The 47,414-nt window shown below is 49.5% G+C and carries 38 protein-coding genes and 1 pseudogene (1 of these 39 only partly in view); 16 read left to right on the top strand and 23 right to left on the bottom strand.

Going from position 1 to position 47,414, the window contains the following annotated elements:
• A protein-coding gene (locus Q0Y65_RS11780) for a S41 family peptidase (RefSeq protein WP_297960002.1) crosses the window boundary here: on the top strand, positions 1-1,599 show its 3' portion. The gene continues 129 nt to the left of window position 1, outside the view; only the last 1,599 of its 1,728 coding nucleotides appear in the window; its start codon lies beyond the left edge, outside the window; it ends in the stop codon at positions 1,597-1,599.
• 342 nt (positions 1,600-1,941) lie between these two features.
• Here the strand turns inward: Q0Y65_RS11780 and Q0Y65_RS11785 are convergent, their stop codons facing one another.
• A complete protein-coding gene (locus Q0Y65_RS11785; RefSeq protein ID WP_297960004.1) occupies positions 1,942-4,107 on the bottom strand; it encodes a substrate-binding domain-containing protein in 2,166 nt (721 codons plus the stop codon).
• A gap of 327 nt (positions 4,108-4,434) precedes the next feature.
• Between Q0Y65_RS11785 and Q0Y65_RS11790 the strand changes: the two genes are divergently transcribed.
• Together Q0Y65_RS11790 and Q0Y65_RS11795 are read left to right on the top strand one after the other, a co-directional pair.
• Positions 4,435-4,944, top strand: coding sequence for an RNA polymerase sigma factor (locus tag Q0Y65_RS11790; protein WP_297960006.1), 510 nt, complete (start codon positions 4,435-4,437; stop codon positions 4,942-4,944).
• Between the two features lie 19 nt (positions 4,945-4,963).
• Positions 4,964-7,351, top strand: coding sequence for a beta-propeller domain-containing protein (locus Q0Y65_RS11795; protein WP_297960007.1), 2,388 nt, complete (start codon positions 4,964-4,966; stop codon positions 7,349-7,351).
• A gap of 65 nt (positions 7,352-7,416) precedes the next feature.
• Here the strand turns inward: Q0Y65_RS11795 and Q0Y65_RS11800 are convergent, their stop codons facing one another.
• Entirely contained in the window at positions 7,417-7,860 is a 444-nt protein-coding gene (locus Q0Y65_RS11800; protein WP_297960009.1) for a hypothetical protein, read from the bottom strand.
• A gap of 12 nt (positions 7,861-7,872) precedes the next feature.
• Positions 7,873-8,811, bottom strand: a complete 939-nt coding sequence (locus tag Q0Y65_RS11805; RefSeq protein ID WP_297960011.1) for a calcium/sodium antiporter — start codon at positions 8,809-8,811, stop codon at positions 7,873-7,875.
• A 314-nt stretch (positions 8,812-9,125) separates the two neighbouring features.
• Here Q0Y65_RS11805 and Q0Y65_RS11810 point away from each other — a divergent pair, with 314 nt between their 5' ends.
• Positions 9,126-10,478, top strand: coding sequence for an SLC13 family permease (locus Q0Y65_RS11810; protein WP_297960013.1), 1,353 nt, complete (start codon positions 9,126-9,128; stop codon positions 10,476-10,478).
• Positions 10,479-10,592: 114 nt separating this feature from the next.
• A complete protein-coding gene (locus Q0Y65_RS11815) occupies positions 10,593-11,186 on the top strand; it encodes an AAA family ATPase (RefSeq protein WP_297960015.1) in 594 nt (197 codons plus the stop codon).
• Between the two features lie 376 nt (positions 11,187-11,562).
• On the opposite strand, the gene Q0Y65_RS11820 is transcribed toward Q0Y65_RS11815, so the two are convergent.
• On the bottom strand, positions 11,563-13,794 hold the full coding sequence (locus Q0Y65_RS11820) for a glycosyl hydrolase (RefSeq protein ID WP_297960017.1): 2,232 nt from the start codon (positions 13,792-13,794) through the stop codon (positions 11,563-11,565).
• A gap of 290 nt (positions 13,795-14,084) precedes the next feature.
• Here Q0Y65_RS11820 and Q0Y65_RS11825 point away from each other — a divergent pair, with 290 nt between their 5' ends.
• The 5 genes from Q0Y65_RS11825 to Q0Y65_RS11845 are packed head-to-tail and all read left to right on the top strand — an operon-like array spanning position 14,085 to position 16,942.
• Positions 14,085-14,444, top strand: coding sequence for a hypothetical protein (locus Q0Y65_RS11825; RefSeq protein ID WP_297960019.1), 360 nt, complete (start codon positions 14,085-14,087; stop codon positions 14,442-14,444).
• Positions 14,441-15,076: an endonuclease III gene (nth, locus tag Q0Y65_RS11830; protein WP_297960021.1), complete on the top strand. Its 636-nt coding sequence runs from the start codon at positions 14,441-14,443 to the stop codon at positions 15,074-15,076. The genes Q0Y65_RS11825 and nth overlap by 4 nt, the downstream gene beginning before the upstream one ends.
• Positions 15,077-15,097: 21 nt before the next feature.
• Positions 15,098-15,496, top strand: coding sequence for a secondary thiamine-phosphate synthase enzyme YjbQ (locus tag Q0Y65_RS11835; RefSeq protein WP_297960023.1), 399 nt, complete (start codon positions 15,098-15,100; stop codon positions 15,494-15,496).
• Position 15,497: 1 nt separating this feature from the next.
• Positions 15,498-16,211, top strand: a complete 714-nt coding sequence (locus tag Q0Y65_RS11840) for an NAD-dependent protein deacylase (protein ID WP_297960025.1) — start codon at positions 15,498-15,500, stop codon at positions 16,209-16,211.
• An 11-nt stretch (positions 16,212-16,222) separates the two neighbouring features.
• Positions 16,223-16,942: a hypothetical protein gene (locus Q0Y65_RS11845; protein ID WP_297960027.1), complete on the top strand. Its 720-nt coding sequence runs from the start codon at positions 16,223-16,225 to the stop codon at positions 16,940-16,942.
• A 69-nt stretch (positions 16,943-17,011) separates the two neighbouring features.
• Here Q0Y65_RS11845 and Q0Y65_RS11850 read toward each other — a convergent pair whose 3' ends face one another.
• The 4 genes from Q0Y65_RS11850 to Q0Y65_RS11865 all read right to left on the bottom strand — a co-directional run bounded on the left by Q0Y65_RS11850 (position 17,012) and on the right by Q0Y65_RS11865 (position 21,964).
• Positions 17,012-18,619, bottom strand: a complete 1,608-nt coding sequence (locus Q0Y65_RS11850; protein ID WP_297960029.1) for an ABC-F family ATP-binding cassette domain-containing protein — start codon at positions 18,617-18,619, stop codon at positions 17,012-17,014.
• Positions 18,620-18,694: 75 nt separating this feature from the next.
• On the bottom strand, positions 18,695-20,317 hold the full coding sequence (gene groL, locus Q0Y65_RS11855; RefSeq protein ID WP_297960031.1) for a chaperonin GroEL: 1,623 nt from the start codon (positions 20,315-20,317) through the stop codon (positions 18,695-18,697).
• Between the two features lie 112 nt (positions 20,318-20,429).
• Positions 20,430-20,702 carry a co-chaperone GroES gene (locus tag Q0Y65_RS11860; RefSeq protein ID WP_173666634.1) on the bottom strand — a complete coding sequence of 91 codons (273 nt, stop codon included), beginning with the start codon at positions 20,700-20,702 and terminating at the stop codon, positions 20,430-20,432.
• Between the two features lie 161 nt (positions 20,703-20,863).
• Positions 20,864-21,964 carry a hypothetical protein gene (locus tag Q0Y65_RS11865; protein ID WP_297960035.1) on the bottom strand — a complete coding sequence of 367 codons (1,101 nt, stop codon included), beginning with the start codon at positions 21,962-21,964 and terminating at the stop codon, positions 20,864-20,866.
• A 58-nt stretch (positions 21,965-22,022) separates the two neighbouring features.
• Between Q0Y65_RS11865 and Q0Y65_RS11870 the strand changes: the two genes are divergently transcribed.
• From Q0Y65_RS11870 to Q0Y65_RS11885, 4 genes are all read left to right on the top strand, one after another.
• Positions 22,023-22,373 (top strand): YabP/YqfC family sporulation protein, encoded by a 351-nt coding sequence (locus Q0Y65_RS11870; protein ID WP_297960037.1) that lies wholly within the window; start codon positions 22,023-22,025, stop codon positions 22,371-22,373.
• Entirely contained in the window at positions 22,282-23,442 is a 1,161-nt protein-coding gene (locus Q0Y65_RS11875; RefSeq protein WP_297960039.1) for a sporulation protein YqfD, read from the top strand. Before Q0Y65_RS11870 ends, Q0Y65_RS11875 begins: the two co-directional genes overlap by 92 nt.
• Positions 23,443-23,587: 145 nt before the next feature.
• Positions 23,588-24,847, top strand: coding sequence for a hypothetical protein (locus tag Q0Y65_RS11880; protein ID WP_297960041.1), 1,260 nt, complete (start codon positions 23,588-23,590; stop codon positions 24,845-24,847).
• A gap of 217 nt (positions 24,848-25,064) precedes the next feature.
• The gene (locus Q0Y65_RS11885) at positions 25,065-26,753 is read left to right on the top strand and encodes a SulP family inorganic anion transporter (protein ID WP_297960043.1); all 1,689 of its coding nucleotides are present in this window, start codon (positions 25,065-25,067) and stop codon (positions 26,751-26,753) included.
• A 288-nt stretch (positions 26,754-27,041) separates the two neighbouring features.
• On the opposite strand, the gene Q0Y65_RS11890 is transcribed toward Q0Y65_RS11885, so the two are convergent.
• The 8 genes from Q0Y65_RS11890 to Q0Y65_RS11925 all read right to left on the bottom strand — a co-directional run bounded on the left by Q0Y65_RS11890 (position 27,042) and on the right by Q0Y65_RS11925 (position 35,400).
• Positions 27,042-29,096 (bottom strand): FtsX-like permease family protein, encoded by a 2,055-nt coding sequence (locus Q0Y65_RS11890; protein ID WP_297960045.1) that lies wholly within the window; start codon positions 29,094-29,096, stop codon positions 27,042-27,044.
• Complete coding sequence (locus tag Q0Y65_RS11895; protein WP_297960047.1) at positions 29,086-29,850, bottom strand: ABC transporter ATP-binding protein; 765 nt, start codon at positions 29,848-29,850, stop codon at positions 29,086-29,088. Before Q0Y65_RS11895 ends, Q0Y65_RS11890 begins: the two co-directional genes overlap by 11 nt.
• 12 nt (positions 29,851-29,862) lie before the next feature.
• Positions 29,863-30,090 carry a hypothetical protein gene (locus Q0Y65_RS11900; protein ID WP_297960049.1) on the bottom strand — a complete coding sequence of 76 codons (228 nt, stop codon included), beginning with the start codon at positions 30,088-30,090 and terminating at the stop codon, positions 29,863-29,865.
• Between the two features lie 136 nt (positions 30,091-30,226).
• A complete protein-coding gene (locus Q0Y65_RS11905) occupies positions 30,227-31,249 on the bottom strand; it encodes a sensor histidine kinase (protein ID WP_297960051.1) in 1,023 nt (340 codons plus the stop codon).
• Positions 31,246-31,908, bottom strand: a complete 663-nt coding sequence (locus tag Q0Y65_RS11910) for a response regulator transcription factor (protein ID WP_297960053.1) — start codon at positions 31,906-31,908, stop codon at positions 31,246-31,248. The genes Q0Y65_RS11905 and Q0Y65_RS11910 overlap by 4 nt, the downstream gene beginning before the upstream one ends.
• A 119-nt stretch (positions 31,909-32,027) precedes the next feature.
• Positions 32,028-33,533 (bottom strand): zinc ribbon domain-containing protein, encoded by a 1,506-nt coding sequence (locus tag Q0Y65_RS11915; RefSeq protein WP_297960055.1) that lies wholly within the window; start codon positions 33,531-33,533, stop codon positions 32,028-32,030.
• Between the two features lie 188 nt (positions 33,534-33,721).
• The gene (locus Q0Y65_RS11920) at positions 33,722-34,489 is read right to left on the bottom strand and encodes a hypothetical protein (protein ID WP_297960057.1); all 768 of its coding nucleotides are present in this window, start codon (positions 34,487-34,489) and stop codon (positions 33,722-33,724) included.
• Positions 34,490-34,614: 125 nt separating this feature from the next.
• Positions 34,615-35,400, bottom strand: coding sequence for a dockerin type I domain-containing protein (locus tag Q0Y65_RS11925; protein WP_297960059.1), 786 nt, complete (start codon positions 35,398-35,400; stop codon positions 34,615-34,617).
• A 145-nt stretch (positions 35,401-35,545) separates the two neighbouring features.
• Here Q0Y65_RS11925 and metG point away from each other — a divergent pair, with 145 nt between their 5' ends.
• Complete coding sequence (metG, locus tag Q0Y65_RS11930; protein WP_297960078.1) at positions 35,546-37,579, top strand: methionine--tRNA ligase; 2,034 nt, start codon at positions 35,546-35,548, stop codon at positions 37,577-37,579.
• A 126-nt stretch (positions 37,580-37,705) separates the two neighbouring features.
• On the opposite strand, the gene Q0Y65_RS11935 is transcribed toward metG, so the two are convergent.
• From Q0Y65_RS11935 to Q0Y65_RS11945, 3 genes are all read right to left on the bottom strand, one after another.
• On the bottom strand, positions 37,706-39,493 hold the full coding sequence (locus tag Q0Y65_RS11935) for a hypothetical protein (RefSeq protein WP_297960060.1): 1,788 nt from the start codon (positions 39,491-39,493) through the stop codon (positions 37,706-37,708).
• Positions 39,463-39,978: an RNA polymerase sigma factor gene (locus Q0Y65_RS11940; RefSeq protein WP_297960062.1), complete on the bottom strand. Its 516-nt coding sequence runs from the start codon at positions 39,976-39,978 to the stop codon at positions 39,463-39,465. Before Q0Y65_RS11940 ends, Q0Y65_RS11935 begins: the two co-directional genes overlap by 31 nt.
• 120 nt (positions 39,979-40,098) lie before the next feature.
• Positions 40,099-40,473 carry a C-GCAxxG-C-C family protein gene (locus Q0Y65_RS11945; protein ID WP_297960064.1) on the bottom strand — a complete coding sequence of 125 codons (375 nt, stop codon included), beginning with the start codon at positions 40,471-40,473 and terminating at the stop codon, positions 40,099-40,101.
• Between the two features lie 241 nt (positions 40,474-40,714).
• Between Q0Y65_RS11945 and Q0Y65_RS11950 the strand changes: the two genes are divergently transcribed.
• Positions 40,715-41,683 (top strand): GTP-binding protein, encoded by a 969-nt coding sequence (locus Q0Y65_RS11950; protein WP_297960066.1) that lies wholly within the window; start codon positions 40,715-40,717, stop codon positions 41,681-41,683.
• A 39-nt stretch (positions 41,684-41,722) separates the two neighbouring features.
• Here the strand turns inward: Q0Y65_RS11950 and Q0Y65_RS11955 are convergent, their stop codons facing one another.
• The 4 genes and pseudogenes from Q0Y65_RS11955 to Q0Y65_RS11970 all read right to left on the bottom strand — a co-directional run bounded on the left by Q0Y65_RS11955 (position 41,723) and on the right by Q0Y65_RS11970 (position 47,209).
• Positions 41,723-44,395: a VWA domain-containing protein gene (locus Q0Y65_RS11955; RefSeq protein WP_297960068.1), complete on the bottom strand. Its 2,673-nt coding sequence runs from the start codon at positions 44,393-44,395 to the stop codon at positions 41,723-41,725.
• Positions 44,396-44,435: 40 nt separating this feature from the next.
• Entirely contained in the window at positions 44,436-44,750 is a 315-nt protein-coding gene (locus tag Q0Y65_RS11960) for a hypothetical protein (RefSeq protein ID WP_297960069.1), read from the bottom strand.
• A gap of 666 nt (positions 44,751-45,416) precedes the next feature.
• Positions 45,417-46,448, bottom strand: a complete 1,032-nt coding sequence (locus Q0Y65_RS11965; protein ID WP_297960071.1) for a 3-deoxy-7-phosphoheptulonate synthase — start codon at positions 46,446-46,448, stop codon at positions 45,417-45,419.
• Between the two features lie 402 nt (positions 46,449-46,850).
• A pseudogene (locus Q0Y65_RS11970) lies at positions 46,851-47,209 on the bottom strand (four helix bundle protein).
• Positions 47,210-47,414 lie beyond the last annotated feature (205 nt).

Raw genomic sequence — 47,414 nt, forward strand, 5'->3', positions numbered from 1 at the left:
GAGCAGAGGCTCAAACGCTGGAAGAACCTCTGCTTTATCCCCTTTCTCATCACATCTGTACACTATTTTATATATGTTTCGGGAGCCGACGGCTTTCTCAGCAATTACACTCCCATGTACCTGATATCCGTACTGGCATTCATACCAATGATGTGTGCGGAGCAGGAAAAGGGCTACAGGATATTCGGGACCGTGACCGCAGTATTGTCCGTAGTATTTGCCCTGCGTTTCTGCCTTATATCCAATCAGCTCCATAATTTCTCCCGCAAGAGCTACACAGGCTCCTTTCATGCTCTGGTGAGAGAGCTGGACAGGAGCTACGTCATCAGGGACTGGAAGGAGATAGATTTTTACGCCCTTGAGGATAAATATATGCCCATGGTGGAGGAAGCGGAAAGGAAAAAGGACAAGGCCATGTTCGGAGACGCCGTCACCCTGTTCTGCAGCGAGCTCCACGACGGCCATGTTGAGGTAAGCACGCATTATGACAGAAATAAGTATCATTCCGTATTTGAGCTCACAGACTACGGACTTTCCATGGTACAGCTGGACAACGGTGATATCATCGCGGTCTGCACCGAGGACGAGGTGAAAGCTGTCGGCATAGACGACGGCACCGTCATCACAAAATGGGACGGCAGACCCGCTGCGGAGGCCGCCGAGGAAATGATACCCGCCGAGGGAGCTCCCGTTGAATCAAACGGCCGCCGTCTTGCCCTGATAACTCTGTCTGCAACAGGCGGCGAGACCGTGGAGGTCACGTTTATAGACAAGTCGGGCAGGGAGCAGACTGCTGTCCTCTCCGCTATTGAGAACGAGCATACCTACGACGAGATGTACAGCCTTTTCTTCCGCTGGCCCGAACACCTCACGGAGTTCTTGAAGTCCAATTTCAGCACAAGAATGCTTGACGACAAATGCGGATATATGCAGCTGAGCGCCGAGACTTCAGGCGGCTCTGTCCGTGACGAGCTCGCCTTCTATACGGGGGAAAGCAAATGGGCAAAGGAGATGTTCCGCAGAAAGCTCCGCAGACTGAAGGAGCAGGGCATGGAGTATCTTGTCATTGACCTGAGAAACAATATGGGCGGCAGCGGAGAGATAGGAAACGCCCTGGTCAGTCTCCTCACCGATGAGGAGCTCTGCGGCGAGTGCCTCGGTATACGCAGGAACGGCGGGTACGTCAAGGTCTCGGAGCGCATTATCCGCGGCGACGGAGAGTTTTCCGATCTGAAGGTGGTGGCTCTGACAAATCTCAACTGTGTAAGCGCAGGCGACAGCGCGGCGCGGTGTCTGTCAAAGCTCCCCAATGTTACGCTGGCAGGCATTACCGATCCAAACGGCAGCGGCCAGATGATAGGCGGAAGATGTGTACTGTCCAAAAGCATTGTAAGCGTATCCTATCCCGTGCAGCTGGTGCTGGACGAAACGGGAGCCCCCTATAACGACACCCGTGCAGACGGCGTAAGCCGTGATCCCGTGGAAGTCCACATACCTCTCGACTACGACGCGGCTATGAAGATATTCCGCGACGGCGAGGACTATGAGCTGGAATGGGCAGTGGACTATCTTGAAGAGGGCGGCGGTCACAACAAATGAACCTGCTGAAAACCACAAGCAGCAACAATAAAACAAGCCCGAAAGCATTTCGGTAACAGCTTTCGGGCTTTTGCAGTTCATGTTCGTTATCCCTGCATGGGCGGTGTGGTACTGACATTTACTCTTCCTTCCCTTCTCCCTTCATTCAGTGATTTAATGTGATAAAGTATATTGCCTGCTTTCAAGAGGCAAGGGAAGGAAGAGATATACATTGTTACCGTTACGGAAATGGCACTGCATAAAAAGAGGCGCCCCGAGGACGCCCCTGTAATTACATTATCATCGCGGACAACAGATAACCGCCCCTGAAAGCTGACGACTAACAGCCCGGAACGGCGCTGCCTACTTCGCCATATTGCGGTACTGATTGGGCGTTACTCCCACCGTTGCAAGGAACTGGCGCAGGAAGTACTTGCTGTCCACATAGCCGCACTGCTCCGCTATCTCCGCCATACTCAGAGGAGTTACCGTCAGGCAGTATGTTGCCTTTGCCATCCGCGCGTTTATGCAGTCCTTATGTATGCTGACCCCGAAGCACTTCTTGTATACCTCGCGGAGGTGTCCTGCGCTGTAGGGATAGAGCTTCTGGAGCTTTTCGGACTCAAAGCTGTCCTGGGGATTGCTGTAGATATAGCTCCTGATATGAAGCATATCCTCATAGTGGGGACGCATACGCATCTCCATCTTCTCACGCTGGCGCTCGGCAAGCAGATCAGAGCATATCCCCGTCAGTTTAGTGTATGACTTCTCGGTACACTTTACAGCTGCGCACACAAATGAGTCTATGCCGTACTGATCGGTATATATGCTGTGCTGGAGCATTATGGAATTCAGCCTGTTTTCCAGGAGGGCGATATCGGTCTCCCCCTGTATGATACAGGCGAAGGTATTATCGTTTATCCTGCCGCAGATGTCGCTGCTTCCGCAGAACTGGGTAACAGCCTCGGCGGCGTCCATTATGGCAGGTATCTTTCCGCTGAGCTCATAGAAGCCTGCGTTGGAAATGCCTATCCTCATCATCACAAGGCAGCTTTCCTGATTTTCGATATCTGTGGAGTGATATGCCTTCCTCATGCCCGTATCGTTATACATACCCGTAAGAGTATCACGGAGATCGGAGAGGTTCTGGCACTGTGTAAGGTACTGGATATCGTTCTTCATGCGCAGGAACTCAAGTCCGTTGGATACCGACTTCAGCCAGTTGCGGTAGATATCGTCATAGGTATCGGGATCGTGGTACTTCAGCACCAGATGTCCGAACAGTCTGTCGTTGAAGAAAAGCGGATTGAAGTAGTATATGGCAGGCTCGTAATTCCTTGACAGCAGAGCTGCGAAGTTGTACTTCTGCATATCAAAGGGAGTTCTTTTCTCCCAGCTCACCATGCTCTGACAGGAGAGTATATCCGAGAGATCGGCCTCGCTGTCATACCAGTTCTTGTACAGGCAGAGATAGAAGCTCTGTATGCCTCTCACCTGCCAGTGGAAGGTGCCGCATATATCTATGAACTCATTGAGCGTCCTGCACTCAGTGAGCTTCTGATCGAGAGGATTGAAGAGGTTCCAGTTATCGTACTCTCTTTTTATCCTTGCATTTTTCAGCTCTCTGGTATAAAGAGGACGGTCTATGCCGCAGGTACAGCTGTTTCCGCATATGAGCTCGCCCTGTGGAGGAGAGAAGAGGAATTCTCTCTTTTTGAGGCGGCTGTACACCATGTTTGCAGCGTCCTCGCCTATGCTCTCGCGGTTGCGCTTGTATGTGGTGAGGATAGGATTATGCATGAAGCGGTCACCCACGAACTCATAACCCACTACCGTAACGTCATCGGGCACTTTTATGCCAAGCTCGTCAAGCTTGTCGATAAGTCCGTAAGCCATATAGTCATTCGCGCACACTACCGCCTGTGGGAGCTTCAGCTCGCCTCTGTGATAACGCTCGGCAAGCTCCTCTCCCGAATTCATCCAGAAATTTCCGTAGTGGACGCGCTTTTCGTCATATTCGATACCGTGTTTTTCGAGGGATTTGCGGTATCCGTTTACACGCAGATTTGAGGCCTCGATAAAATCGTAGCCTGTGATAATATCTATCTCCGTGAACCCGTGCTTCTCAACAAGGTGATCGGTGATATCCTCGATATCGTTCTCATCGCTGGTATTGATGAAGGTGCAGTGAGGCAGATCCATTTCGGGAAGATATGTACCTACTACCACTATGGGGATATTCTTTCTGGAAAGATAATCGGCGATCATCTTTCTCAGCTCCTCGTTGACAAAGGATTCGGAGATGACTATAAGCCCGTCAAGCTCATCTGAGAGGATAAGGTCGTATATCCTGTTCTCGCAGAAAAGCTCCTTTTCCTTCACGTTGGGATTATAGTTGTTGGAAAAGACTATGGTATCTATTCCCACGCACTGATCAAATCTGGCGATACCCTTTATGATCTGGCGCTGCTCGATGCTGTTTGCCTCAGCAGCAACGACGCCTAAGATCATTCTCTTTTTCTTGATCAAGTTTTCCACCCCTGTGCTTTTACTGCGGAGATATATGAATTATTTTACACCTGCGGCGCCCATTCCGCATGATAATTCATTATATTATCCGCAAGTCAATTAAAATCACCTTAATTATACATTAATTATTAAGAATTGTCAATGAAGTTTTCTTCATTTTTTCCACCAAAACCGCATTTTTGACAGTTTAATATTTTTATACCGTTATATTTTACAATGGGCGGCAGCTGTCATTGTGAAATCTGCCGATTTTATTTGCCCCGTGCAACAATAGCTGCCCTCAGCGACACTTATGTTATGAATTCGGATTCAAAAGGAGGGATTCGCATGAACGACTTCTCAGCAGACGTCAGACTCGCCCGCGAAGGAAATACGGAAGCCTTTGCCAGACTTTACGCAACTGTATATGAAAACCTTTATCATATCGCGCTGTACAGTCTGCGAAGCCCCGACGACGCTGCCGACACCGTCAGCGACACCGTACTGGACGCGTTCTGCAATATTAAGAAACTTCGCAGCCCCGAAAAATTCAGGAGCTGGATAATGGCGATACTGGCCGCTAAGGTAAAAAAGAAACAGCATACATATTATGAGCCTGTGGACGAACCGACAGATGACTCTCCCCTGTCTGACAGCTTCGACTTTGAATCGGTGGAGCTCAGGGAAGCAGTGGGACGGCTTGACAGTCAGTCGCGTCTCATGCTCTCCATGTCCGTGCTGGGAGGCTATACCAGCGACGAAATATCACAGGTCTGCGGTATAAAGGCAGGCACGGTGCGTTCACGCCTTGCAAGGATAAAAGAAAAGCTGAGGCTCGAACTCACCCCCGAACTATGATCCCGAAAGGAGAAGCTTTATGAACAATGACGAGAAGATCAGAGAGCAGCTCAATTCAGAGCCCGTTCCCGACAGGCTCCGTCCCGAGAATATAAAGAAAATGCTGGACGAGCAGGCTCCAAAGAAAAAGAGGAGCGGTATCTCAATGGCAGGGCGCATAACAGCTGCGGCAGCAGCCTGCGCAGTCATCGGCGGTACTGCTGCATACACAATGAACAATGGAAAGTTTAATAAACACAGATTCTCTGACGTAACCGAGGGTACCACAAACGGCACCAAGGCTCCCGAGGGTACGACACAGGCTCCCGAGCTGAAGCTCCAGGCAAGCTATATGAGCTGCGCAAAGGACTACGATCAGGTCTACACCATGTTTGAGAAGGCCAGCAAAAAGGCTGAAAAGGAGCGTCTCAGACTTGAGCGCAGTTACTCAAAGAAAAGCTTTGGTGCGGTATACGACGAAGAATTTGCTCTGGAAGAAGCAGAAGATACTGACTTTACCGCTGCAGCTCATTCATCTGTGGAGACGCCCCAGACAAACGGAAGCCAGGTAACCGAGCCCGAGATCCCCGTTATCGACAGGGATAATGACAATGAGCCGGAGCCTGCAACAGAACCCCTTACCGAGCCTGCAACTGAGCCTGATACCGAACCTGTCACCGAGCCCGATGAGCCCTCAACAGAGCCCGATGGGGACGAAACTCCCGACCACTCCGACACCTACAATCAGGAGAAGGACGTTATGGAGGCCGATATCGTCAAGACCGACGGCAAGCACATATTCTACGTCACCAATCCCTATAACAGCGACTATTATACTGTCCCCACTCTCCGCGTTGCCACCGTTCAGGACGGAAAGTTCACAGGCAGCACCTCTATCGACCTGACAGACGTTATCGACTCTGAAAACAGTACAAATGTATACGTTAACGAGATGTACATCTATAACGGTATGCTGGCTGTGATATGCAGCGACAACACCAATGCCTATATGTACGGCTCTGTTGACAGTTACGATGAAAGGATCGTCACAAACAACACCATCATCGCCTTCTACACCATCGAAGACGAGCCTCAGCTCATAGACGTATACAGACAGGACGGCTATTTCCACGATGTAAGGATATCTCCCGACGGATTTATGCTCCTCATCACCGATTATACCAGCAGCCGCTTCACCGATATCAAGACCAGCAGCGATACACGCAGATATATCCCCTCCTGCGGTCTCAGCGACTGCTGCGAGCCCATACATCCCGACGATATACTTATCCCCGACTGCGGTTTCGGCAGCACGGAATGGCTGTCATACTCCGTTATCGGCAGCATAGACCTGAACAAGTCGGGAGCTCCCGCAATCCGCGATATGAAAACCCTTGCAGGCAACAGCGGCAGCATCTACTGCTCCGCAGACAACCTCTATGTTGCTGCAAATAACGCAGAGGACTACAATACCACGGATATCACCCGCATATCCATAAGCAACGGAGAGATAATCCCCATGGCAAGCACCAATATCGACGGCGTGGTAAAGGATCAGTTCTCCATGAGCGAATACGACGGATACTTCCGCGTGGCAGCCACATTCAACGACGTTACCAGCGAATTCCACAAGTATGATGATGACGACACCTTCTTTGAGGCCATAATCAAGGACTACTTCTCCGACGATGACGGCTACTACACCTACACCAGCGTCAAAAAGGACACAAGAGTCTATGTTCTGGACATGGATATGAACATGGTGGGAAGCGTAGACGGTCTCGGCGAGAACGAGGAACTCAAGTCCGCAAGCTTCAGCGGCAATATGGCCTATGTGGTAACATTCCGCCAGACCGATCCCCTCTATGCGGTTGACCTCAGCAACCCTGCGGCTCCCGAAGTTCTTGACGAGTTCAAGATAAACGGCTTCAGCACATATATGCAGAGCTGGGGCGAGGGACTGCTGTTCGGCTTCGGTCAGGACGCAGACGAGAACGGAAGAATAACAGGTCTGAGAATGACCATGTTCGACAACTCCGATCCCAATAACCTTGAAGCAGCCGATGTATACATCTGGGAAAACAAGACCGACTTTGATTATCAGTACTATTCGTCAGAGGCTGTATGGGACAGAAAGGCTATACTTCTTGCACCTGAGAAGAATCTCATAGGCGTGCCCATAAGCTGTGACACAAGCAACTACGAGGAAGCAAAGAGTCTGAGACAGTACCAGTTCTTCAGCTTTGAGGACGGACAGTTCGTCAAGAAGGGTGAGATCACATCAGAGGATCCCTTTGCAGATCAGCTTCTCAATTTCACCTTTGACAGAGCGCTTTATATAGGCAATCACGCTTACGCTCTCTCGGCAAATAAGTTCGTATCAGTTGATCTTGACAGCTTTGAGATAACAGACGAGCTGGAATTCTGACATAACATACCGGCTCACATACAGCAGAAAGCCCCTGTGCATATGCACAGGGGCTGAGCTTTTTATCAGTATCCGGACGAAAATGCCGAGAGCAGCGCTCCTCCAAAGACCAAAAGGAGATACAGTCCGAAGGAAACGCAGGCTGCTATCAGATAGGCCTTGCCTGCACGCTTTTCGCCGTCGCTCAGACATTTTATGCCAAATATGAGGCCCACCAGAGGACACAGAATGGATAACAGGATCAGCGCTCCCTCAGCGGGATCGTTGCTGCTGTCAAAGGAGCGTCCGCCGAACATGAAGGGCGGCGGCGTCATATTCTGCGGAGGAGGATATGTATTCTGCGGAGGGGGATATGTATTCTGCTGATACTGATTCTGCGGCATATTATTCCTCGGAGGCGGCGGCGGATACTGCCTGTACCGACGGGCAAAAACAGGATCCGGCGTACCGCAGAATGGGCACTGGGGCTGCATACCGCTGAGCTCCGAACCGCAGGTCTCGCATTTCATGAAGATCACTCCTTATCTCACAAAGATGTAAGTTGTATAGCCTGCGTATACCGCAAGCATCAGCGCTCCGTGCCAGCGGAGCATTTTCTTTTTGGGTGCGCACAGCAGGAGCACCAGCAGGCTCATGGCGATGAGCACGGCCGCGTCCACTGTATTCTGCATGGTGTAGGCCATTGGCGATATGGTGGCCGCTATGCCGAGAACGAAAAGGATATTGAATATATTGGAGCCCACAACGTTTCCCAGAGCCATATCCACCTCGCCCTTCCTTGCGGCGACTATGGAGGTCACCAGCTCGGGGAGACTTGTTCCCAGAGCCACCACCGTCATGCCGATGATATTGTCCGACATACCGAAAGCTCTTGCGATATCCGAAGCGCTGTCAACTACCAGCTTTCCGCCTGCGGCTATGGCAGCTCCGCCGCCGACAATGCACAGCAGGCATTTCCACACGGGCATGATCTTATACTCGTCCTCATCGGACAGCTCACCCGACTCCCTGGCCTTTTTAGCGGCGCTTATCATCATATAGAGGAATACCGCAAAGAGCGCGAGGAGTATTATACCTCCCCAGCGCTGTACCACGCCCGTAAAGGCGCCCAGTCCCAGCAGCACGCCTGCTGCCAGCACCGAAAAGGGTATATCCTTTCTGAGAGTATCCCTGCTTACAGCCATAGGGCACAGCACCGCGCATATTCCGCAGACCACCATAAGATTGAATATGTTGGAGCCCACGGCGTTGCTTATGGCAAGGTCGTTCTTCCCCAGCAGTGAGGCGCTGACGCTGACCGAGGTCTCGGGCAGGCTCGTCCCCATGGCGACTATGGTCATTCCGATGATGAGCGCAGGCACCTTCAGCCGCTTTGCCACAGCGGAGCTTCCGTCAACAAAGAAGTCCGCGCCCTTGATGAGCAGGACAAATCCCACTACCAGCAGTAAATATTTGAGCATTATCCTTTTCTCTCCCGTTCGAAAAGTTCTCACGAACCTTTTACAAGTTCTATCGTCTTTAACACTGATTATATTATACCACAAATAGCTCCTTATTGCAATACCCATCGACAGTCTGACCAAAAAATTTTTTTATATACCATAAATAAGGTTTATTTCTACAAAAATCTTATCCGTGAAAAAAATATCAATTTTCGCCTTGAATTCAATATCCTTTTGTGCTATAATTCGGAATGGTGCGTTTTTCTATTAAATAGGAAAGCAAAAAATAAAAAGAAAATATGCGGAGTTTCCGCATATCGTCGGAGGTTAATATGACAGCAGCACAGATCTTTGCCATTGTCATCTTCGTCGGGATGTTCATAATGATAGTCCTGGACAAGATCGAAAGGCACTACGTCACACTGGGCAGCGGTATACTTACGCTGGTAGTTGTGTTCGGTATTTGTATGCGCAGCGGAAGCGCAATAATGGACACTCTTGCACTCAAGGGCTTTGCTACCAAGGATTTCTGGTATCAGGTCACGGAAAGCGAAAGCAAGGGTATAAACTGGGCCACCATAATCTTCATCGCAGGCATGATGGTAATGGTAGAGGGCATGGCCAAGGCGGGATTCTTCCGATGGCTGTGCATGAAGATAGCCTATCTGGTAAAATGCAGGACCGTCCCCATATTCATAACCTTTATGGTAATGTCGGCAGTTCTCTCCATGTTCATAGACAGTATCACAGTTATAATGTTCCTTGCCGCTGTTACTATAGAGCTGGCTTCCCTGCTGAAGTTCAATCCGGTACCCATGATACTCTCAGAGATATTCTGCGCTAATCTTGGCGGCTCTGCAACAATGTGCGGAGACCCCCCGAATATCATCATCGGTACGTCACTGGGCTTCTCATTCTTCGATTTTCTCACCAATACGGGACTCTGCGCGGCTATTTCACTTCTGGTATCCGTAGTGTTCCTTTACTTTGCGTTCCGCAAGGAGATAGCAGGCGGCAAGGGCGAGCCCGTGGATATGAGCAAATTCCCCAAGCCCTCTGAGGCTATCACCAACAAGAAGGACTTCATACTCAGCAGTATCATCTTCGCTCTGGCTGTGATACTCCTCATCACTCACGCCACAACTCATCTCACCGTTGCCACCATAGGCCTTTTCATTGCATCGATCACCCTTATCGCCTTCGGCAAGCACGCTCTTGAGCTCATAAAGAAGGTGGACTACAAGACGCTGATATTCTTCATCGGCCTTTTCATCGTGGTAAGCGGACTTGAAGAAACAGGCATACTCAAGCTCATCGCAAACTTCATCGGCGACATCAGCGGTGGAAACGTTATGCTCATGCTGGCCATCATACTCTGGGTATCGGCTATCGCCAGCGCATTCGTGGACAATATCCCCTTCGCCGCTACAATGGTGCCTATCATACAGAGCCTTGCAGAGACCTCGGGAGTTTCCATTTCAACTCTTGCATGGGGCCTTGCAATGGGTACGGATATCGGCGGAAGCGCTACTCCCATCGGAGCCTCCGCAAACGTTGTGGGCACATCGGTTGCCCAGAAGAACGGCTATCCCATCGGCTGGGGCAGATACTGCAAAAAGCTTGCTCCCGCCACCGTTATCGTACTTACTATATCCACCATATATCTTTTCGTTCGCTATCTCTGATATACAAAGCTGTTCCCCCGCCTGCGGCGGGGGAAATATACATAAAACATTGATTTTCAAGTCAGAATGTGATACAATGTATTTCAGACATATATTGTAAAAGGAGGATCACTTATGCCACAGGTTATTATTTCCGTAGGCCGTGAATTCGGAAGCGGCGGCAAGGCCATCGCAGAGCAGCTGGCCAAGCGCTTCAATATTCCCCTGTACGACCGTCACCTCATCACGGAGATCGCAGACAAGACGGGTCTGACTCCCGAGGAAATAGAAAAATACAACGAAAAGCCCAAGAATCACCTGCTCTCACGCAGAGTCAACGGCTACAGCAATTCCATAGAGGACAACATCGCAGAGATGCAGTTCAAATTCCTGAGAGAAAAGGCCGAAAGCGGAGAATCCTTCGTAGTGGTAGGCCGCTGCTCCGAGACCAAGCTCCGCGATTTCAAGTGCCTTGTTTCCCTGTTCGTACTGGGAGACATGGACGAGAAGATCAAGCGCGTAATGAACGTGTATGAGCTCTCAGAGGACAAGGCAAAGGCCTTCATCGACAAGAAGGACCGCAAGAGAAAGCGCTATCACAACTATCACTGCAGCGGTCACTGGGGCGATTCAAGGCTCTATGATCTCAGCATCAACAGCTCCCGTCTGGGAATGGACAGGACAGTTGATCTGCTGGAAGAATACATAAAGGCAAGAATGGGCGAATAAACGCCGTATACGAAAAAAGCTGTACCGCAAGCGTGATACTTATATTGAATGATAATGTAATTATTGAGTAAAACCGTTTTGAAGAAGTTTTTTCGAGCTTCTTTCAAGGCTGCATATTTAATTTTTTCTATGGCAGAGCCACCAAAAAAACTCGCCCCCTTGTAAAACTTACAAGGGGGCTCTGTTATAGAAAAAATCAGCTATAAAGTCTTTGGAAAAGGGGTTCGGGGTGACTCCCCGCAGTGCGGGGAGATGTCACGAAGTGACAAAGTGGCGCGCCTCCGTCAGAGGAGAACCTTTCCTCAGAAAGGTTTTTCCCCGATAGTTACATATTTATTTCTATGTAAGTAATACGCTTGCGATGCAGCTTTTCTGTTTACTCTGCGTTGGGGTCAAGGGTAGTTCTCTTTTTGAGGAGGTACTCCTGAATGAACAGTGCGTCGTTGGCTGTAAGACCCACAACCGATCTGTCAACGTCGCCCAGCTCCTTGCCTCTTGAACGGAGGTGCATCTTATCGGAGCCGTTCTCTCCGTATTTATTGGGATTAGCCAGAGCCTGCATGATGAGGATAGCGTCCGCAAGCTCTACCGCGTTGTCCAGGTTGGTATCGCCCCATTTCTCCTCAAGAGCTCCGCCCATAAGGAAGCGCACGGTGCAGTCGCCTATCTCATAGGGCTGATCTATGCCCTTGTCGGCTGCTGTGTCCCATGTATTGGACCACCATACCTGCACCTCGCAGGTGGTGAAGCTTTCGGGTATCTTTGATATATCCACCATCGTCTTCAGTGTACCGTCAGAGCCTATAGTGCCCTTCCACTCTATGTTCTTCCAGTCGTCGGCATTGGTACCGTAGCCTATGCCACCGCCTACGGAAGCGCCGGCAGCGCCTGTAAGGTTGATCTCCATCTGCTTGCCAACAGCAAGAGCAGGCATTTCGGGGATAGTAACGGACTTCTTCTTTATCTCGAACTTGTAAGCCGTTGTTGTAGTTGTCACATCAGGATCGGTGGTGGTAGTTGTTGTGGTAGTGGTCTTTGCAGGATCGGGAGGAGTAACGCCCTCTCGGTCATAGAGGTTTTCGGGGAGCTCGTCAAGGGTTATGCAGTAATCGCTCTGATACATTGCGATAGTGTCTTCCTTGGTGTTGAAGGTGGGATTTGAAAGGAAGTTGTTGTTATCCGAGCCGCCGTCATACCATGTACAGAAGTAGAGCCATGCAGCTCCCTCCTCCTGCATCTTGTCGGGAGTTGAGAAGCAGTCGTTCTCGGCAAGGGATATCATCTTGGCGCTGTCGTACTTCTCCATGATGCCGTAGAATGTGGAGGCAAAGGGACTGTCGTTGTGATAGTACCTTGCGCTGCCTGTTGACCAGTCGGTGCAGCTGTACTTGTCGTAGCCGATTATATCCACATAAGCGTCGCCGGGATACCAGTTCTTTGAGGTATCGAAGTTGTAGCTGTTCCATTCCCAGATAAGGTTATGGCAGTTAAGATCATTGGTGAGGGTCTCGTAGGTATAGATCCACAGCTTCTTGTACGCTGCGGAGCCCTCTCTGCCCCACCAGAACCATGAGCCTGTCTCACCGCCGCCGCCTTCTGCCTCGTGGAGAGGTCTCCAGATCACGGGAACGCCCTGGGCTTCAAGCTTGTTGAACTCCTTTGCAAGGGTCTTCAGGGTGCTGAGGTAATATTCGTTCTCCTTGGTGCCGGGGGTAGCGGCCTTTGAGGGAGAGAAATCCGTGTCCTTCGCGCCGTATGTGGACGCAGACCATTCAAGCTTTGAACCTATGGTATAGCCTGCGAAGTCCTTGGGCACGTTGATATGATAGGAAGCAGTTGCGATACCGCCCTTGTTCTTTACCCAGTCGATTATACGGTCCGTGGAGCCGTCGTCGCTGCCGTAAAGAGGACAGCAGAAATTACCGTAATCAAAGCCCCTGATAGCAGGATAGTGTCCCGTGGTGTCCTTGAGGTACTCGAACTCGGTCTCAAGGCCGTGAGGACCGCCGCTGTAGATCTCCTGCTGACCCGAGATTATCTGCTTGCCATAGACCTCAGCCAGATAAGCCATAAGGCTCTGGGTCTCAACGGTAGCAAGCTGATCGCAGGGAGTTGTCTGCTTCGCCTCGATCTTTGCAGCCGCCATGGACTCTACGGTGAGGTAATCGAACTGCGACCATCCCCATGACTTCTCTATGGTCACAGTGTTATCGCCTGCCTTCAGCATGATGGCAGGTACTGCAACGGCAGTATACTCTGTTCCCTGAGGGATACCGATAGCTCCCTGAGATGTACCGTTTACGGAAAGATTCTGCTGCTTGTCGGTGCCGATGCCAAAAGCATAGAACGTGAGCTTGTACGAGCCCGAGGTCTCCACAGTTACCGTCAGCTCTATGGTTCCGCTCTCGGTCATTTTAAGTGCGGAGCCGCCGCTGGCAGAGGAGTCCTTTTCAACAGTGATATCCCCTGTTATCTTTGCGTCCTCGAACTCGAACTTCAGCGGCTGATCTGCCGCTGTTACGGAAGCTGTGCTGAAAACCGCGGCATTAAGTGCCATAGCCGCCGACATCAGTGCAGCTCCTGCCTTTCTCATAATGTTCTTCCTCATGTTAATATCCTCCTATTATATAATAGAATGTCCTGTACTTTAATTATAGCATCATTTTAGCTAAAATCAAGGATAGTAACAGAATGTTTTCATTTTCCCCTGTAAATTCGTATGTACGCACAATCAGAATGAAGAATTATTTGTCAAATAGCTCAAAAGTTACTTAAACGAAGCTTAAATTACATTTTGAACAAAGTCTGAACAATTGCAGCAGATGTATTGACATTATTGCTAAAAAGGTGTATAATTTCTGTAGAGTTTCGTTAACTTTGTTCATGGAGCGTGATAAAATGACTGAATACCTGACCAACTACATGAAGTACATTCAGGACAGACTTGAAAAATGCAGCGACTCCGCAGAGCTGGACGAGATAATGGCCGAGCATATGGACAAGATCGCCTTCATGCAGCACGAGAGGATAGTCCATTTCCTCGTGACAATGATGTTCGCGCTCATACTTGCCATATTCATAGCCGTGCTGGTATTCACATCAAATATACCCGTCCTGCTGCTGGTAACGATGATACTGGTGCTGCTGCTGTTCTATATAAAGCACTACTATTTTCTCGAAAACACCGTCCAGAAGATGTACAGAGTCTACGACGGAATACTTGAAAAGCAGAAGAAACTGAAGGAGTCCCGCAAATGACTAAGAAAGAGATAGCTAAGCTTGCTGTGGAGGAACTGGAAAAACTCTATCCCGACGCGGTATGCACGCTGAATTATTCAAAGCCCTATGAGCTCATGTTCGCCACAAGGCTTGCGGCTCAGTGTACCGACGCCCGGGTAAATATAGTCACGGAGACTCTTTTTAAGAAATACCCCACACTGGAGGCCTTTGCGGAGGCCGACCTTGCCGAGCTTGAGCAGGACGTGAAGCCCTGCGGCTTTTACAGGAACAAGGCAAAGAGCCTGAAGGAAATGGCTTCCCAGCTCATAAACGACTTCGGCGGAGAGGTGCCCGATACCATGGAGGAGCTCCTCACCCTTTCGGGAGTGGGAAGAAAGACCGCAAATCTTATACTGGGCGACGTTTACGGCAAGCCCGCAATGGTGACGGATACCCACTGCATACGCATAACGGGACGTCTCGGCCTCACAAAAAACAAGGAGCCCGCAAAGGTGGAAAAGGATCTTGTGAAGCTGATACCGCCCGAGAAATCTTCGGATTTCTGCCACAGAACAGTGGAATTCGGACGGGATATATGCAATGCCCGTAAACCGAGATGCGAGGAATGTCCCCTGAATTATTTCTGTAAATTCTACACTGATAAATCCTGATTTAAGAAAGGACTGATATAAATGCTTTTCAATTTCAAGCTCAGCACTCCTGCTGAGGGGCTTGTTGATATAACACGGGAGGTAAGCGAGGCCGTAAAGGAAAGCGGCGTCCTGGAGGGCGTCTGCCTTGTATTCTGCCCCCATACCACCGCTGCCATAACCATTAACGAAAACGCCGACCCCGACGTGCAGACCGACTTTATCAAGGGCATGGACAAATTCTTCCCCGACCTTCAGAGCTTCCGCCACGCTGAGGGAAACTCCGACGCCCATATAAAGTCCTCAGCCGTGGGAGCCAGCGAGACCATAATCATCAGCGGAGGCAAGCTCCTCCTGGGAACATGGCAGGATATCTATTTCTGCGAATTCGACGGCCCAAGAACAAGAAAATTCTATGTAAAGGTGATAGGAGACCGATAATATGGACAACATAGAAAAGCTTTCGGATATAGTCAGGAACTCCCACAGCATCGTATTCTTCGGCGGCGCAGGCGTCTCCACGGAAAGCGGCATACCCGACTTCCGCAGCGTTGACGGCCTCTACAGCCAGCAGTGGGATTATCCCCCCGAGACCATTCTCAGCCACACCTTCTTCATGGAAAAGACTGAGGAGTTCTACCGCTTCTACAGGGCAAAAATGCTCTGTCTCGACGCAAAGCCCAATGCCGCTCACCTGAAGCTGGCTCAGCTTGAACAGGAGGGAAAACTCTCCGCCGTTGTAACCCAGAATATCGACGGTCTCCATCAGGCGGCAGGCAGCAAGACCGTATACGAGCTCCACGGAAGCGTTCTGCGGAACTACTGCTCAAAGTGCGGGAAATTCCATGATGTACAGTTCATCGTGAACTCAGAAGGAGTCCCCAGATGCCAATGCGGCGGCGTTGTAAAGCCCGACGTGGTGCTCTATGAGGAGTCACTGGACGACAGCACAGTCAGCGGAGCCGTAAACGCTATCGCTTCTGCCGATACCCTTATTATCGGCGGAACATCGCTAAATGTGTACCCTGCGGCAGGTCTTATCCGCTACTTCAAGGGAAAAGATCTCATTATCATAAATATGGCGCCGACACCTATGGACAGGAACGCCGATCTTCTCATTTGTGACAGGATAGGAGAAGTTTTTTCACGGATTTAGGAGGCTATGACATGAAACGTATGGCATCAGCCGCTTTATCAACCCTCTTACTGGCTGGCTGCGGTGCGGGAGCAAAAGCGCCCCAGACCCCGCAGCCTCCAACCAAACAACACTTTACGGAAGCCGTAAATCCCAATACAGGATCGGAGCAGAACGGCAATGCGGGAAGGATCATCTACCGCGAAAGACTGTACAATACCGATTCCTACACAAAATCAGATCTCATCATCGAGGACAGCGGACGGGTCTGGTGCGGATTCTATATGCACAATGAAGGCACCATAGACCGCTTCGACCGCCTGTGGACAAGCGAGGAGGAGTACTCCGATTTCTATGAGCTTGACGACGACCGCTGGCTGAAGTCAGCCCTCACCGAGAGCAGCGACGACGATTTCATGCTGTTCGGCGATGTTTTCCAGCTTGGCAGCATTGAAGGCGGCGAGCTCACGGAGCTTGATACCCTTATTAAGGAGTCCGACCCGTTCTGTACCGTCAGCGCTCATACAGAGCCCGAGGACAGCGAAGCGCCGGAGCCTCCCGAAAAGGAGTATGACTTCATAGACCTTATCGTTGACGATGAGATATTCAGGGTGTACGAGTACACCCAGAGCCACACGCTGACCGCTAAGGACGACAACGCCTCAGCGGCGGTGGAATATGTACACAGCTGCCCGTTTTATCAGGAATGGCGGGATAAGTGTACGGAGCTGCTTGTTCCCTATGGCAGCTGAAAAAACCGCAGAAAGCACAACGAGCCCGAAAGCATAAGCTTTCGGGCTCGATCTCGTATAAATCAATATTTACAGCAGTCCGTTTGCCTTCTTGAAGTCGATGAACTCCTCGTATGTGCCCTGTCTGTCAAGGCAGCCGCCCTCGGGAAGTATCTCGATTATACGGTTGGCCGTGGTCTGCATTATCTCATGGTCGTGAGAAGCCAGCAGCACTACGCCCTTGAAATTGATAAGGCTGTTGTTGACCGCGGTTATGCTCTCAAGGTCAAGGTGGTTGGTAGGACGGTCAAGCACCAGCACATTCGAGCCGAAAAGCATCATGCGCGAGAACATACATCTCACCTTTTCGCCTCCCGAAAGCACGTTAACAGGCTTGTACACATCGTCTCCCGAGAACAGCATACGTCCCAGGAAGCCGCGGAGATAGGTCTCTGTCTCGTCCTTTACGGAGTACTGCCTTATCCAGTCGAGTATGGACAGCTCGCAGCCGTTGAAATACTCGGAGTTGTCAACGGGCATATATGAAGTAGTAACGGAAACGCCCCATTTGAAGCTTCCCGAATCGGGCTGTTCCTCCTCCATAAGTATCTTGAACAGCATGGTGATAGCCTGCTCGCTCTCACCCACAAAGGCTACCTTATCGTTCCTGCCCAGAGTGAAGCTTACGTTGTCAAGGAGCTTTACGCCGTCCACCGTCTTGGTAAGGCCTTCCACCTGAAGTATGTCCTTGCCCAGGTCTCTGTCCATATCGAAGCCTATGAATGGGTATCTTCTGCTTGATGCAGGAAGCTCCTCAACGGTCAGCTTCTCGATGAGCTTGCGGCGCGATGTTGCCTGATTGGACTTGGATTTATTTGCCGAGAACCTTGCGATGAAGTCCTTCAGCTCCTTTATCTTCTCCTCGTTCTTCTTGTTCTGCTGCTTTATCATGCGCTGAATGAGCTGGCTGGACTCGTACCAGAACTCATAGTTGCCCACATACATCTTGATCTTGTTGTAGTCTATATCAACGATGTGGGTGCATACGTTGTTGAGGAAGTGACGGTCATGGGATACCACGATGACTGTACCGAAGTACTCCGAGAGGAACTCCTCCAGCCAGCGCACCGCGTCTATATCAAGGTGGTTGGTAGGCTCGTCAAGGAGTATGATATCGGGGTTGCCGAAAAGAGCCTGTGCCAGCAGCACCTTTACCTTCTCATTACCCGAAAGTGTGGACATCTGGGAATAGAGTATATCCTCCGACAGACCAAGTCCCTGTATGAGCTTTGAGGCGTCGGACTCTGCCTCCCAGCCGTTAAGCTCGGCAAATTCGCCCTCCAGCTCCGAAGCCTTTACGCCGTCCTCCTCGGAAAAGTCCTCCTTTGCGTAGAGAGCGTCCTTTTCCTGCATTATCTCATAAAGACGGGCGTTGCCCATGATGACCGTATCCAGCACGGTATACTCGTCATAGGCGAAGTGATCCTGCTTCAGTACGCTGAGGCGCTCCTCCTTGGGCATTACCACCTCTCCCGAGGCAGGCTCCAGCTCTCCGCAGAGCACGCGGAGGAATGTGGACTTGCCTGCTCCGTTGGCGCCGATGACGCCGTAGCAGTTGCCGTTGGTGAATTTAAGGTTTACGTTCTTGAAAAGCGTCGAGCCGCCGAACTGGACGCTGACATTGCTGACTGTTATCATAGTACCTCCGAAAAATGTGATAAAACAGAAATAAAGCCCTCCCGCTCGGAGAGGGCTTTCTGCTGTTCTTTATTATTAATACATACCGCCTGCGGGCATTGCGGGAGCTGCGGGAGCATCCTCCTTGATATCAGCCACAAGGCTCTCGGTAGTGAGCACCATTGAAGCTACTGAAGCAGCGTTCTGGAGAGCGCTTCTTGTTACCTTTGTAGGATCAACGATACCTGCGGGGATCATGTCTGTATATACTTCGTTGTAAGCGTCGAAGCCGTAGCCGACCTTGCGTGAACGAACGATCTTGTCAACGATAACGCTGCCCTCAAGACCTGCGTTCTCAGCGATCTGGCGTACAGGCGCCTCAAGAGCCTTGAGGATTATCTTAGCGCCTGTCTTCTCGTCGCCCTCGAGTGTGGGAATGAGCTTGTTTACAGCGGGCATAGCGTTTACGAATGCTGTACCGCCGCCTGCTACGATACCCTCTTCAACAGCTGCCTTTGTAGCTGCAAGAGCGTCCTCGATACGGAGCTTCTTCTCCTTCATCTCGATCTCTGTAGCAGCGCCGACCTTGATAACTGCAACACCGCCTGCAAGCTTTGCAAGTCTCTCCTGGAGCTTCTCGCGGTCGAAGTCAGATGTTGTGGTCTCGATAGCGTTTCTGATCTGAGCAACTCTTGACTGGATAGCCTTCTTGTCGCCTGCGCCGTCAACGATGATGGTGTTCTCCTTCTGGATAACTACCTGCTTAGCCTGACCGAGCTGGTCGATAGTGGTCTCTGTAAGCTCAAGACCAAGCTCTGAAGAGATGACCTCGCCGCCTGTGAGAACAGCGATATCCTTCAGCATCTCCTTGCGTCTGTCGCCGAAGCCGGGAGCCTTTACTGCTGCTACCTTGAATGTGCCGCGGAGGTTGTTGAGAATGATAGTTGTAAGAGCCTCGCCCTCAACGTCCTCGGCAATGATAACAAGCTTCTTGCCCATCTTCACGATCTGCTCGAGAAGGGGAAGGATCTCCTGGATAGATGAGATCTTCTTGTCTGTGATAAGAACGAAAGCGTCATCGTAGATCGCTTCCATCTTGTCTGTATCTGTGACCATGTAGGGTGAGATGTAGCCTCTGTCGAACTGCATACCCTCAACTACTTCGCTGTAGGTCTCGGCAGTCTTGCTCTCCTCGATGGTGATAACGCCGTCGGCAGTTACCTTCTCCATAGCCTCGGCAATGAGCTTGCCCACATTCTCATCAGCTGATGAAACTGTACCTACTCTTGCGATATCCTCACTGCCCTGTACAGCCTTTGAGTTGTCAACGATAGCCTTTACAGCAGCGTCAACAGCCTTGGCGATACCCTTCTTGAGAACCATGGGGTTAGCGCCTGCTGCGATGTTCTTCATACCCTCGCGGACGATAGTCTGAGCGAGAAGTGTAGCTGTTGTTGTACCGTCGCCTGCTGCGTCGTTGGTCTTTGTGGCAACTTCCTTGACCAGCTGAGCGCCCATGTTCTCGAAAGCGTCCTCAAGCTCGATGTCCTTTGCGATAGTAACGCCGTCGTTTGTGATAAGGGGAGCGCCGAACTTCTTATCGAGAACTACGTTCCTGCCCTTGGGACCCATTGTGATCCTTACTGTATCTGCAAGCTTGTCGATACCTGCCTGAAGTGACTTTCTTGCGTCTTCGCCGTACTTTATATCCTTAGCCATGATAAATTACTCCTTTATAATAATTCTTAATTCATAATTCATAATAAATTGTTTCTGCCTGCCGGCAGACGGATCTTCAATCATCGGCTAAAGCCGATACCGCAATTATGAATTATTTAACGATCGCCAGTATGTCTTCCATCTTAACGATGATGTACTCCTCGCCCTCGAGCTTTACGTTTGTTCCCGAATACTTGGAGATGAGCACCTTGTCGCCCTTCTTTACCTCCATTTTAACGTCAGAAGTTCCGGGGCCTACCTCAACGACCTCAGCTACCTCAGGCTTTTCCTTTGCGGAGCCTGAAAGAATGATACCGCTCTTTGTGGTCTCCTCAGCCTCTGTCATCTTGACAACGACTCTGTCCTGTAAAGGTTTTATAGTCATGATATATACCTCCTGATAATTAATAAGCAATTATAGTTTAGCACTCTTTCTCTCAGAGTGCTAATTATATTTTACCACCTTTTTATAATAAATCAAGCCTTTTCTGCAAGCTTTCACAATTTTTGGCACTGTGTACAAATCTGCACGGATTAAGTGCAATTTTATGTGATGTAAGCTTCCTTCCCATTTTTCTTTCTCCCGTATTCAAGCATGAGCATGAAGGTCATTATCACCAGCATTACCGACGGAACAGGCGAAGGAGCCGAGGTCCCTACAGCCGCCGATACCTCAACGGTCTCCCCTGCCATAAAATACGGCAGCAGCAGCATACTGACAAAAAAACTCACCACCCCTGCCGCTGCTCTCATTATTATCAGCGGCATAACGGATATCCTTCCCCTTGCCACCACCGACAGCTGGAACATGACGCACACGCCGCCGAAGGAGGTCAGGCCGCTTATATACGGCAGCAGCAGCCAGTCGCCGCGGGGCAATGCTTCCGCATTAGTCACATCAAGAAGCGCGGCGACTAAGGCCTCGCCGCGTATGCGGCCGAGGCCGGGGAGCTTCCCCAGAAGCTCCCCCGCTGCTGCTGCCGCCCCCGTGGTGACGAGGAATCTCGTCACCACGGCAAAGAAAACTATCATCACGCATATATCCGCCATGGCTCTGCCGCTGCCCAGAACGCAGTCCGTCAGCATATCCGCCGATATATCGAAGCTTCGCCCCTTGTGCTCCACGGAGCGGCATCTCCTCAGCGGCACCGACATTATAAGTGCAAGGATAACGTTCGCCGACACCGCCGACAGGAGTATCAGCTGCCCTGCCGCCGCAGAGCCGTAAAGCTGACGGGAGATGCAGCCGAATACAAATGCGGGACCCGCGCCGAAGCACAGTCCCGCAAGGAGCTCCGCCCTTTTTTGGGATATACGGCCTGCGGCGTACTCCTCGCAGATCATTCTCAGTCCCACGGGATAGCCTGCCGCCATGGAAAACGTAAATACAGACAGTTCATTGGGCTCCATACCGAACAGCAGCCTGCCCACAGGAGCTGTCCATTTTGGCATCATGGCAGTGATACCGCTGCGGACTATGACCGAAGCCGCCGCCATGACCGCAAAAAGCGAGGGTATCACCGTTTCGGTGCAGCGTCTGAGACTGCTCCGCACTGCCCATGCTGTGCCCTCTGTATCAAGGAGACAATACACGAAAAGCAGCACAGCGGCGGCAGCCTTTACAGCTTTCCCAGCGTTTTTCTTCATAATCATCACCCTCTTAATCATATTATTGGAAGTGAAAAAATATACGGGAGTGAAGCTTATGTTTGAATGGCTTGCAGGTCTTGCGCGGGAGAAGCTGTACCTCGAAGCAGGTATACACATCTCCGGAAACAGCGAGCTCATCATGGACAATTGCAGCCGCATAGAGGAATACAACGAGGTCTATATGAGGCTTGTCTCCGGCGGACTGTACATAGATATACGGGGCAGCGGTCTGAGAGCCTATGACTTCAGCACAGGCGGACTGGTCATACAGGGCTCCATAGAGAGTATAGGTTTTACCGAAAGGAGGCGGCAATATGAGAATGAAGCGCAGACTGCTGATAACCGCAAAAGGCAGGGAGCTGAACCGATTCGTCAACATGATACACCTGAGCGGGACAGAATGTAAGGGGCAGTACTGCCGCGGTGAGGTATTCCGCGGAGATATCCTGCGCAGGGATATGAAAAAGCTGGAAGCGATAGCAAAGGAGTGCGGCGTGGAGCTGAAGGCTGCCGAATCCGACAGCCTGTTCGCCCGTATCTTCCGCTACCGCCGACGTACAGGACTTATGGCGGGAGCCGCGGCAGCTGCCGCAGCCGTGCTGCTGATGTCGCAGATGCTGACAACTATAGATATACAGGGCAATTCCGCTGTCAGCGATGAGATCATCATTGCCGCCCTTGACCAGCTGGGAGTAAAGGAGGGCTCATTTCTCCCCTGCACCGACCTGCGGAGCTGCGAGAAGCAGCTGCCCTTCCTTATCGACGAGGTTGCATGGGCAGGCATACGCCGCACAGGCAACAGCATAGTCGTGCAGATACGGGAGGCAGAGCCCGAGCCCGATATGCTCCGCACAAGGATACCCTGCAATCTCATTGCAGACCGCGACGCTGAAATAACCTCGGTCCACGTCCGCAGCGGCGAGCTGATACACATAGTCGGGGACTATGTACCCAAGGGCACCCTCCTCGTCAGCGCCGTCACCGAAAGCGACTTCGGCCACACCTATGTATACCATGCCATGGGCGAGATAAGGGGCAAGTATACCGAGTCCGTCAGCTTTTCCGCCCCCTTCCGCTGTGAGGAGACCTCCCCTACAGGCAGAACGGATACCCATAGACGGCTCGAGCTGTTCTCGCTGAGGATACCGCTTTTTCTCGGCAGGAACAGGTACGGCAGCAGCACGGAGACCGTCTCCGAGAAGAAGCTGCGGCTTTTCGGCAGGGAGCTCCCCATAGGCATAGAGCGCAGGGATATTGCCGAGACCTGCCTGACGGAAAAGGAATACTCCGAGGAGGAGCTGAAGGATAAGCTCATGGAGAGAGTATACCTGTATGAGAAGAATTTTCTCTCAGATGATACAGTCATTCTGGGACGGGATATCCGCACCGAAAACAGCGGCGGCGTCCTGACCCTCACCGTAAACTATGAGCTTGAAGGCGTTATATCCCAGCCCCGCGAGGTGTTCATAAAGTAACTTTCCCCACATCAGCCGCAGGTGCTCCTGCGGCTGTAAACTTTTTGTTAACGATAGATGCAGGCAGTTGACATCAGGTGCTCGTCAGAGTATAATGTGTATATAAGATATACACATTATCAACATTCTTGAAAGGAGAGATAATATGAAACACAAAAGCGAAAAGCCTGTGGATATTATCCCCGAAAAGATACATAAGCGGCTTCACCTGATATATTTTATCCTGAAATGCGTCATCGCGGCCACTGTTTTCCTTTTGTTCTGGAGTACTGCTGTGTTCGCATTTGAAAAGATAAGAGGCTACGATATACCCGAAACCCAGACCGAGGAGTCCCCATTCCTCTTCCATCAGTACTGCGGCACATTCTTCGTGGAGTTCGACCGCGAAAACTCCTTTGCTTCCGACGCGGATTATACCGCCTACCTGGACAGAAAAAACGCAGCAGTGGAGCTTACTGCGGCGGATAAGGTAAAGGGGTATCTCGGTATGATACCCTCTCTGGTGCTTATCGGCTGTCTGATACTTGCTCTGCGCAGCGGCGACAAAAAGCGCATTTTCTGCGGCAAGGCCTGGCGGTACTTCCTTTTCGGCGGAATATTCTGGGGTGTGGGTAATCTATACCTTTACATCAGTAAAAATCTCTTTGATAACATCACAAGATTCGACGGCATGACAAGCGTTTTCACTGAGCGGCGGCAGTATTTCCAGATATACGACGTTCTTGCCATTCCCTTTCTCATGGTATGCGGTGCATTTGTGCTCATCATGTACGAAAAAGTCCGCGAAAACAAGGACTCCGCAAATATATCAAAGGCCCTGAAAGTCTTTTCGGCAGTCATTATGGCAGCAGCGGCAGGCTTTATCACATGGAGGCTTGGCGTCCGCACCTATGAGCTTATCCGCGTTATGAAGGGCAACGAATACAGCGTGTGGCTGCCCTTTAGTATCATGGAGGATCCTTTAAGGTATATGTGCAGGCTGCCATTCGAGGACGCAGTCTCGCCGCAGGCCTACAAAAACGTGGTGCTGTTCCGCTATCTGAGAGACCTGCCCGTGTTCGCCATAACAGGCGCGGCGGTATGGCAGTTCGTGAGAGTTCTGCTCAACACCGCAAAGGGCGAGTTCAACACAAAGCGCAACAGGAAGCTCATGGGCAATGCAATGCTGCTGCTCATAGGAGCTTCACTCATACTCAACATCGTGGGACTGTTTGAAATAGGGCTTTTCAACAGGAGCTTCAACGGCATATTCGGCAACACAACATACACTATGGCTCTCCGCGCCAAGACAGAACCCGCACTGTTCGCGCTGATGCTGTGGTTCTTCGGCACCTATTTGCAGGCTATCCCCGAGGAGGGGACTGCCGGCTTCATACACGAAGCAAGAGAAAAACAGGATAAATGAACATGAAAAGGGCTGCAAATGCAGCCCTTTCAGCGTTTTCAATCGGAAAACGCCTTAAAAATGCTGAATGATTTCTCCGCCGCTGACAGAAATATATATAAACCGACAAATTTTTCCTCCCCTTTCAAAATCTCTTGAAAACCGCTATTTTTAGTAGTATAATAGAAACGTTGCGTTTGCTTACAAGAGATGTTTAAGAGAAAAAGAGGTTGTTGAAATGGCTGAAAAGGCACTGAAGCCCACAGAGGAAAAGCTCAAACCAAAGCTTTTCTCCGTAATGAAGACGTATTCAAAGGAACAGCTGGTAAAGGACATAATCGCAGGTATCATCGTTGCGATAATAGCCCTCCCCCTTTCCATCGCTCTGGCGCTGGCGTCGGGAGTCGGCCCCGAACAGGGACTGTATACCGCTATAATCGCAGGCTTCATCGTATCGTTCTTAGGCGGAAGCCGTGTGCAGATAGCAGGTCCCACGGCGGCATTCGCCACCACAGTAGCAGGAATAGTTGCCGTTGAGGGCATGGACGGACTTGCCATATCCGCTATCATGGCAGGTATCATACTTATAATCATGGGATTCTGCCGCTTCGGCGCCCTTATCAAGTATATCCCCGGAACTATCACAACGGGCTTTACCTTCGGTATCGCCGTGACCATTCTCATCGGACAGGTCAAGGACTTCCTTGGTCTCACATTCAGGAACAAGCCCATAGAGACCGTGGACAAGATCAGGGAGATATTCAACTGCATCGACACCTTCAACTGGGAGGCTCTTGTGGTAGGTCTGGTATCGCTGGCTATACTCATTCTCTGGCCGAAAAAGCTGGAGAAGATACCTGCCTCGCTTATTGCTGTAGTTGCCTGCTCGCTGCTGGTAAAATTCAGCGGTATGCACGTCAATACCATCAAGGATCTCTACAATATATCAAATTCCCTCCCCAAGCTCACCGTTCCCGAGGTCACCTTCGCAAGGGTAAGGGCTCTCCTGCCCAACGCCTTCACCATAGCAGTGCTGGCGGCAGTTGAATCCCTGCTGTCCTGCGTTGTTGCCGACGGTATGATCGGTTCAAAGCACCGCTCTAACATGGAGCTGGTAGCACAGGGCGCTGCAAATATCGGATCCGCCTTCTTCGGCGGTATCCCTGCCACAGGCGCTATCGCCCGTACTGCCGCCAACGTCAAGAACGGCGGACGTACTCCCGTTGCCGGCATGGTACACTCGGTAGTTGTACTGGCAACTCTGGTGGCTCTCATGAAATACGCCAACTACATACCAATGCCCACTATCGCCGCCATACTCTTTGTGGTAGCCTACAATATGAGCGGCTGGAGAAATATAAGAAACACCGTAAAGACCGCTCCAAAGAGCGATATCGCCGTGCTCTTCGTGACGCTCATACTCACAGTGGTATTCGATCTGGTAGTAGCTATCGGCGTGGGAATGGTAATGGCTGCCCTCCTGTTCATGAAGCGCATGGCTGACGTTACGGAAGCTCATGCCTGGGTCGACATCGACGACGAGGACACCGACCCCGACAATATCCTCCTCAAGAAGATACCCAAGAATACTCGCGTATTCGAGATAAACGGCCCCATGTTCTTCGCAGCAACAGATAAGTACAAGTACGTTCTCAGCGATAAGGATATAGACGTTCTCTGCATAAGAATGAGAAACGTTCCCGCTATCGACGCTACGGGAGTAGAGGCTCTCATGCGTATAGTCAAGCGCTGCGAGAAGCACAACGTAAAGGTGGTATTCTCCCACGTCAACGAGCAGCCCATGAAGGTAATGACCAGGGCAGGCTTCGTTGAGAAGATAGGCAGCGAGAACTTCTGCGACCATATAGATACCGCTCTCATCAGAGCCGAAGCTCTGGAAAAAGAGATAGAAGCAAAAAGAGCATAAACAAGTCCCTTTTCTTCACTTTATCCACTTAATCTGCAAAAAATGAGTTGCTATTATCAGCGGCCCGTGATATAATCAGTACAGAGAATGGTCCTCAGTGTTCTGTTCTCGCGAGAGCATTCAATGCTTTCTGAAAGCCTGTGAAGGCTTGAATAAATCATCCTCATTGACCGATGCCGAAGTTTCAGTGTTCTTCGGTATCGGGATTTTTTTATATTTCCCCATAATAAAGACAGCCGCCGAGCGTTCAGGGCTCTGCGGCTGCCTTTTTCTGTATCATGGATAAGCTTACTTCTGTTCTCTTATTATTGCCCTGCTTCCCAGGAAGGTCAGCAGGAAGTAACCGCCGTATATGAGCACCACTACTCCTGCGGTAAAGAGCAGGGGCTTTACCAGACTGCCGCTGACTAACATGGAAAGCATGAATCTACCCAGCTTCAGTCCGAAGTATGAATGGAGGCAGGCAAGCAGCAGCGGAAGCAGGAAGAATATTGCCGACTGAGTGAATACGGACTTAGTTATCTCTTTCTCCTCCACGCCAAGCTTGCGGAGCATGGTGTATCTGGGCAGGCTGTCCGCGCTCTCGGAGAGCTCCTTCAGCGCAAGGATAGCGCCGCAGGATACCAGGAATACAAATCCGATGTAGAGTCCCAGGAATGTTACCAGTGCGCCGAGACCTATCGCATCATTTGCAGCCTCGATCTTTGTCTCCATATGGACCATCATACCTGATGTATGTCTCTCAGCAAATATGTTTTTTCGTGTTTCTTCCCAGTTCTCTCTGGCGTTCCTTTCTGCTTCGGCAAGCTCGTTCTTGTCACCGGCAGGATAATTGCCCACTACTATACTTGTACCGGCGCCGCTCTCATCAACAGCGCTGTCAGGGACGATGAATATTCCGCTGTTTATAGGCTGCATGGAGGGACGAACATAGCTGTAAATGGTCTTGCCTGAGTGAGGTGTCAGCTCATTGCCGAATACGTTTATTGCCGGCTTATCCTCAAGGAGCATATCGTATATGGACACAAAGCCGGTGAATGTAGCGCATATTGCATACTCATCGTCATCAAGCTCCAGTGTCTTATAGCCGTAAAGCTTCATAAGAGCGTTGTAATCGCTGAGCTTTATCATCTCATTGCGGTAGTCTTCCATGTGGCCGACAGATCCATAGTCATCTGTAATTTTGCCGGTTTTATCGCCGATATAGCCCATGATCGTAAATCCGGGATCGGTATAGATATTGAACTTGTGATATTCTCTGAAATCATCTTCCAGTCTGAGCCCCTGATCATTGTAGAATTTATCTATGTCCGTATACATAGGCTGATCGTCTTTATCCTGCCACATCATCTCGCCGTAGAAATCCACGGGGAAGAAGTCCTCCACCTGCTTGTTCATTGAATTCCTGATAACGAAGGCCGATGAAAGAGTGCATATAGTCAGGAAGAGCATGAGGCATATAACTGTCATGGAAGCAACTGTGGTATTAACCTTGCTGCTGAGCTGACGGAAGGTGAAGCTGTTGAGGCCGCGGTGATACAAACCCTTGACGGACATTATCACTCTCAGGAGCATTCCGGCAACAGACCAGAATATGAAGAAGGTGGCAACAGCTCCCGTGATTATTGCGATGAGGAGCTTTTTCGGGCCCAGATCCATCTGATTCCAGCCTACCAGGTGGTAAGCATAGCCCAGAGCGGCTGCGGATATGATGAATACTATCACGCAGAGCCAGAGGTTCTTCATGGTGATCTTCTCGGAGCGCCTGTCGGACTGCATAAGGGTTATGAGCCTGCATTTGCCGATAACGACGCCGCTTCTCAGCATCACCACAATGTACATGATACCGAAGTAAATAATGGTTTTTGTGATAGCCGAACCCGATACAGTGAACCTGTAATCGTTCATGTCGGCAGAAAACAGGTTGGCGACCACGGCGCTCATTACCTGTGAAAGGCTTACGCCCAGAAGGAGCCCCACAACAAGGGAGCCGATACCGATCATCACCGTCTCGCAGAGGAGAAGCGCCGATATCTTCCATTTGCTCATACCCAGCATCATATACAGGGCGAACTCCTTGTTGCGCCGCTTCATCAGGAAACGGCTAGCGTATACGATGAGAAGTCCGAGCACTATGGCTACAAAGACGCTTACTGCGGATATGGCCGTTACAAGGAACTTTATGATCTCCCTCTGATCATCAGAGACATTGAGGAAAGCGGTCTGTGTCTCGATGGCGTTGAATACATAGAATACCGCAACTCCGATAACGAGCGTAAAGAAGTAAACAGCATAGTCCTTTATGCTCTTGCGGATATTGCTCAGTGATATCTTAAAGAGCATCGCTTACGTCACCTCCCAGAAGGGTAACAACATCGATGATCTTGTCAAAGAACTGCTTGCGGCTGTCGCCTCCGCGGTTTATCTCATTGAAGAGCTTTCCGTCCTTGATAAAGAGAACACGGGAAGCATAGCTTGCGGTAAAGGAATCATGAGTTACCATCATGATGGTGGCGTCGTGTTCGTGATTGAGGTAGCTGAAACGCTCAAGGAGCAGCTTTGCGGACTTTGAGTCCAGAGCGCCTGTAGGCTCGTCGGCCAGTATCAGCTTAGGCTCTGTAACGATAGCCCTTGCGGAGGCAACTCTCTGCTTCTGACCTCCCGACATCTGGTAGGGGTACTTTTCAAGCACCTCCGTGATGCCCAGCTGCTCAGCCACGTTCTTTACCGCCTTGTCGATATCCTTTGCGGAGCGCTTCTGTATGGAAAGTGCAAGGGCGATATTCTCATAGGCGGTAAGGGTGTCCATGAGGTTGAAGTCCTGGAAGATGAATCCCAGCTTTTCCCTGCGGAACTTGTTCAGCGCCTTGCCCTTGAGCTTTGTTATGTCCGTATCCTCAAGGAAGATGTGGCCTGCGGTCACGCGGTCGATGGTGGATATGCAGTTCAGGAGAGTGGTCTTGCCGCTTCCCGAAGCGCCCATGATAGCGGTGAACTCGCCCTTCTCAACAGTGAAGGAGATATCGTTTACAGCCTTTGTAAGGCTTGATCTGTTGCCGTAGTATTTCTCAACGTTCTGTAATTTAAGTAATGGCATATCTGTATCTCCTTAATCTATTGATGTGAGTTCTTTTGTCCTGTGCTTATTCATGTAACAATCAAGCGCAACGATAGCACATGATAAGATCGCTGTAAGCACAAACGGTGTTTTTATCATAGGTGTGAGCAGTGTCTTGTCGCGGAATATCTCATAGAATGTCAATGCTGTAAGCGGTATTATGCAGACAGTACCTGCATAGATAAATGTTCTGGCAGCCAGTGAAGTAAGCTTTTTCATAAGATCATGTCCTTTCGGTATTTATTTCCGGGAGCCGTTCTCCCTTTCCATGATCTTATTATACACCCTCTTACATTACAGGTCGTGCTTTGAACATTACGCAACATTACATTTTTGTAAGGTTTACCGTCTGCGGTCAGGAGTTCTCCATTCTGTAGTATTCATTCTTCGCAAAGCCTATAGTGAACTCGGTGTATTCACCCTGTACCGACTCTGCTGTGATACTGTGTCCCAGCCTGTCGCAGAGGCTCTTTACTATATACAGTCCCATGCCAGTGGATTTTGCGTAGTTACGGCCGTTCTCTCCAGTAAAGCTCTTGTCGAACACCCTGTTCAGGTCTCCCGCGGGTATGCCTATACCGTTGTCGCGGAAGTGCAGCAGCACCCTGTCGGGGAGCTCCTCCGCATACACCTTTATAACAGGCTCTCTGCCGTCGGATATGTACTTCAGGCTGTTTGCCATGAACTGTCCCAGTATGAATTCCAGCCATTTGCCGTCTGTCATTACGGTGAGGTCAAGCCCTTCCGTCTCTATGCAGGCGCCGCAAAGCTGTACCGCCTCGCGGTTTTTCAGCGCCACATTGGCAACTGTACGCTTCAGGGCGGTATCCTTTATTATATAGTCCTTCTCCGCGTTCTCCGAGCGGGCATAGTAAAGCACCTGATCGGTATAGCCGTCTATACGGCGGAGCTGCTCCTGAAACTTCTCCCCCAGCTCGTCGCTGTGATTGTGCGCCATGAGCTGTAGACTTGCCACGGGCAGCTTTATCTCGTGCACCCACATCTCTATGAAATCGCGGAAATCCGCGGAGCTGCGCTTATACTCCGCAACGTTCTCGCACATGGACTTGTTTGCCTCGCAGAGAGCGTCATATATGAGCTCCCCCTCGAAGAAAGATGGCTTTTCGACCAGCTCGTGGATAAGGTATTTCTTGTCCAGCTTGTCCAGCCTGCTGCGAAGCTGGCTGTAGAAGCGGCGCTTCCGCATAAAGCCGACCGCCTCCTCCGCAATGATGAACAGAAAGAATATAGCACATATAAATATGATAAGCTGGCCGCTTACCCTGTAGGCAAACAGGAAAAGCAGCATAAGTCCCAGTGAAAGGGCTGCTATAAGGTAGAACCACAGCCTGTCCTTGACATGATCCGTAAATCTCATCTCAGTATATACCCCTGCTTCTTTCTTGTCTCTATGGCGTCCTCGCAGCCCAGCTCCGCCAGCTTTGAGCGGAGGCGGCTGATATTGACGGTAAGAGCGTTGTCGTTGACGAATTCGTCGTTGTCCCAGAGCGCCGTCATAAGCTCGTCCCTTGTGACGATAGAGCCCTGTCTGTCCAGCATGAAGCGGAATATTATCATCTCGTTCTTGGTGAGGGTCAGCTCGCGGCTGCCGTCGGAAAGGCTGCCCTTGGCGTCGTTGACCTGTAGTCCGCTGTATGTCTGCACCGACGCCGCACCCGAGGAGCGCTTCAGCACAGCGGATATCCTCAGCAGCAGTATGGTGGGGTTATAGGGCTTGGTGATATAGTCGTCAGCACCGTAGCTCATGGACAGCACCTCATCGGTCTCGGAGGTGCGGCTGGTCACCATTATAACGGGAGTATCGGTCTTTTTGCGTATCTCCTTCAGCAGCTGCTCTCCGTTGAGATTGGGGATATTGATATCCATAAGGATAAGGTCGGCCTTTGCCGCAAGTATCTGCGCCGCTGAATCCGAAAAGTCCGTAAGGCAGTCTGTCTCATAGCCCGAATTCCGCAGGAGCTCCGCCAGCTCCTCCCGTATTGATCTGTCATCTTCTACAATATATATCCTGTTCATGATGCACCTCTGTGATAAAACGTTATTTATAATTATAACACAAAATAATGCCGATAGCAACAGAAAAGCCCCGCGTATATACGCAGGGCTGAGATCCTGTTTTTGCAGCATGGTTGCTTTTACTGTGCAGTTGTTACTGCCGCAGATGTCTTTCTCTCCTTCTTCTTCAGACCCTTCTTGGTCTTTCTGAAGCAGAAGCCTATGAACAGCTCTGCCGCACCGATAACAAGAAGTATGACAGAGAATGGCAGAAGCAGGCTCTCCGCAAGATAGAAGCAGGCATTGTGAGTAAAGGTGAAGGCTACTGCGGATCCGAGTATAATGGCAAGTCCGCTGAAGAACACGATAAATCCCACGCCTGTGAATATAGTGCCGAAGAAGCCCGTAACGTGTCTTGCACGTCTTCTTACGATAGCTGCTATCCAGATAAGGAACAGGAGGAAGAGGCCTCCCAGTATGCCTATAGTGATGTACGAGAACCCATAGCTGAGCTTGTCCACATCGAAACCGATCTTTCTGCCCCACTCCTTAACGCTCATGGAATCCGAGAACTTGTCCTTCTCAAGATTTTTCTGCATCAGATCGTAGTCGTCATCGGTGAGCTCATAGCTGAATTCCTTTTGGGCTGCGCTCTTGTTGCCCTTGATGAAGTCGTTGACGAAGTCCTCGGCAGTAATGGAAGGATCGCTGCCCTCGCCGTCGATGATATAGTCAAGGTAGCCCTTCAGCACATCTCCGGAGTATTCACGGAAATCGGAGCTGAGCATGAATCTTCTGAAGCCGGCCTCGTCGGCTGCGCCCTTGGTGGCAGTTCTGAAGCCCAGTGAATCATAGAGAGTCTTTGACATCTCCTTGCCGTCAAACTGTGCGGAAAGAGCCGTCTCTGCATTGAGCTTGGAGGCTCTCTTTCTGATAATGTCTCCGTTTGCTCCCACCTTTACCGCAGTGAGCAGACTTACCAGCAGCAGCATTATCATAGTGAATATGGTAACAAGCGAAGCTGCGAATATACGTCCGCCGCCCACCTTGGCCTTAGCCTTGGGCTTTGCCTCTGTCTGTGCAGGCATGGGCGCAGGCATAGGTGCAGGCTCGGGCTCTCTTACAGGCGGTACTGGTGCCTGCTGCGGTATCACGGGCGGTACGGGAGGCGTAACGCTGCCGTTCATCCTGGGAGCGTTACCGTTCCCCGCAAACTGATTGGTATGTACGTTATATGAGCTGTAGGGCTCATTGGGAAGCGGTATCTTCATGGTGCTGCTGTTGTCGTTGAGCACATCGGGAGCGCCGTTCACAGGCGGCTTGACGGGCTTTTCCTCCTTCGGGAAGGGAACGGGCTTGTCAAAGCTGTTCTCCGCAGGCGGAACAGGCTCGGGCTCGGGTATGACCACCGTCTCGGTCTTGCCCAGTATCTCGGCGGGCTCGTCGCTGAGAAGCTGCGCCTGCTCCTGTGACAGGCCGAGAGCCTCCTCGTTGTCGGCGATGACCTCCTCGAGATGTGGCAGTATGGAAGTGGGCTCGCTGTCCACAAAAGGCTCGCGGACTTCCTCTTTTTTCAGCGAAGCGCCGCACTCTGTACAGAACAGAGCGTCATCGGGCATTTCGCTTCCGCATTTATTGCATATCATTATTATCCCTCCTGTTTGTAAAAAATAGGAACTAATACTGTAATCATTATAAGTCATACCGCGTAATATGTCAAGTAAAAAAATAATTACATCAGATTACATATCGGTGATATATGCAGATATAACGCGAATACTGCCCCGCACAGCAAAAAAGCCCGCGAAAGCGGGCTTTTTAAACATCAATACTGTTAATCTGTTATAGAAAGTGTGAGCTCGTCGCCCGGTTCTATATCAGAAACATATTCCTCTTTTTCCATTATTTCTCCGACATTCATATCCAAGGACATTATCTGTTTATTGGCAACGACTATACCGTCCTGATTTGTAAGCTTATAGGGCACATATCCGTATGCCAGCGGACTATCGGCCCGATAGTCCATCTGAACGGTAAACTTTATCTTCAGCACACTGTTATACTCATAACTTATATCTGTAACAGAAACAGATGACAGCAATTCGTTATCGTTGCCGTAATGATCGGATTTTATCGGCAACTGCGGCAAATGGATAGTTACGTCCTTTTGCGGCAGGTCATCTACGCTTATTATCACCGGCTCGAAATATCCTTTGTCAAATGTTGCTGTTATAGTCGCTTTTCCTTTTTCGGAAACTCCTGCTTCTATCTCTGAATCAGGGATAACAATACTTCCAAAGAGTTCACCGTCCGGGTAATTCTGACTTGTCCGTGTGCCGTAATCAGATTCTGTGACTTGAAAATCCTTATTGAATACTTCTTCTTGTTTGTCGTTTGAAATCGTAATATTTATTGTGGCACAGGCTTCTATAGGTTTGTCAAATTTATTATAGAACTGCCAGAAAAAAGTGTGTTCCTCACTTTCTGAATCATATTGATGCCGTACATTACTAAGAATCTTAGGCACATTGCTATTTAAGCTGCAAGAAAAAAACGCAGCACACACGATCAATGCTATAGCAAAAAACGATATTTTCCTCATAAAATAGCCTCCCTGAATCAGTATTATCATGTCATTTTTATTATACAAGCAATGTATGTGAATGTCAAGATAAACAAGGGGGTCAACAGCAAAAAAGCCCGCAAAAGCGGGCTTTTCAGATAGCATTATTCGTTTTCGGAAGCAGGCTGCTCCTCGGGAGCGATCTCCTTCTGCCACTCATCAACAGGTAACCAGGGATTGGTATAAATCCCCACCTCGCCCGTCTCGGGATCAATAACAGTCAGCCACGGATTCCACGGGTCTGCCGATGTGTAGAACTCACCCGTCTCAGGGTCGATCACAGCCCAGGGATTCCAGGGATTCCAGGGATTGTATTCTCCCAAGAGATCAGAGATCTCGCCTGTCTCGGGATCAATTATATCGTTTATCCACCACTGGTCTTCCGGAACAGTGATCTCGCCGGTCTCGGGATCTATGATATTCTTCCATGAATAATAAGGCTCCCACCAAGTGAAAGGCTCCCAGTTGTTCAGAATATCCTCGGGATCATATCCCGTCCACTGCCACTGTAACGTATCATCAGGGGTCTGGGAAAACATTTTCTCCCAGAAGTCCACAACGAACTGCTCCAGTGACTTCTCCTCCTCTTCGGAGCTCTGCGAAGCGTAATAAGAGAGCACCATGGAAGCGTCAACTGCGTCTACGCTGCCGTCTCTGTTGACGTCACAGATCGCGCCGAGCTCGTTTGTCAGCTCTGTGATCTCTACTGAGAGCTCTGAATACAGACAGAGTATGTTTGAAGCGTCAACTGCGTTTATTATACCGTCGCCCGTAGGGTCGCCCAGCATGATATTGTTTTCTGTTTCCGCAGCTGCCGACGCCGATACAGCACTCATTGCTGCAAGGAAAGCACCCGCCAATACCCCTGTTACTATTCTTTTTGTTTTCATGATGACTATGCCTCCTTGATGGCCGATAGATTTTGTGTAATTTCATTATAGTATAAAAGCAGCCCATTGTCAACGAAAAACCGAAATTTTTTGGACTGGACATATTACAAAAAACGTGGTATAATAGAAGTTGACCTTTTCTTTCATTCGGAAAAGGAATTCTTACACTCAGATTGGAGCGATTTTTATGTCAAAGAAACCCTTTTACATCACCACGCCGATTTACTACCCTTCGGGCGATCCCCACATCGGCCACTGTTATACCACAGTTGCCTGCGATTCCATTGCCCGTTACAAGCGAATGCAGGGCTATGACGTAATGTTCCTCACAGGCACCGACGAGCACGGCCTGAAGATAGAGCAGAAGGCTGCCGAGCAGGGCGTTACTCCCAAGGAGTACGTTGACGTTATCGTCGGCAAATTCAAGAACCTCTGGAAATACATGAATATATCCTACGACAGATATATCCGCACCACGGACGACTATCACGTTGAGGCCGTACAGAAGATATTCAAGGCTCTCTACGACAAGGGATATATATATAAAGGCGAATATTCGGGCAAGTACTGCACTCCCTGCGAGAGCTTCTGGACTGACTCCCAGCTGGACGAGAACGGCTGCTGTCCCGAGTGTCACAGACCCGTGAAGTTCGCCAAGGAGGAGGCTTACTTCTTCAAGATGTCTCCCTTTGCGGAGCGTATAGAGAAGCTCCTTCTCGAAACAGACTATCTCCGTCCCAAGACAAGAGCCGTGGAGCTGGTAAACAACTTCATCAAGCCCGGCCTCGAGGATCTCTGCGTATCGAGAACTTCATTCACATGGGGCGTACCCGTTACCTTTGACGAAAAGCACGTCGTATATGTATGGATAGACGCCCTTTCCAACTATATCACCGCACTGGGCTATGAGAACTCCGCACACAGCGACTTTGAGAAATACTGGCCCGCAGACGTTCACATGGTAGCCAAGGACATCATGCGCTTCCACGCTATCATCTGGCCTGCAATGCTCATGGCACTTGACCTGCCCCTGCCTAAGCACCTTGCTGTTCACGGCTGGATAACCATGGCAGGCAAGAACGGCGAGAGCGAGAAGATGTCAAAATCACTGGGCAATGTTGTTGACCCGTTCGTTCTCGGTGAGAGATACGGTCAGGACTCCATAAGATACCATATCCTCCGTGAGATGGCTCTGGGAGCAGACAGCCTCTTCTCAAACGAGATAATGATAAACCGCATAAACTCCGATCTTGCCAACGGCTTCGGAAACCTTGTTTCACGTACAGTTGCAATGGTGGACAAGTACTTCGGCGGCACTATCCCCTCAGAGCGTGAGGGCGATGCCCTTGACGAGGAGTTCAAGTCTGTTGTCACAGGTCTCCTCCCTGAGGTGGACAAGTACATCGACGAGACAAAGCTGAAGCAGGCTCTTGAGGAGATATTCAAGGTCGTTGACCGCGCCAACAAGTACATCGACGAGACCGAGCCCTGGAAGCTTGGCAAGGACGAGACCAAGAAGGCTCGTCTGGCATCGGTGCTCTATAATCTTCTTGAGGCTATCCGCGTAACATCTGCGCTCCTTGCACCATTCATGCCCACTGTTATGCCTAAGGTATGGGAGCAGATAGGCGCTTCCGCAGCCGATGTGGAGTACGAAAAGCTGGGCGTATTCGGTGTTCTTCCCGAGAACGTAACAGTTCACAAGGGCGAGATCCTCTTCCCCAGAATAGACGTTGACAAGGAGATCGAGGAGCTCAACGCCATACTCGTGAAGAATATGGAGGCCGCAAAGGCAAAGCTCTCCTCAGAGGAAAAGGGCGAGGCTGATGCCGAGCCTGAAAAGATAGAGCTGAATCCCGAGATCACCATTGACGACTTCGCAAAGGTGGAGATCAGGGTAGCAAAGGTCACAGCCTGTGAAAAGGTGAAGAAGTCCGACAAGCTCCTGTGCTTACAGCTTGACGACGGTATGGGCGGCCGTCAGGTGGTATCGGGAATAGCGCAGTATTACGCTCCCGAGGACCTCATCGGAAAGAAGCTCCAGCTCATTGCCAACCTCAAGCCCGTAAAGCTCAGAGGAGTTGACAGCAACGGAATGATATGCGCCGCGGATACTCCCGACGGAGTAAAGGTCATCTTCGTTGACGACAGCATACCCGTAGGCTCAAAGATAAGATAAATCAAAAACCTCCGCAGGACTGACCGTTGTCCTGCGGAGGTTTTATATATATGTCAAGCCGTTTGCCAACAGTCTGCGATCCTATTATTACGTTATCGGAGGCATACGGCATGACTTCATCTGTTATCAGCTGTCTGATCCGTCGTCAGGCAGCAGCTCGTGATATTTCCTGTTGATGGTCTCGTTCTTGCTGAACAGCTTATCTATGACCTCTATATACTTCTCTGGCTCCTCGCATTTGAATGAGATCATCAATTCCTGATCTACCATAAGGCCGTCTCTTGAAAGTATAAGAGTTGAATAGCCGCTGTTGCTGCAGCAGAGTTCATAGCAGTTACTGCTGCACGGCAGAAATTCGTCGGTGAGCTTCCAGTCCAGAGACTTCAGGGCGTCGCTGATCTCCTGTGCGCCATTGCTGCTGAAAAGATCCACTGTCTTGCCTTCGCTCCAGTACTTGGCATATCTCAGGTTCACGCTCTCACCCGACAGTAAACGGTCTATTGAAGACTCAGCGAGCTCGTTGGGATCGGCAGCCTTGCTTCCCAGCGAAGTCAGCCAGTTTACAAGCTCGGTATATTCATCTTCATCTATATAGTATCTTACTATACCGTATTCACCGATCTCTACCGGCTCTTCATAATTATAGTAGTCGCATACGCCGCCCGAGGATATACTTAGTCTCTGTGAACTTGTAGCGATGGCGATATCGTTGCTGAATACGGAGTTATAGCCAACAGAGCGTCTCCAGTTGAAGCCGTTCAGCATATCCACCAGCGTTTTGAAGTCCTCGTCCTTTATGATATAGCCGTTGTTATTTGACTCATATATACCGAGTTGTTTCCTGTATGTATCATAGATATTCGCACTGGCTGTCTCTGTCTTTTCATATTTGAAAGGACTTTCGCAGGGAGCGCCGTTATCCACGCAGGTCTTCAGCTCAATGAAGCCATCGGGATTATCGGCCATGCTGAAGAATTCGGTAGTTGTTTTGCTTCCCCTGGTGGTTCTGACTGCTGCATTTCCGTTGCTGTAGAAGGTTATATCATATGAGACAGCTTCATAAGTGAATCTGATATTGATGTTCTCGGTGCTGACAGTATCCGGAGGTGCATCGCTGTATTTCCAGTTAATAGAGTTGACAGCCGCCGCAAGCATCATGGCCTCTCTGTCGGTGAGCTTATTGTCTCTTGTTCCCATGGTGATATCGGCGTCATAGATCTCGGCATTTATTCCCAAAGCGTCAATTATGCCGAACTTTTCGTACTTATAAAGTATCTGCTTCATCTTGCGGAATACAGCGGGATCTATCTTGTAGTACTTTTGCTGACATCCGGTATCGCTGAAAACGTTATTAACGGAAGAAGCCTCTCCGTACTCCTCGATAACGATAAGTCCGTCATCATAGAAATCCGCATAGAAATCCTGGGTATTGAAGCTTATCCTCTCGCCGTCGAAATTGCTGTTTACGATATTGGGCTCCATCTCCCTGAACTCCGCAGACGCAAACAGCGCCTGGAGCTCTCCGCCCATTTCCTGATCCGCAACTGTGGTGCCGCCGGTGATCACGCCCTGACAGTTGTAATTGAACACCGTTCCGTGGAGCTCCACCGAACCAAAGGGAAAGGTGAATTCCTTTTCGTCATATATAGTTCTCTCTGTACCCGAGCTGTCAAGAAAAGCCTCCCTGTTCATGTAAAGCGCACCGCCGCCTGCTCCGCAGACTGCCAGCACGAATGCCGCAGCAAGAGCAAGCTTTCTGTAATTCCTCTGAGGCACCACCTCAACGTGAGTTACCTCGTCTGTATATTCATCGTCTTCTGTTACCTGCGCCGAGAGCTTTTTCTCCATTTCCTCGCAGAATTTACTGCTGAGCCTCAGCTCGTTCAGAGCGTCTTGATAATCGTTTCTCTGCATATTCCATCCTCCTTTTCAAGCTCTGCTCTGAGTTTCTCACGTCCGCGGCGAAGCAGCGAGCCCACTGTGTTCTCGTTCCTGCCTGTGATCTCGGCCATCTCCCTGATGCTGTATCCCTCGTAATAATGGAGGAATATGACCTCGGCATATTTCCTTGGAAGGGCAGAGATCTGCTCCCGCAGCTCGCGGCCTCTTGTGCTTATCTCGCATATTGCCGAGGAGTCGTCCAGCTCGTCAAGCGAGCAGGTACGGCTGAACCTGAAGCTCCTGCGAAGATTCTTGCATTTGTTGATGGTCACACGAAGAAGCCATGCTTTGAGATGTTCGTCGTCGTTAAAAGAACGCGAGTCCGTATGTAGTGAAAGGAAAACGTCCTGAACGATATCCTCTGCCTCGGCATAGCTGCCGCTGAAGGCAAATGCTGCACGCAGGACTGTGTTTCCGAATTTTCTGAAGGCGTATAATGCAGTACTGTCATTATTCATTGCTGTGACCCCCTTTCATATATAACACACATGAGGAATACCTAATTGTGCATGGAGAAAAAAATTTTTTTGGATAAATTCCGAGCCGCCGCACAGAGGTATGTGCCGGCGGCTCATTTTTCATATAAAAGCTTCTGCCAGTTTTACAGCATTGCGCACACAGTCGTCACAGCTGCAAAGCATTTTTCCCGTCTTTACGCCCTTCAGCTCGCCGCAGTCCGTACTTCCGCACATACTGCGGAAGCTGCTGTGGAGCTGCTTTGCGTCGGCAAGGACAGGTCTGCCCCCGTATTTTTTCAGTCCCAGTATCATTCCCGCGCCGCAGAGCGCTCCGCAGGTAGCGTCAAAGGTACCCATGCCGCAGCCAAAGGCCGCACCCATCTTCCTGAGAGTATCCTCCTCCGCACCAAGCTCCTCCGCAAACGCCAGAAGCACCGCCTGACAGCAGTTGCTGCCGCTGTGCTTTATCTCTACTGCTCTTTCTGCTCTGTTCATTATCCACCTCAATGACAGCCGTGACTTCCGCGGGATATCCGTAATACCGCAGGATACTCCCATAATAATATGTCACAGCCGCTTTCGTTCGTTTTTTATAATCAATACCTGCCGATATCATCGGCACATCCTGCCAAAAGTATACCACGGTCCGGGGTATATGTCAAGTCTGAACGGTATAAAGCTCCGATTGACTTCACCGCCGCCCTGTGCTATACTTATATAAAAGGAGATGTTTGCAATGACTAAGATCGACCTTATTACGGGTATACTGGGCTCGGGAAAGACCACATTCCTGCTGAAGTACGCCCGCCATTTCATAGACAAGGGCGAGAATATCGCCATACTTGAAAACGACTTCGGCGCTGTGAATATAGATATGCTCATGCTTCAGGAGCTGAAGAGCGCGGGCTGCCGTCTGGAGATGATCGCGGGAGGCTGCGACGCGGACTGCCACAGACGCCGCTTCAAGACACAGCTCATATCCCTGGGTATGCAGCACTTTGACCGCGTTATCGTGGAGCCCTCGGGCATATTCGATATGGACGAGTTCTTCGATATCCTTCACGACTCCCCTCTCGATAACTGGTTCGAGATAGGCAGCGTCCTCACCGTTGCCGACGCGGCGACCGAGGAGCAGCTGCCGCCCCAGATGGAGTACCTTCTCGGCTCGCAGGCCGCCTGCTGCGGAAGAGTGATCATAAGCAAGCTCAGCGGAGATGTCCCCCGGGATACTGCGGAGCGCATGGTCACCCGTATAAATCGTTCCCTTGAGGACATACGCTGCGACAGAAGGCTTACTGTGCGGGAGGTCACCGCAAAGGACTGGGCGGACTTCACCGATGAGGACTACAGGCTTTTCGGCAGCGCAGGCTATCGCGGCTCCGCCTATGTGAAAAAGTTCAGTCCCGAGGATATCGGGAGCTCCGTCCATTACTTCATGCACATAAGCATACCTCCCGAAAAGATAGAGCAGCTCATCACCGATATCATCACCGATGAGAGCTGCGGCAGGATATTCCGTATAAAGGGCTCGCTGCCCGTTGAAAACGGCTGGCTGAAGATCAACGCCACCCGCGAAAGGACAGAGACCGCCGTAATCCCGGAGGGTCAGCCCGTGCTCATAGTCATAGGCGACGGTGTATCGCGTCAGCGCATAGACCAGTATCTTATTCCCCTGAATACCGATCCCGAATACGTTTCAATATAAAAAAAGTCCCACATATGTGGGACTTTTTCATTTTAAAGCTTAGTCTTCATCCTTTGACTTTCTTGCCAGTACAGCTGTACAGCCAAGTGCAAGGATACCGAAAACATACATAGCTACGGGAGTTGAATCGCCTGTCTTAGGTGAGTTTGAACCCTTTGCCGTTGTCTTTGCAGTTGTTGTGGTAGTTGTTGTAGTTGTAGTAGTTGTTGTAGTCTCGGGAGCCTTTACTGTTACCTCAACAGCCTTTGTGAAGCCGTTTGAGCTTGATACTGTGATAGTTGCTGTGCCTGCGCCTACAGCCTTTACTGCGCCGTTTGCGTCAACAGTTGCAACGTTCTCGTCGCTGCTGGAGAATGTAACTGTCATGTTATCAGTTGAATTCTCGGGATCCTTTGTAACTGTGATAGCAGCTGTGCCGTCGATATCGAGCTCAGCGTTATCGATTGTAGCATTGATGCCTGTCATAGCAACTCTCTCAGAGTCGGGAACTGTTACGTCCTCTCTCTTCTTGGCTGTCCATGTTGAGTCGATGATGCCGTCGCCGTCGTTGTCTACGCTGAGAACTGTAGCCTCTGCGTTGTCGGCCTTTGTCTTGATGACTGTCTTGTCTGTGATGGGCACGTTCTCGAATGTACGCTCGTCAAGGAGCTCATCGTCAGCTGAGTAGTGACGGATAGTGTAGTTCATTGTACCTGTGCCTGTACCCTTGAGGTTTACGTCAAGGTTTGTATCCTCGTCCATACAGATCATCTTAATGTCGTTGTCCTTGCCGATGAGGTCGAGACGTCCGAATGAAGCTGAGAATGACTCAGAACCCTTTACAGAGCTGAGTGCGCTGTTTCCGTCAGAGATCTCTACGTCTACAGGACAAGCGATCCTGATTACTGTGTAGGGTGAGTATGTAGGAGGTGCTGCCTGAATATTGTTTGAATCATCGAGCTTATCTTCGATCCAATCAAATACATCCTGATGTTTAATAAGAGGAAGATGTCCGTATTCAAATTTATCCCATCTGCTTCTATCAAGATTTTCAATCTGATTCATCATAGAAGCAGAAAGATAAGGAACTGTTCCGTCGCCCTTGTTTGTATAGAAAATATCACTGTAATCTTCATCAAAAGTACTTCTATCGATATCCTCAAACTTATAATCAAACTTCAAGGATTTCATTGTGTACTGTGATGTACCCATTACAAAATATGATTTATCATAGTTGAGAAGAACATTGAAATCTGAACTATCCCCGTGGATAGACTGCTGGAATGCATAAGCGTCATCATAAACTCCTGATGCGAATATTCTTTTTATCCTGTTCTGATATTCATTAAAATCAGTTATTTCATAGTCATCTGAAGTCCATATACTCTTTGCATCCTGCCACATTGGGCACTGACTAACATAATTCTTTGTAGGTGTAAGCTCAGCAACACCGTTAAGCTCTCTCTTTACATCCTTGTGAAGTCCGCCGAATGCAAGAAGATAATCCTTGATATCTGAACCTGCTACTGAGAAATTAACTACCGCTTCGATACAGTGCGGAGCGCCCTCATAAGGAGTACCACAAGTTATGATCTTGTCAACCTTACCAAAGCCATTTTCTTTAACATATTTTGATGTAACTATACCACCCATAGAATGAGCTACGATATCCACCTTGCTTGCTGAAAGACTATCAATGAACTCTCCAAGCTTTGCAGCGCTATCCGCATTTGACTGCCTCCAGTCATAACTGAAAACATAAATCTTTCTGTTGGGATATTTTTTACACATCTCGTTGACAAGCTTTTTCATGCAATCCAACGCACCGGGTTCTCTTTCGCTTTCGGGAATAGAATTCTGGTCAACAGGGGGCTTTACATATACGGTCTTGCTCTTTTCAAGACTATTATCAAGAGTGGTAGAAGCGATCTCTCCATATCCTACCCATACGATATCTTTGAACTGGTCATCAGCAAAGAGTCTGCTTCCCATGATACCGGGGATAAGAATGAGAGGCTTTTCATCTTCTAACACACTCTGAGCCACATTACCGAATTCAAAAAGAAGCTGATCGGGATCGGTAACATTATAATACTGTGAAGAATTGCTTGCGAGATCGCTCATTACTCTCTGAGCAAATGAAAGTCTGTTGCCGCTGAGGCTGTGAAAGAAGCCGAGAGTGTAGATATTATAGTCATCCTTGAGACCGGAAGCTACATTGTAGGCTTCATTTGCATAGCTGTAGAAGTAGCTGTCATCAGAGGAAGAGTAACGACCTGTAGTCGATCTTCTGCCTGCCTCGGGAAGTCCGTCTGAACAGAATACGATATTTCTGATATTTGAAGAATCGACATTCTGAAGGAGCGAGTCAGCTGTCTCAAGAGCAGAAACATAGTTTGTACCGCCCCATTCTCCTATCTGTGAGATCTTCTGAGATATCTCGTCGATATCGGTAGTAAAATTACATTTTACAGATGCTGTGCTGTCAAGTGCTACGAGAGCTACATAGTTTGTGCCGTTTGCGCTGAGTATGTCGTCACAGAATTTCTGTGCTGCCTCTCTCTGCTTTGCAGCGGGAGTTCCGCTCATACTGCCTGACGCGTCGAGCACGAGTACCGTATAACGGTCGGGATCTGCTGCGACTACATCTGCCTCGGGAAGCTTTGGTACCACGGCGAATGCCATGATTCCTGCTGCTGCCACTGACAGAAGCTTGTGGAATTTTTTCATCATATCATTTCCCTTCAAATAAATTATTATTACAGATCCGCATTCACGGATCGAGTAATCCTATCAGAATTACAGAACTAACCAACCCTATTATAGAAAAAAAAGGCACGAGTATCTTTTCTTTCCATGTCCATGTTTCAAAGAGTTTCTTTCCGAGAATAAATGCTACTATCTCAACGATAAGCATTATAATCAGCGGAGCATAGAAGGCCACATTTTCCAGAACTGCTGTTTTTCCCACAGTTTTTTCCATAAGTCTTGATTCATCCATCAGCCAAATATACACAAATCTAAGTGTTACAAATCCCATTGCAAAATAGAGTATATATGTTAAGAAAAAAAATACAGCTTTTCTCATTTCAAGCCTCCTTGAAAGTGACGAATTGAATAGCTAATTGGCTTTTTACGTATATTGATAAGTATATCACACAGATATCACATTGTCAACACATAGACATTTTATAAATCATTTTTTGTATTATACTACAAGTATCATCGGTATTATCCTTTTTATATAGTGATATATCAACAACCAATATCATCCCGCTGCTAATATTCCGCAAAAAACAGCCACCTCCGCAATAAATGGAAAGGACCGTGCCCCGCCTAAAGAGCACAGTCCCTCCCACTTTACAAGGATATATAGTAAGCCCGCATGAACGGACATTACTGCCTTTTTTACAGCCCCCCTTTTTTTACCATTATGGTTTTTTCTCTTTCATGTCTCCTGACGGCCGGTATCACTGATCTGACATACTTTGCGTCACTTTCCTGATCCCCCCTCGGGAGCACAACGTTACCTGTCTATATCATTATACTATTATTTTACAGATAAATCAATGCTCTTTTGTACCAAAAAACAGCTTTTTCGCGTATTCTTTATTATACATGATTTTAGTCCCGCTGCACCGTCATCTCAGCATATGCCCGCAGGAAACAGAAAAGGCAGCCGCCTGTACGCAAGCAGCTGCCTGTATATGTATGCTGTTTTCAGCTGAACGGAGCCTTTCCGCAGAGCTCCCGCTCACCATTTTGAGGCGATATCGTATATAAGGCGCTCTGTCTTTTCCCAGCCGAGGCAGGGATCGGTGATGGACTTGCCGTAGATATGCTCCTCGCCTATCTTCTGAGAGCCGTCCTCAATGTAGCTCTCGATCATGAAGCCCTTGAATATTCTGCGCAGATCGCTGTTGTACAGACTGTTGTTCAGTACCTCGTTGACTATTCTCGGCTGCTCAAGGGGACGCTTTCCCGAATTTGCATGATTGGTGTCAACTATAACGGCAGGCGAACTGAAGCCCTTCTGCTGATACATCTCAAAGATCTTCTGAAAGTCCTCATAGTGGTAATTTGACCTGGTCTCGCCGCTGTTGTTCTCGTAGCCTCTGAGAATAGCATGAGCAAGAGGATTTCCCTCCGTGCTGACCTCCCAGCCTCTGTAGAGGAATGTGTGGCCCGACTGCGCAGCTTCGATGGAATTCATAAGCACGGGCATACTGCCGCCCACGGGGTTCTTCATACCTACGGGGATACAAAGGCCGCTGGCTGTGAGTCTGTGCTGCTGGTTCTCCACAGAACGGGCGCCTATAGCCACATAACCGAGGAGATCGTTGATATATCTGTGATTTTCGGGATAGAGCATCTCGTCTGCACAGGTGAAGCCTGTCTCATGTATAGCGCGGAGGTGCATCTTTCTTATGGCAACGATACCGTTGTACATATCGGGCTCCTTGTTAGGGTCGGGCTGATGGAGCATACCCTTGTAGCCCTTGCCTGTAGTACGGGGCTTGTTTGTATAGATACGCGGAACGATAACTATCTTGTCCTTTACCTTTTCCTGCACCTCTCTGAGGCGGCAGATATAATCTATAACGCTGTCCTCAAAATCAGCCGAACACGGACCTATAATGAGCAGAAGCCTGTCGTCCTCGCCTCTTATAACATCGGCGATAGCCTTGTTTCTTTCGTGTATACGCTGCTCCAGCTCAAGAGATACGGGATATTTCTCCTTTACCTCCATGGGGATAGGTATACGGCACTTAAAATTCATATTCATATATATTTCTCCTTTACACATGGCACTGTCAGTCCGTCGGACAGCTGCCCATCCCTGATATTCTTTATGTCACGTTCTATATTATACGCCTGAAACGGTGAAATGTCAATATATATTGTAAGAAACGGCCGCAGCAGGCAAACAGATAAAAACTCAGCCCGACAATAAACTGTCGGGCATTTCAGTATAGTCATGACAAAACAAATACGCTTCATGCGCGGAATAAAAAACGCGTTCCACAAGAAGTGAAACGCGAACTTAAATGCGCAGGCTCTGCGCTGGAAAGGTGAACCGATTTAGATACGGTATGAAACGCGGAAAAATTCGCGGCTCAGTAAAACTAAGCCGCGAAACCGCACGCGCCCGCTCGGCGCTGTATTGGCATGACTAAAAAGATGGCATTCATTTTTTATTCTCTTTTGCAGTTTTCAGAGAAGCTGTAAGTATCTTTTTTATTTCAAGGCAGTCATTCAGTATTGATTCTCCGTGGGCTTTTTCAATATAATCAGTCAGAATCAATAGCCTCAGCCAATATTCAGTCTCGGCGGTTTCTTTTAATGCTATCTGCATTTTTCTATAAAATCAGCAACGCTCACTCCATATGCTGCTTCATTTGCGTTTGCACCGATAGAAGTTCCGCTTCTGATTATCTGCTTTGAGATAATTGATTCTTTCTTCTCGTTTACAAGATACTGATATAATTTTACTATCCGTGCTGCGAATGCAAGAGATTTATCTAAAAGAGGAGTGTGTTTATCCATAAATAATATCACCGATTACAATGAATAATGAAAAATGAATAGTGAAGAATGAATAATACAGAAACGCCCCCGAAAGCATATATTCTTAATTATTCATTATTCACTATTCATTATAAATTGAGCCCCGGCGCGTCAGCGTCGGGGCGTTTCTGGTTGGGGTGGAAGGATTTGAACCCTCGAAATAACGGAGTCAGAGTCCGCTGCC

Origin of the sequence: uncultured Ruminococcus sp. (genome assembly GCF_947301925.1) — a bacterium.
Lineage (GTDB): Bacteria > Bacillota > Clostridia > Oscillospirales > Ruminococcaceae > Ruminococcus.

Coding starts and splice junctions, on each gene's coding strand:
- Q0Y65_RS11790 (WP_297960006.1), top strand. CDS start 4,435: ATGAACGACTTCTCAGCAGACGTCAGACTCGCCCGCGAAGGAAATACG.
- Q0Y65_RS11880 (WP_297960041.1), top strand. CDS start 23,588: ATGAAACACAAAAGCGAAAAGCCTGTGGATATTATCCCCGAAAAGATA.
- Q0Y65_RS11840 (WP_297960025.1), top strand. CDS start 15,498: ATGGACAACATAGAAAAGCTTTCGGATATAGTCAGGAACTCCCACAGC.
- Q0Y65_RS11915 (WP_297960055.1), bottom strand. CDS start 33,533: ATGATATGCAATAAATGCGGAAGCGAAATGCCCGATGACGCTCTGTTC.
- Q0Y65_RS11895 (WP_297960047.1), bottom strand. CDS start 29,850: ATGCCATTACTTAAATTACAGAACGTTGAGAAATACTACGGCAACAGA.
- Q0Y65_RS11860 (WP_173666634.1), bottom strand. CDS start 20,702: ATGACTATAAAACCTTTACAGGACAGAGTCGTTGTCAAGATGACAGAG.
- Q0Y65_RS11955 (WP_297960068.1), bottom strand. CDS start 44,395: ATGATGAAAAAATTCCACAAGCTTCTGTCAGTGGCAGCAGCAGGAATC.
- Q0Y65_RS11890 (WP_297960045.1), bottom strand. CDS start 29,096: ATGCTCTTTAAGATATCACTGAGCAATATCCGCAAGAGCATAAAGGAC.
- Q0Y65_RS11795 (WP_297960007.1), top strand. CDS start 4,964: ATGAACAATGACGAGAAGATCAGAGAGCAGCTCAATTCAGAGCCCGTT.
- Q0Y65_RS11910 (WP_297960053.1), bottom strand. CDS start 31,908: ATGAACAGGATATATATTGTAGAAGATGACAGATCAATACGGGAGGAG.
- Q0Y65_RS11885 (WP_297960043.1), top strand. CDS start 25,065: ATGGCTGAAAAGGCACTGAAGCCCACAGAGGAAAAGCTCAAACCAAAG.
- Q0Y65_RS11835 (WP_297960023.1), top strand. CDS start 15,098: ATGCTTTTCAATTTCAAGCTCAGCACTCCTGCTGAGGGGCTTGTTGAT.
- Q0Y65_RS11905 (WP_297960051.1), bottom strand. CDS start 31,249: ATGAGATTTACGGATCATGTCAAGGACAGGCTGTGGTTCTACCTTATA.
- Q0Y65_RS11845 (WP_297960027.1), top strand. CDS start 16,223: ATGAAACGTATGGCATCAGCCGCTTTATCAACCCTCTTACTGGCTGGC.
- Q0Y65_RS11965 (WP_297960071.1), bottom strand. CDS start 46,448: ATGAATATGAATTTTAAGTGCCGTATACCTATCCCCATGGAGGTAAAG.
- Q0Y65_RS11800 (WP_297960009.1), bottom strand. CDS start 7,860: ATGAAATGCGAGACCTGCGGTTCGGAGCTCAGCGGTATGCAGCCCCAG.
- Q0Y65_RS11865 (WP_297960035.1), bottom strand. CDS start 21,964: ATGAAGAAAAACGCTGGGAAAGCTGTAAAGGCTGCCGCCGCTGTGCTG.
- Q0Y65_RS11940 (WP_297960062.1), bottom strand. CDS start 39,978: ATGAATAATGACAGTACTGCATTATACGCCTTCAGAAAATTCGGAAAC.
- Q0Y65_RS11900 (WP_297960049.1), bottom strand. CDS start 30,090: ATGAAAAAGCTTACTTCACTGGCTGCCAGAACATTTATCTATGCAGGT.
- Q0Y65_RS11870 (WP_297960037.1), top strand. CDS start 22,023: ATGTTTGAATGGCTTGCAGGTCTTGCGCGGGAGAAGCTGTACCTCGAA.
- Q0Y65_RS11805 (WP_297960011.1), bottom strand. CDS start 8,811: ATGCTCAAATATTTACTGCTGGTAGTGGGATTTGTCCTGCTCATCAAG.
- Q0Y65_RS11810 (WP_297960013.1), top strand. CDS start 9,126: ATGACAGCAGCACAGATCTTTGCCATTGTCATCTTCGTCGGGATGTTC.
- Q0Y65_RS11925 (WP_297960059.1), bottom strand. CDS start 35,400: ATGAAAACAAAAAGAATAGTAACAGGGGTATTGGCGGGTGCTTTCCTT.
- Q0Y65_RS11875 (WP_297960039.1), top strand. CDS start 22,282: ATGAGAATGAAGCGCAGACTGCTGATAACCGCAAAAGGCAGGGAGCTG.
- Q0Y65_RS11920 (WP_297960057.1), bottom strand. CDS start 34,489: ATGAGGAAAATATCGTTTTTTGCTATAGCATTGATCGTGTGTGCTGCG.
- Q0Y65_RS11825 (WP_297960019.1), top strand. CDS start 14,085: ATGACTGAATACCTGACCAACTACATGAAGTACATTCAGGACAGACTT.
- Q0Y65_RS11945 (WP_297960064.1), bottom strand. CDS start 40,473: ATGAACAGAGCAGAAAGAGCAGTAGAGATAAAGCACAGCGGCAGCAAC.
- Q0Y65_RS11935 (WP_297960060.1), bottom strand. CDS start 39,493: ATGCAGAGAAACGATTATCAAGACGCTCTGAACGAGCTGAGGCTCAGC.
- Q0Y65_RS11850 (WP_297960029.1), bottom strand. CDS start 18,619: ATGATAACAGTCAGCAATGTCAGCGTCCAGTTCGGCGGCTCGACGCTT.
- Q0Y65_RS11960 (WP_297960069.1), bottom strand. CDS start 44,750: ATGAGAAAAGCTGTATTTTTTTTCTTAACATATATACTCTATTTTGCA.
- nth (WP_297960021.1), top strand. CDS start 14,441: ATGACTAAGAAAGAGATAGCTAAGCTTGCTGTGGAGGAACTGGAAAAA.
- groL (WP_297960031.1), bottom strand. CDS start 20,317: ATGGCTAAGGATATAAAGTACGGCGAAGACGCAAGAAAGTCACTTCAG.
- Q0Y65_RS11820 (WP_297960017.1), bottom strand. CDS start 13,794: ATGAGGAAGAACATTATGAGAAAGGCAGGAGCTGCACTGATGTCGGCG.
- Q0Y65_RS11815 (WP_297960015.1), top strand. CDS start 10,593: ATGCCACAGGTTATTATTTCCGTAGGCCGTGAATTCGGAAGCGGCGGC.
- Q0Y65_RS11950 (WP_297960066.1), top strand. CDS start 40,715: ATGACTAAGATCGACCTTATTACGGGTATACTGGGCTCGGGAAAGACC.